The organism is Microbacterium sp. NPDC089189, from assembly GCF_040685095.1.
In the GTDB taxonomy this organism is placed as follows: domain Bacteria; phylum Actinomycetota; class Actinomycetes; order Actinomycetales; family Microbacteriaceae; genus Microbacterium.
Genome location: NZ_JBFBHG010000022.1, coordinates 1 through 55,080, shown reverse-complemented (window position 1 = coordinate 55,080; position 55,080 = coordinate 1). Strand labels below are relative to the sequence as shown.

56 protein-coding genes, 1 tRNA gene and 1 pseudogene (1 of these 58 only partly in view) are annotated in these 55,080 nt (G+C 71.5%); 30 read left to right on the top strand and 28 right to left on the bottom strand.

The genetic code is table 11. The annotated features are described in order from the left end of the window. Both AB0N73_RS12930 and AB0N73_RS12925 read right to left on the bottom strand, forming a co-directional pair. A protein-coding gene (locus AB0N73_RS12930; protein ID WP_363564081.1) for a homoserine O-acetyltransferase crosses the window boundary here: on the bottom strand, positions 1–130 show its start. 1,076 nt of this gene lie to the left of the window's left edge; the window shows 130 of its 1,206 coding nt (coding positions 1–130); its start codon is at positions 128–130; its stop codon lies beyond the left edge, outside the window. 504 nt (positions 131–634) lie between these two features. Beyond that, positions 635–1,957 carry a bifunctional o-acetylhomoserine/o-acetylserine sulfhydrylase gene (locus tag AB0N73_RS12925; RefSeq protein WP_363564079.1) on the bottom strand — a complete coding sequence of 441 codons (1,323 nt, stop codon included), beginning with the start codon at positions 1,955–1,957 and terminating at the stop codon, positions 635–637. 162 nt (positions 1,958–2,119) lie between these two features. Between AB0N73_RS12925 and AB0N73_RS12920 the strand changes: the two genes are divergently transcribed. Then, a complete protein-coding gene (locus AB0N73_RS12920; protein WP_363564077.1) occupies positions 2,120–2,899 on the top strand; it encodes an SDR family oxidoreductase in 780 nt (259 codons plus the stop codon). 11 nt (positions 2,900–2,910) lie between these two features. Here the strand turns inward: AB0N73_RS12920 and AB0N73_RS12915 are convergent, their stop codons facing one another. Continuing rightward, the gene (locus tag AB0N73_RS12915) at positions 2,911–4,410 is read right to left on the bottom strand and encodes an MFS transporter (protein WP_363564075.1); all 1,500 of its coding nucleotides are present in this window, start codon (positions 4,408–4,410) and stop codon (positions 2,911–2,913) included. Positions 4,411–4,449: 39 nt separating this feature from the next. Here AB0N73_RS12915 and AB0N73_RS12910 point away from each other — a divergent pair, with 39 nt between their 5' ends. From AB0N73_RS12910 to AB0N73_RS12900, 3 genes are read left to right on the top strand one after another with little or no spacing between them, the layout of a single operon-like run. After that, on the top strand, positions 4,450–4,971 hold the full coding sequence (locus AB0N73_RS12910) for a phosphoribosyltransferase (protein ID WP_363564073.1): 522 nt from the start codon (positions 4,450–4,452) through the stop codon (positions 4,969–4,971). Between the two features lie 6 nt (positions 4,972–4,977). Then, on the top strand, positions 4,978–5,670 hold the full coding sequence (locus tag AB0N73_RS12905) for a uracil-DNA glycosylase (RefSeq protein WP_363564071.1): 693 nt from the start codon (positions 4,978–4,980) through the stop codon (positions 5,668–5,670). Between the two features lie 10 nt (positions 5,671–5,680). Next, positions 5,681–6,295, top strand: coding sequence for an N-acetyltransferase family protein (locus AB0N73_RS12900; RefSeq protein WP_363564069.1), 615 nt, complete (start codon positions 5,681–5,683; stop codon positions 6,293–6,295). Between the two features lie 25 nt (positions 6,296–6,320). On the opposite strand, the gene AB0N73_RS12895 is transcribed toward AB0N73_RS12900, so the two are convergent. From AB0N73_RS12895 to AB0N73_RS12870, 6 genes are all read right to left on the bottom strand, one after another. Next, complete coding sequence (locus tag AB0N73_RS12895) at positions 6,321–7,106, bottom strand: ABC transporter ATP-binding protein (RefSeq protein ID WP_363564067.1); 786 nt, start codon at positions 7,104–7,106, stop codon at positions 6,321–6,323. Continuing rightward, on the bottom strand, positions 7,103–7,900 hold the full coding sequence (locus AB0N73_RS12890; protein WP_363564065.1) for an ABC transporter ATP-binding protein: 798 nt from the start codon (positions 7,898–7,900) through the stop codon (positions 7,103–7,105). Before AB0N73_RS12890 ends, AB0N73_RS12895 begins: the two co-directional genes overlap by 4 nt. Continuing rightward, the gene (locus AB0N73_RS12885; protein ID WP_363564063.1) at positions 7,897–8,802 is read right to left on the bottom strand and encodes an ABC transporter permease; all 906 of its coding nucleotides are present in this window, start codon (positions 8,800–8,802) and stop codon (positions 7,897–7,899) included. Before AB0N73_RS12885 ends, AB0N73_RS12890 begins: the two co-directional genes overlap by 4 nt. Further along, the gene (locus AB0N73_RS12880; RefSeq protein WP_363564061.1) at positions 8,799–9,752 is read right to left on the bottom strand and encodes an ABC transporter permease; all 954 of its coding nucleotides are present in this window, start codon (positions 9,750–9,752) and stop codon (positions 8,799–8,801) included. Before AB0N73_RS12880 ends, AB0N73_RS12885 begins: the two co-directional genes overlap by 4 nt. Continuing rightward, the gene (locus AB0N73_RS12875) at positions 9,749–11,236 is read right to left on the bottom strand and encodes an ABC transporter substrate-binding protein (RefSeq protein ID WP_363564059.1); all 1,488 of its coding nucleotides are present in this window, start codon (positions 11,234–11,236) and stop codon (positions 9,749–9,751) included. Before AB0N73_RS12875 ends, AB0N73_RS12880 begins: the two co-directional genes overlap by 4 nt. 117 nt (positions 11,237–11,353) lie before the next feature. Further along, positions 11,354–12,295: an alpha/beta hydrolase gene (locus tag AB0N73_RS12870; RefSeq protein ID WP_363564057.1), complete on the bottom strand. Its 942-nt coding sequence runs from the start codon at positions 12,293–12,295 to the stop codon at positions 11,354–11,356. A gap of 138 nt (positions 12,296–12,433) precedes the next feature. On the opposite strand from AB0N73_RS12870, the gene AB0N73_RS12865 reads away from it, so the two are divergent. The 3 genes from AB0N73_RS12865 to AB0N73_RS12855 all read left to right on the top strand — a co-directional run bounded on the left by AB0N73_RS12865 (position 12,434) and on the right by AB0N73_RS12855 (position 14,187). Beyond that, on the top strand, positions 12,434–12,910 hold the full coding sequence (locus tag AB0N73_RS12865) for a carboxymuconolactone decarboxylase family protein (RefSeq protein ID WP_363564055.1): 477 nt from the start codon (positions 12,434–12,436) through the stop codon (positions 12,908–12,910). Then, on the top strand, positions 12,907–13,638 hold the full coding sequence (locus tag AB0N73_RS12860) for a tyrosine-protein phosphatase (protein WP_363564053.1): 732 nt from the start codon (positions 12,907–12,909) through the stop codon (positions 13,636–13,638). Before AB0N73_RS12865 ends, AB0N73_RS12860 begins: the two co-directional genes overlap by 4 nt. Before the next feature lie 84 nt (positions 13,639–13,722). Beyond that, positions 13,723–14,187, top strand: coding sequence for an SIP domain-containing protein (locus AB0N73_RS12855; RefSeq protein WP_363564051.1), 465 nt, complete (start codon positions 13,723–13,725; stop codon positions 14,185–14,187). 21 nt (positions 14,188–14,208) lie between these two features. On the opposite strand, the gene AB0N73_RS12850 is transcribed toward AB0N73_RS12855, so the two are convergent. Genes AB0N73_RS12850 through AB0N73_RS12835 form a run of 4 tightly spaced genes read right to left on the bottom strand, consistent with a single transcriptional unit; the run spans position 14,209 to position 18,322 of the window. Then, entirely contained in the window at positions 14,209–14,655 is a 447-nt protein-coding gene (locus AB0N73_RS12850; protein WP_363564049.1) for a Fe-S oxidoreductase, read from the bottom strand. Then, a complete protein-coding gene (locus AB0N73_RS12845) occupies positions 14,652–15,470 on the bottom strand; it encodes an arginase family protein (protein WP_363564047.1) in 819 nt (272 codons plus the stop codon). The genes AB0N73_RS12850 and AB0N73_RS12845 overlap by 4 nt, the downstream gene beginning before the upstream one ends. Positions 15,471–15,525: 55 nt before the next feature. Continuing rightward, the gene (locus tag AB0N73_RS12840) at positions 15,526–16,314 is read right to left on the bottom strand and encodes a PspA/IM30 family protein (protein WP_363564045.1); all 789 of its coding nucleotides are present in this window, start codon (positions 16,312–16,314) and stop codon (positions 15,526–15,528) included. 34 nt (positions 16,315–16,348) lie between these two features. Then, positions 16,349–18,322 carry a TPM domain-containing protein gene (locus tag AB0N73_RS12835; protein WP_363564043.1) on the bottom strand — a complete coding sequence of 658 codons (1,974 nt, stop codon included), beginning with the start codon at positions 18,320–18,322 and terminating at the stop codon, positions 16,349–16,351. 123 nt (positions 18,323–18,445) lie between these two features. Here AB0N73_RS12835 and AB0N73_RS12830 point away from each other — a divergent pair, with 123 nt between their 5' ends. From AB0N73_RS12830 to AB0N73_RS12810, 5 genes are all read left to right on the top strand, one after another. After that, positions 18,446–19,279, top strand: coding sequence for a DUF3097 domain-containing protein (locus AB0N73_RS12830; protein WP_363564041.1), 834 nt, complete (start codon positions 18,446–18,448; stop codon positions 19,277–19,279). A 43-nt stretch (positions 19,280–19,322) separates the two neighbouring features. Next, the gene (gene trmB, locus AB0N73_RS12825; protein WP_363564097.1) at positions 19,323–20,030 is read left to right on the top strand and encodes a tRNA (guanosine(46)-N7)-methyltransferase TrmB; all 708 of its coding nucleotides are present in this window, start codon (positions 19,323–19,325) and stop codon (positions 20,028–20,030) included. A 1-nt stretch (position 20,031) separates the two neighbouring features. Next, positions 20,032–20,898 carry a CPBP family intramembrane glutamic endopeptidase gene (locus AB0N73_RS12820; protein ID WP_363564039.1) on the top strand — a complete coding sequence of 289 codons (867 nt, stop codon included), beginning with the start codon at positions 20,032–20,034 and terminating at the stop codon, positions 20,896–20,898. Between the two features lie 194 nt (positions 20,899–21,092). Then, positions 21,093–22,373, top strand: a complete 1,281-nt coding sequence (locus tag AB0N73_RS12815; protein ID WP_363564037.1) for a hypothetical protein — start codon at positions 21,093–21,095, stop codon at positions 22,371–22,373. Between the two features lie 48 nt (positions 22,374–22,421). Then, positions 22,422–22,494 (top strand) — tRNA-Arg (locus tag AB0N73_RS12810). A gap of 117 nt (positions 22,495–22,611) precedes the next feature. Here AB0N73_RS12810 and deoD read toward each other — a convergent pair. Next, positions 22,612–23,316 carry a purine-nucleoside phosphorylase gene (gene deoD / locus AB0N73_RS12805; RefSeq protein WP_363564035.1) on the bottom strand — a complete coding sequence of 235 codons (705 nt, stop codon included), beginning with the start codon at positions 23,314–23,316 and terminating at the stop codon, positions 22,612–22,614. After that, on the bottom strand, positions 23,313–24,068 hold the full coding sequence (locus tag AB0N73_RS12800) for a glutamine amidotransferase (RefSeq protein ID WP_363564033.1): 756 nt from the start codon (positions 24,066–24,068) through the stop codon (positions 23,313–23,315). Before AB0N73_RS12800 ends, deoD begins: the two co-directional genes overlap by 4 nt. Before the next feature lie 122 nt (positions 24,069–24,190). Between AB0N73_RS12800 and AB0N73_RS12795 the strand changes: the two genes are divergently transcribed. Next, positions 24,191–25,177, top strand: a complete 987-nt coding sequence (locus AB0N73_RS12795; protein WP_363564031.1) for a nucleoside hydrolase — start codon at positions 24,191–24,193, stop codon at positions 25,175–25,177. A gap of 36 nt (positions 25,178–25,213) precedes the next feature. Here AB0N73_RS12795 and AB0N73_RS12790 read toward each other — a convergent pair whose 3' ends face one another. Next, the gene (locus AB0N73_RS12790) at positions 25,214–26,083 is read right to left on the bottom strand and encodes a nucleoside hydrolase (protein ID WP_363564029.1); all 870 of its coding nucleotides are present in this window, start codon (positions 26,081–26,083) and stop codon (positions 25,214–25,216) included. 78 nt (positions 26,084–26,161) lie between these two features. Between AB0N73_RS12790 and AB0N73_RS12785 the strand changes: the two genes are divergently transcribed. Genes AB0N73_RS12785 through AB0N73_RS12775 form a run of 3 tightly spaced genes read left to right on the top strand, consistent with a single transcriptional unit; the run spans position 26,162 to position 29,350 of the window. Continuing rightward, complete coding sequence (locus tag AB0N73_RS12785; protein ID WP_363564027.1) at positions 26,162–27,139, top strand: ADP-ribosylglycohydrolase family protein; 978 nt, start codon at positions 26,162–26,164, stop codon at positions 27,137–27,139. After that, entirely contained in the window at positions 27,129–28,214 is a 1,086-nt protein-coding gene (locus AB0N73_RS12780; protein ID WP_363564025.1) for an ADP-ribosylglycohydrolase family protein, read from the top strand. Before AB0N73_RS12785 ends, AB0N73_RS12780 begins: the two co-directional genes overlap by 11 nt. Then, positions 28,211–29,350, top strand: coding sequence for an adenosine deaminase family protein (locus tag AB0N73_RS12775; RefSeq protein WP_363564023.1), 1,140 nt, complete (start codon positions 28,211–28,213; stop codon positions 29,348–29,350). The genes AB0N73_RS12780 and AB0N73_RS12775 overlap by 4 nt, the downstream gene beginning before the upstream one ends. Before the next feature lie 39 nt (positions 29,351–29,389). Here AB0N73_RS12775 and AB0N73_RS12770 read toward each other — a convergent pair whose 3' ends face one another. The 6 genes from AB0N73_RS12770 to AB0N73_RS12745 form a co-directional block, all read right to left on the bottom strand. Then, on the bottom strand, positions 29,390–29,971 hold the full coding sequence (locus AB0N73_RS12770) for a hypothetical protein (protein ID WP_363564021.1): 582 nt from the start codon (positions 29,969–29,971) through the stop codon (positions 29,390–29,392). Between the two features lie 65 nt (positions 29,972–30,036). Further along, on the bottom strand, positions 30,037–31,356 hold the full coding sequence (locus tag AB0N73_RS12765; protein WP_363564019.1) for an amidohydrolase family protein: 1,320 nt from the start codon (positions 31,354–31,356) through the stop codon (positions 30,037–30,039). Continuing rightward, the gene (locus AB0N73_RS12760) at positions 31,353–32,924 is read right to left on the bottom strand and encodes an ABC transporter ATP-binding protein (protein ID WP_363564017.1); all 1,572 of its coding nucleotides are present in this window, start codon (positions 32,922–32,924) and stop codon (positions 31,353–31,355) included. Before AB0N73_RS12760 ends, AB0N73_RS12765 begins: the two co-directional genes overlap by 4 nt. A gap of 74 nt (positions 32,925–32,998) precedes the next feature. After that, the gene (locus AB0N73_RS12755) at positions 32,999–34,081 is read right to left on the bottom strand and encodes a BMP family ABC transporter substrate-binding protein (RefSeq protein WP_363564015.1); all 1,083 of its coding nucleotides are present in this window, start codon (positions 34,079–34,081) and stop codon (positions 32,999–33,001) included. A gap of 67 nt (positions 34,082–34,148) precedes the next feature. Next, positions 34,149–35,099 (bottom strand): ABC transporter permease, encoded by a 951-nt coding sequence (locus tag AB0N73_RS12750; RefSeq protein WP_363564013.1) that lies wholly within the window; start codon positions 35,097–35,099, stop codon positions 34,149–34,151. Continuing rightward, a complete protein-coding gene (locus tag AB0N73_RS12745; RefSeq protein WP_363564011.1) occupies positions 35,099–36,283 on the bottom strand; it encodes an ABC transporter permease in 1,185 nt (394 codons plus the stop codon). Before AB0N73_RS12745 ends, AB0N73_RS12750 begins: the two co-directional genes overlap by 1 nt. A gap of 223 nt (positions 36,284–36,506) precedes the next feature. Between AB0N73_RS12745 and AB0N73_RS12740 the strand changes: the two genes are divergently transcribed. Further along, positions 36,507–37,523: a LacI family DNA-binding transcriptional regulator gene (locus tag AB0N73_RS12740; RefSeq protein WP_363564009.1), complete on the top strand. Its 1,017-nt coding sequence runs from the start codon at positions 36,507–36,509 to the stop codon at positions 37,521–37,523. 96 nt (positions 37,524–37,619) lie between these two features. Beyond that, a complete protein-coding gene (locus AB0N73_RS12735) occupies positions 37,620–37,985 on the top strand; it encodes a bleomycin resistance protein (protein ID WP_363564007.1) in 366 nt (121 codons plus the stop codon). A gap of 27 nt (positions 37,986–38,012) precedes the next feature. Here the strand turns inward: AB0N73_RS12735 and AB0N73_RS12730 are convergent, their stop codons facing one another. Together AB0N73_RS12730 and AB0N73_RS12725 are read right to left on the bottom strand one after the other, a co-directional pair. Next, complete coding sequence (locus AB0N73_RS12730; RefSeq protein WP_363564005.1) at positions 38,013–38,246, bottom strand: hypothetical protein; 234 nt, start codon at positions 38,244–38,246, stop codon at positions 38,013–38,015. A gap of 10 nt (positions 38,247–38,256) precedes the next feature. Beyond that, the gene (locus tag AB0N73_RS12725) at positions 38,257–39,738 is read right to left on the bottom strand and encodes an SDR family NAD(P)-dependent oxidoreductase (RefSeq protein ID WP_363564003.1); all 1,482 of its coding nucleotides are present in this window, start codon (positions 39,736–39,738) and stop codon (positions 38,257–38,259) included. A gap of 44 nt (positions 39,739–39,782) precedes the next feature. Here AB0N73_RS12725 and AB0N73_RS12720 point away from each other — a divergent pair, with 44 nt between their 5' ends. Next, positions 39,783–40,199 carry an NUDIX domain-containing protein gene (locus AB0N73_RS12720; RefSeq protein ID WP_363564001.1) on the top strand — a complete coding sequence of 139 codons (417 nt, stop codon included), beginning with the start codon at positions 39,783–39,785 and terminating at the stop codon, positions 40,197–40,199. A gap of 21 nt (positions 40,200–40,220) precedes the next feature. Here AB0N73_RS12720 and AB0N73_RS12715 read toward each other — a convergent pair whose 3' ends face one another. Together AB0N73_RS12715 and AB0N73_RS12710 are read right to left on the bottom strand one after the other, a co-directional pair. After that, positions 40,221–41,267: a nitronate monooxygenase gene (locus AB0N73_RS12715; RefSeq protein ID WP_363563999.1), complete on the bottom strand. Its 1,047-nt coding sequence runs from the start codon at positions 41,265–41,267 to the stop codon at positions 40,221–40,223. Positions 41,268–41,392: 125 nt separating this feature from the next. Then, positions 41,393–43,267 carry an LPXTG cell wall anchor domain-containing protein gene (locus AB0N73_RS12710; RefSeq protein ID WP_363563997.1) on the bottom strand — a complete coding sequence of 625 codons (1,875 nt, stop codon included), beginning with the start codon at positions 43,265–43,267 and terminating at the stop codon, positions 41,393–41,395. A gap of 273 nt (positions 43,268–43,540) precedes the next feature. Here AB0N73_RS12710 and AB0N73_RS12705 point away from each other — a divergent pair, with 273 nt between their 5' ends. Both AB0N73_RS12705 and AB0N73_RS12700 read left to right on the top strand, forming a co-directional pair. Further along, the gene (locus AB0N73_RS12705) at positions 43,541–43,933 is read left to right on the top strand and encodes an META domain-containing protein (protein WP_363563995.1); all 393 of its coding nucleotides are present in this window, start codon (positions 43,541–43,543) and stop codon (positions 43,931–43,933) included. A 13-nt stretch (positions 43,934–43,946) separates the two neighbouring features. Next, a complete protein-coding gene (locus AB0N73_RS12700; protein WP_363563993.1) occupies positions 43,947–44,174 on the top strand; it encodes a hypothetical protein in 228 nt (75 codons plus the stop codon). Between the two features lie 24 nt (positions 44,175–44,198). On the opposite strand, the gene AB0N73_RS12695 is transcribed toward AB0N73_RS12700, so the two are convergent. Together AB0N73_RS12695 and AB0N73_RS12690 are read right to left on the bottom strand one after the other, a co-directional pair. Beyond that, a complete protein-coding gene (locus AB0N73_RS12695; protein ID WP_363563991.1) occupies positions 44,199–44,807 on the bottom strand; it encodes an HD domain-containing protein in 609 nt (202 codons plus the stop codon). A gap of 136 nt (positions 44,808–44,943) precedes the next feature. Further along, complete coding sequence (locus AB0N73_RS12690) at positions 44,944–45,708, bottom strand: SGNH/GDSL hydrolase family protein (protein WP_363563989.1); 765 nt, start codon at positions 45,706–45,708, stop codon at positions 44,944–44,946. Positions 45,709–45,798: 90 nt separating this feature from the next. Between AB0N73_RS12690 and AB0N73_RS12685 the strand changes: the two genes are divergently transcribed. From AB0N73_RS12685 to AB0N73_RS12645, 9 genes and pseudogenes are all read left to right on the top strand, one after another. Further along, entirely contained in the window at positions 45,799–46,602 is an 804-nt protein-coding gene (locus AB0N73_RS12685; RefSeq protein ID WP_363563987.1) for a transglutaminase family protein, read from the top strand. A gap of 65 nt (positions 46,603–46,667) precedes the next feature. Next, positions 46,668–48,347 carry an arginine--tRNA ligase gene (argS, locus tag AB0N73_RS12680; protein WP_363563985.1) on the top strand — a complete coding sequence of 560 codons (1,680 nt, stop codon included), beginning with the start codon at positions 46,668–46,670 and terminating at the stop codon, positions 48,345–48,347. A gap of 7 nt (positions 48,348–48,354) precedes the next feature. Then, positions 48,355–49,170, top strand: coding sequence for a DUF2993 domain-containing protein (locus AB0N73_RS12675; RefSeq protein WP_363563983.1), 816 nt, complete (start codon positions 48,355–48,357; stop codon positions 49,168–49,170). A gap of 19 nt (positions 49,171–49,189) precedes the next feature. Continuing rightward, a complete protein-coding gene (locus AB0N73_RS12670) occupies positions 49,190–49,600 on the top strand; it encodes a GNAT family N-acetyltransferase (RefSeq protein ID WP_363563981.1) in 411 nt (136 codons plus the stop codon). Positions 49,601–49,743: 143 nt separating this feature from the next. After that, complete coding sequence (lysA, locus tag AB0N73_RS12665; protein WP_363563979.1) at positions 49,744–51,156, top strand: diaminopimelate decarboxylase; 1,413 nt, start codon at positions 49,744–49,746, stop codon at positions 51,154–51,156. Then, on the top strand, positions 51,153–52,475 hold the full coding sequence (locus tag AB0N73_RS12660) for a homoserine dehydrogenase (RefSeq protein ID WP_363563977.1): 1,323 nt from the start codon (positions 51,153–51,155) through the stop codon (positions 52,473–52,475). The genes lysA and AB0N73_RS12660 overlap by 4 nt, the downstream gene beginning before the upstream one ends. Before the next feature lies 1 nt (position 52,476). Then, positions 52,477–53,562, top strand: a complete 1,086-nt coding sequence (gene thrC / locus AB0N73_RS12655) for a threonine synthase (protein ID WP_363563975.1) — start codon at positions 52,477–52,479, stop codon at positions 53,560–53,562. Then, positions 53,559–54,503, top strand: coding sequence for a homoserine kinase (gene thrB / locus AB0N73_RS12650; RefSeq protein WP_363563973.1), 945 nt, complete (start codon positions 53,559–53,561; stop codon positions 54,501–54,503). Before thrC ends, thrB begins: the two co-directional genes overlap by 4 nt. Before the next feature lie 175 nt (positions 54,504–54,678). After that, positions 54,679–55,080: pseudogene (locus AB0N73_RS12645) on the top strand (hypothetical protein); the annotation flags it as partial.

Here is a 55,080-nt window from a genome sequence, read left to right as displayed (position 1 = left end):
AGTGGCGGTCACCGGCCGGATCGCCGTCGCGCCAGGCGCCGGTGGCCGGCGGGCGGGCCCGCATCATCCGGGCATCGGCCTCGGTGACCGGCGCGCTCGGCACCGTGTCCTCTGAGGTCTGCCAATCCATCCCCCCATTCTCCCGGGCGTTCGACCGGCACAGGGGCCGTGTTACGTCGCAGCATCCGAGGCGGTCGGGGTTCCGGGGATGTGGTCGGTGTGCTGCCCGTCGCCCCGTTCGCCGGCACAACGGCGGATCCGGCGGCCGACGCGCCGGGTGCGGGCGGTCGGATGCGGCGTGTCGGGCGTGCGGTCCGCCGTTGTGCGGGTGGGAGGCGGGTTGGGCGTCGGGTGGTGCCCAGGTGCCCGAATCGCCGGTGCCGCGCTGTCGGTCCTCTCCGTCTGTCCGCTGCGTCGTGCACAACGGCGGATGGGGCGGGCGACGCGCCGGGGGAGGCGAGGGCGGATGCGGCGTGTCGGACGTGCGGTCCGCCGTTGTGCGGCGGCGCACCAGCCCACAGCACCCCGCACCAGCTCACACCACCCCCACAGCACCCCGCACCCCCCACCGCACCCCGCGCGAACGACGGATGCCCCGGACGCGAGGCGTCCGGGGCATCCGTCTGGCAGCGGGTCAGGCGCGCGCGGCCTCCGAGAGACGGCGGGCGGCGGCGAGGGCCTGCTCGAGGTCGGCCTTCAGGTCGTCCACGTTCTCGAGGCCCACCGACAGGCGCACGAGGCCCGGGGTGACGCCGGCGGTGAGCTGCTGCTCGGGCGTGAGCTGCGAGTGGGTGGTCGAGGCGGGGTGGATGACGAGCGAGCGCACGTCGCCGATGTTGGCCAGGTGGCTGAACAGCGACAGCGAGTTGACGAACTCGCGGCCGGCGCCGACGCCGCCCTTGAGCTCGAACGACAGCACCGCGCCGACGCCCTTGGGGGCGTACGTGTTGGCCTTGGCGTACCAGGGGGAGGTGGGCAGACCGGAGTAGTTGACCGAGGCCACGTCGTCCTGGCCCTCGAGCCACTCCGCGATCTCCTGGGCGTTCTGCACGTGACGCTCGATGCGCAGCGACAGCGTCTCGATGCCCTGCAGCAGCAGCCAGGCGCTGATCGGCGCGATCGATGCACCGAGGTCGCGCAGCAGCTGCACGCGGGCCTTCGTGATGTAGGCGACGCTGTCGCCGAGCGCACCGGTGTAGCTCAGGCCGTGGTACGAGGGGTCGGGCTCGGTGAGCTCGGGGAACCGCTCGACGTTGGCCGACCAGGGGAACGTTCCGCCGTCGACGATGGCGCCGCCGATGGTCGTGCCGTGGCCGCCCAGGAACTTCGTCGCCGAGTGCACGACGATGTCGGCGCCGTGCGCGAACGGCGTGATGAGGTACGGGGTGGCGATCGTGTTGTCGACGATGAGCGGAACGCCCGCCTCGTGCGCGACGTCGGCGACCGTGCGGATGTCGAGGACGTTGATCTGCGGGTTGCCCACGGTCTCGGCGAAGAACAGCTTCGTGTTGGGGCGCACCGCGCGGCGCCACTCCTCGGCGTCGTCCTGGTTCTCGACGAACGTCGTGGTGATGCCGAGCTTGGCGAGCGTGTACTTGAACAGGTTGTACGTGCCGCCGTAGATCGAGCTGGACGAGACGATGTGGTCGCCCGCCTGCGCGATGTTGAGCACGGCGAACGTCTCGGCCGCCTGGCCGGACGCGACCAGCAGCGCCCCGGTGCCGCCCTCGAGCGCGGCGATGCGCTCCTCGACGACCGCGGTGGTCGGGTTGATGATGCGCGTGTAGACGTTGCCCGCCTCGGCCAGCGAGAACAGGTTCGCGGCGTGGTCGGCGTTGTCGAAGACGTAGGACGTCGTCTGGTAGATCGGCGTCGCACGCGCGTTCGTGGTCGGGTCGGGCTGGGCGCCGGAGTGAATCTGCTTCGTCTCGAAACGCCAGTTCTCGGGTGCGGACATCACGTACTCCTGAAAGTCTGTGGGTGTCGCGGCGGATGACGCGAACACGTCGAGGTTACGGTGCCCCTCGAGCCGCGACAACGCGCGGGACACGTGCCGTAACACCCGTCGCACCCGCGGCCGGAAACACCCGGTTCATCCGCACCGCGTAGCGTGGCAGGCATGGCGACACGACGTGCGGTGGTGACGGGCGCGAGCTCGGGTATCGGTGAGGCGACGGCGCGGGAGCTCCGCGCCCGAGGGTGGGATGTGGTGGCCGTCGCGCGACGCGCCGACCGGCTCGAGGCGCTCGAGGCGGACACCGGGGCGGTCGCCTACGCGGCCGATCTGACGGTGGCCGCCGATGTCGATGCGCTCGCCGCGTGGCTGGCCGGCACCGGTCCGGTGCACGCGCTCGTGCAGGTCGCGGGCGGCGCCCGCGGATCCGACCGTGTCGAGGACGGTCTCGCCGAGGACTGGCAGTGGATGTACGAGGTCAACGTCCTCGCCGCGCAGCGGCTCGTGGCCGCCCTGCTGCCGCAGCTGCGACGAGCGGCTGCGGTCGACGGCCACGCCGACACGCTCTTCGTCACCTCCACCGCGTCGCAGGCCGCCTATCCCGGCGGCGGCGGGTACAACGCGGCGAAGGCCGCGGAGAGCATGCTGATCGGTGCGTTGCGCCTCGAACTGAACGGCGAGCCGATCCGCGTGATCGAGATCGCGCCGGGCATGGTCCAGACGGAGGAGTTCTCGCTCAACCGTCTGCGCGGCGACCGGTCGGCCGCCGACGCGGTCTACGACGGGGTCGCCGCGCCCCTCACCGCGCACGACGTCGCCGACGTGATCTCCTACGCGCTGAACGCGCCGGGGCACGTGAACCTCGATCTCGTGACCGTGCGACCGGTGGCGCAGTCCGCGAACCACCTCGTCGCCCGTCAGCCGCTCCGCGTGCGCGAGGACTGAGGCCTCCGCCCTCAGAGCACCTGCGTGCCACCGGAGGCGGCGGGGACCGCGGGGGCCTCCGAATCGGCGAACGCCACCTTCGGGACGAAGACGAGCACCGTCGCCGCGGCGAACCCGCCCACCGCGCAGACGATCCACACGGTGAGGTAGCCGCCGAGCGACGCGGCCGTCTCGACGGCGACGGCGCCCGCGCCGGCGGCGAGCACGACCCCGAACACGGCGGACGCGAACGTGCCGCCGATCGTCTTGGTCGTGTTCGTCAGAGCGGAGGCGATTCCCGTCTGCCCGCGCGGAGCGGCGGCCGCCGCGGCGGCCGGCAGCGCCGCGACCAGGGCGCCGGAGCCGAGCCCGGCGATCGTGAGGTTGAGCAGCACCTGCCAGAGCTCGGTGTGGAACGGCACGAACAACAGGTAGCCGATGCCGACGAGCGCCGAGGCGCCGATCAGCATGAGGCGCGGGTTGGCGCGCCGGGAGGTGATCGCGAAGACGACGGCGCCCGCGATGAGCGAGACCAGGTAGACGCCGATGATGTTGGAGCGACCCGTCGCATCCAGCCCCAGTCCGTACCCGAGGGACGGATCCGTGCCGGCGTAGGTCGAGAGCGGCCCTTGCGCCCCCAGCAGGCTGATGCCGACCAGCGCCGCCGTCGCCTGCACCGGCCACATCTCGGGCCGTCGGAGGACGCGGATGTCGACGGCCGGGTCGTCTTGGCGCAGTTCGAACCGCACGAACCACGCGAAGGCGGCGAGCCCCGCCGCGAGGATGACCCAGGTCCACACGAACCCCGGGCCGTTCAGCCGAAGGAACGTGAGGGCGCCGGTGACCAGCAGCAGCGCCATGGCCAGGATGCTGAAGCCACCGGCATCCAGGCGCCGTCCCGGAACGGGCTCCGACTCGGGCACGCCGAACCAGATGACGACGCCGACGAGGGTCACGGCGATCGCCGGGATGAGGAGGGTCAGCGTGAGGTTCTCGGCCGTGGCGGCGAAGATGCGCCCCGCGGCGAGGGCCCCGATGATCGCCCCCGCCTGCAGCCCGACGACGAGCAGCCCCGCGGCGCGGCGGGTCGCCGCCACGCCGTGCCCCTGACGCCGGCCGCGTTCGAAGATCAGGGCGATCTCCAGCGGCAGCCACACCACGTAGAAGCCCTGCAGGGCCCAGGCGATCAGGAAGGTCCAGAACGATCCGGCGAAGGCGATCCACCACGTGGCGCCGGCGGTGAGGATCGTGGCGATCAGCAGGATCCGCTTGTGCCCGTACATGTCGCCGAGCTTGGCGAGCACCGGGACGACGAGGGCCGAGAGCAGCAGCTGTGCCGCCTCGAACCAGTTGACGTCCGCGTCATGCACCCCCAGGTGGACGACGATGTCTGAGAACAGGGGCACGTAGTAGCCCTGCAGGATGCCGCTCACGACCTCGACGATCACGAACCATCCGATGAGGGCGGCGGTGATGCCCAGCGCGGAACGGCGGAGCGTGTGAGAGCTGCGGCCAGTGCCCGTTCGGATCATGGCGAAACGCTACACCGCGCCGGGCTCTAGGCTGGGCCGGTGACGAACGCGCAGAACACCGCCCCGCCCGAACGAGAGATCCTGACGTGGGACGGTTTCGGCGAGGCCAGCCGCGACATGGCCCGCGACGTGATCGCCGCTGGCTTCGTGCCCGAGGTCGTCGTCGCCATCGCGCGCGGCGGGCTGCTCCCCGCGGGCGCTATCGCCTACGGGCTGGGGGTGAAGAACTGCGGCGCGATCAACGTGGAGTTCTACACCGGCATCGGCACCGTGCTGGCCGCCCCCGAACTCCTGCCGCCCGAGCTCGACATGACGTATCTGGACGGCCGACGCGTGCTCCTCGTCGACGATGTCGCCGACAGCGGTCGCACGCTGGATCTCGCCGTCCGACTTCTCACCGAGCAGGGCGCCGACGTGCGCTCCGCCGTGATCTACACCAAGCCGACCACGATCATCCAGCCCGATTTCAGCTGGAAGGACACCGATCTGTGGATCGACTTCCCGTGGTCGTGGCAGGGCTCGGTCATCGAAGAGGACGCGGGCCTTCCCGGCTCGGCGTGAGCCCGCATGGCGTCATCGCTCGACGAGCTCGCTGACGCGGGTCTGATCGACTCCGGCTGGGCACGAGCGCTGGCCCCCGTGGCCCCGCAGATCGCGGCCATGGGGGAGCGCCTGCGTGCCGAGAACGCCGCGGGGCGGTCGTACCTCCCCGCCGGCGACCGGGTGCTCCGCGCATTCCAGCGGCCGCTCGCCGACGTGCGTGTGCTGATCGTCGGGCAGGACCCGTACCCGACGCCGGGGCATCCGATCGGACTGTCGTTCGCGGTGGAGGCCGATGTGCGACCGCTGCCCCGGAGCCTCGGCAACATCTACCGCGAGCTCCACGACGACCTCGGCATCGAGCCGGCGGCGCACGGCGATCTGTCCGCGTGGGCGGATCAGGGCGTGCTGCTGCTGAACCGCGTGCTGACGGTGACGCCGGGCGCGGCGGGATCCCACCGCGGATGGGGCTGGGAGAGCGTGACCGACCACGCCATCCGGGCGCTCGCCGCCCGGGGCGGCCCGCTCGTCGCGGTGCTCTGGGGGCGCGACGCGGCGACCGCGGCGCCGCTGCTCGGCGAGACGCCGATCATCTCGTCCGCGCACCCGTCGCCGCTGTCCGCGCGTCGCGGCTTCTTCGGCTCCCGGCCGTTCTCGCGAGCGAACGAGCTGCTCGCGCAGCAGGGCGGCGCGGCGGTCGACTGGCGTCTGCCCGCGTAGGCTGGGCGCCATGCTCGAGGAGGAATACGACCGGTCCCGCCGCCGCCTGCCGCGGCACCTGCGGCGCACCTCGTCGGCGGACCAGCAGCCGTTCGCCTACGCCATCCGCGCGGCGACGCCGGCCGACATCCCCCACATCCGCGAGATCTACAACTACTACGTCACGAACTCCGTCGTCACCTTCGACGAGAAGAAGTGGTCCCTTGCCAAGTGGCGCGAGAAGTTCGCGCTGCTGCAGAAGCTGCAACTGCCCTTCCTCGTGGCCGAGAGCCCGTCCGGGCAGCTCCTCGGGTACGCGCTCGTGCAGCCCTGGGCGGGCAAGTCCGCCTTCCGCTACACGGTCGAGGACTCCATCTATCTCGGGCAGGCGGCATCCGGCAAGGGGCTCGGCCGGGCGTTGCTGGAGGCTCTGATCGAGGCGTGCGAGGAGAAGGGCATCCGCGAGCTCGTCGCCGTCATCAGCGACAAGGGCGCTGAGGGCTCGCTCGCCCTGCACGAGAAGCTCGGGTTCGTTGAGGTGGGCCGGATGGGGCGCGTCGGCTTCAAGTTCGGCCGCTGGCTGGGCACCATCTACCTGCAGAAGTCGCTGAAGCCCCGCAAGAAGCGCGGCCTCTTCTCGCGCTGACCGCGCCCGGCGCGCCCGAGCCGCGTCAGGGGAGTGTGGGGATGGCGGCGAGGAGCCGGCGCGTGTAGTCGGCTCCGGGGGCGCGCAGCACGCGGCTCGTCGGCCCCTCTTCGACCGTGCGGCCGTCCTTCAGCACCAGCACGCGATCGCAGAGGTTCTGCACGACGCCGATGTCGTGCGACACCATGACCAGCGTCAGCCCGTCGCGCTCGCGCAACCGGCCGATGAGCGCCAGGATCTGCGCGCGCACCGTCACATCGAGCGCGGAGAGGGGCTCGTCGCCCACGAGGAGCCGCGGCCGATGCACGAGGGCCCGCGCCAGGGCGATCCGCTGCCGCTGCCCGCCGGAGAACTCGTGCGGATAGCGGTCGGCGGCGTCGGCGGGAAGGTCGACGTCCTCGAGGACCTCGGCGATCCGTGCCCGGCGGTCGCCGTCGATGCCGAGCGCCCACAGCGGCTCTCCGACGATGCGTCCGACGCTCATGCGCGGGTCGAGAGAGGCGTACGGGTCCTGGAACACGATGCCGGTCTCGCGGCGCAGCCAGTGCAGGCGGCGCGCGGACGCGCCCGCATCCACCGGCCGGCCGGCGAACTCGACGGTTCCCGCCGTGGGGCGGTCGAGGCCGAGCAGGAGGCGGATGAGGGTGGACTTGCCCGACCCGGACTCGCCGATGATGCCGAGAGCCGAGCCCTCCTCGACCTCGACGCTGACCGCATCGAGTGCCGTCGTGAGCGCGCGCGGCCCGAACGGCGCCGTGCGGGCGCCGTGGTGGATGCGGGTGAGCCCGTGGCCCGCCAGGAGCACGCTCATGAGGTTTCCTCCCCGCGATCGGGACGCCACAGCGTCGCAGTGGCGTCCCGCAGGAGCCCGCGCGTGACCTCGTCGCGCGGAGCGGTGAGGAGATCCGTCACCGCTCCGGTCTCGACGATGCGGCCGGATTCCATGACGACCGCGTGGGTGGCGACACGGGAGAGCACGGCCAGGTCGTGGGTGATGAAGACGAGCGACATGCCGGCATCCGTCACGAGCTCCAGCAGCAGGTCGAGGATCTCGGCCTGGATGGTCACGTCGAGGGCGGTGGTCGGCTCGTCGGCCAGGAGCAGCGCGGGTTCGCACGCGAGGGCCATCGCCAGCGCGACGCGCTGACGCTGCCCGCCCGAGAGCTGGTGCGGGTAGCGGTCGACGATGCGCTCCGGGTCGGGCAGGCGCACCCGTGCCGCGCCCGCGACGGCGGCGCGACGACGCGCGGCGCGCCCGAGGCGCTGGTGGATGCGGGGGCTCTCGGCGATCTGACGCCCGACGGTGCGCACCGGGTTCAACGCGGTCTGCGGCTCCTGGAACACGATGCCGATCTCGGCGCCGCGGATGCGGGCGAGCTCGCGATCGGGAGCGCCGAGCAGCTCGCGGCCGTTCCAGCGGATGCTGCCGGTCGCGGTCGCCCCGTCGGGGAGGAGCCCGAGCACGGCCAGCGCCGTGAGCGACTTGCCCGAGCCCGACTCGCCGATGATCCCGAGGCGGGCGCCGTCGGGCACGCGGAAGGAGATGCCGTCCACGACGCGGGCACCGTCGAACTCGACGGTGAGGTTCTCGACCTCGAGGCTCACGCGACCACCTCCGGCACGTGCGTGCGGGCGCGCCGCGCGGCGCCCCCGCGTCGGCGGAGCGTGGGGTCGGTGGCGTCGCGCAGACCGTCGCCGAGCAGGTTGAAGCCCAGCACGGTCAGCGTGATCGCCAGACCCGGCCAGACCACCGACAGCGGATGCACGGTGATGTACTGCTGGAGCTGAGCGAGCAGCAGCCCCCACGACGGCTGGGTGACGGGCGCCCCGAACCCGAGGTAGGACAGCCCCGCCTCGGCGAGGACCGCCACCGCCATGCCCCACGACAGCTGCACGATGAACACGGGGGCGACGTTGGGGAAGAGATGGCGGGCGAGGATCTGCACCGGCGTGAGACCCGAGGCGCGCGCGGCCAGGACGAAGTCGCTCTGCAGCACACGACGCAGCTCGGGTCGGGTGACGCGGGCGATGTTGACGCCGAACCCGATGCCGACCGACCAGACCACGACGGCGAGCGAACCGCCCCAGACCGCCGAGATCATCATCGCGATCAGCAGCACCGGGAAGGCGATGAGGATGTCGACGAACACCGCGACCGACTCGCGGACCCAGCGGCGGGTGAGGGCGCCGAGCGAGGCGAAGACCACGCCGATGACCGTCGAGATGAGTCCCGCGCCGATCGCGACGACCAGGGTCGTGCGGGACCCGGCCATGAGCAGGCTGAGGATGTCGCGCCCGGTCGCATCGGTGCCCAGGAGGTGGGGGACACCCGGCCCCGCCCAGCGTGCGGCGATGTCGGTGCGCTGGGGGTCGAACGGCGTCCAGAACACGGCGACGAGCGCCGTCAGCGCCACGACGGCGATGACGATGATCCCGAAGGCGCCGGTGGGGAGCGCCCAGAGCCGGCCGAACCAGCCCGAGCGTCGCGGCGTCGCGCGCGCGGTCATGACGCCGACTCCCGCTGACGGGGATCGAGGGCCCGGTGGAGCAGGTCCACGAGGAACCCGATGACGAGGACGAAGGCGGTGAGGGCCAGGAGCTCGCCCTGCACCTTCGGAATGTCGCGGTTGCCCACATCCGCCACCAGCATGCGGCCGATCCCCGGCAGCGTGAACAGCTGCTCGATGACGACCGCGCCCACGATGATGCCCGCGACCTGGAGTCCCAGGACCGAGATCACCGAGAGGCCGACGTTCGGCAGGCCGTGCCGGAGCAGAGCCCGCGTGCGCGTCAGTCCCTGCGCGGCGGCGGTGCGGACGTAGTCCTGTCCGACGGCTTGGAGGGTGGCGCTGCGGACGAAGCGCAGGAGCATCGCCCCCTCGACCACGCCGATCGTGAGGGCGGGGAGCACGAGGGCCCGGAGCGCCGCGGCCGGGTCATTCCATCCGGCGCGGGGGAAGCCCTGCGCCGGCAGCCAGGCGAGCCAGACGGCGAACACCACGACCAGCATCATGCCCGCCCAGACGACGGGGACCGCCGCGAGCGCCTGCGCGCCCACGCCGATCGTGGTGCCGCTGGCGCGCCCGCGGCGCAGCGCCGACACGACGCCCAGCGGACCGGCGATGAGCAGGGCGATCACGAGGGCGAAGACGCCCAGCGGCACCGTCACCTGCGCCTTCTGCCAGAGCTCGGTGGTGACCGGCGTGCCCGTGAGCAGAGACGTGCCGAGATCACCGCGGAAGACCCCGCCGATCCAGTCGACGTACTGCGCGGCGAGGGGCACATCCAGGCCGAGCCGGTCGCGGATGGCGGCGATCTGCTCGGGCGAGGAGTTGGTGCCGGCGATGAGCTGCGCCACGTCGCCGGGGAGCACCCGCAGCGACAGGAAGATGATCACGCTGGCCACGGCCAGGCCCACCACGAGCAGGCCCAGCCGTGTCAGCGTGTATCGGATCACCTCGTGCCGAGCTCGGTCACGTTGAAGCGCTCGTTGACGTTGACCGACGGGGCGCCGGTGATGTCGGAGGCGACCGCCACGACCGAGGCGCCGTTGTACAGCCAGTCGGCCGCGGCATCCTCGGACACGATCCGTGCGGCCTGCGCGAGGAGGTCGGCCGCCTCTTCGTCGCTGGTCGCGGCGCGTGCCTGCGCGTAGAGCGCGGTGACCTCGGGGTTGTCGTACGTGAAGTAGTACGACGGGTCGGCCCAGTTCTCGAAGTCGCGCGCCTCGGTGTGCAGCACGAAGCTCAGGTCGTAGTCCTTGTTCGTGTAGACGTCCTGCAGCCAGGTCGGGAAGTCCACCGACTCGACCTCGAGCGTGATGCCGACCTCGGCAAGGTCGGAGACCAGCAGCTGCGGGATCGTCTCGGTGTAGAACGAGGGGATGGTGAGGGTGAGCGAGATGCCCTCGGCGCCGGCGGCCGTGAGCAGCGCGCGTGCAGCCTCCGGGTCGTAGGGCGCGACATCCGACAGATCCTCGTACCCGGGATCGAGCGAGGGGATGGGGCCGTACTGCGTCTGGCCGGCGCCGATCGCCTCGACGAGCGCGTCGTGGTCGATGGCCTGGCGGATGGCCTGGCGCACGCGCTGGTCGGCCAGGGGGCCCTCGGTCTGGTTGAACGCGAGCGTTCCCTTGTCGGTCGACTCGCCCAGCACGACGGCGAAGTCGCCGTTCGCCTCGATCTGGTCGGTGAAGTTCGGGTCGAAGCCGGTCACGACGTCGACCTCGCCCGCGAGGGCGGCGTTCAGGGCCGACTGGGTGTCGGGGATGTAGGAGAAGACCACCTCGTCGGCGGCTGCCGGGTCGCCCCAGTAGCCGTCGTAGCTCGCGAAGGTGATGCTGTCGCCCTGCGACCAGTCCTCGAGGACGAACGGACCAGTGCCGTTGGCCGCGGTCTGGTAGTCGACGGTGTCGCCCTCCTTGAGGACGATGCCCGCGCGACCGGTGAGGTTCCACAGGAGCTGGGAGTCGGGCTCCGCGAGGGTGAGCACGATGTCCTGACCGTCGGCGGTGATGGAGGTGACGCCGGCGAGGGTGTCGGCATCGACCCATTCCGCCGTGTCGCGGTGCTCGGTGAGCGACCACACCACGTCCTCGGGGGTGAGCTCCTGGCCGTCGTGGAAGGTGACGCCCTCACGCAGCGCGAAGGTGTAGGTCAGGCCGTCCTCCGACACGGACCACTCGCTCGCGAGCGCGGGGACGATCTCCTGCTCGGGGGTGCGGGCGACGAGCCCCTGGTACACGTTGTCGATCAGGATCTGATCCAGCGCCGCTCCGGAGGTCTGCCGGATGTCGAGGTTGGAGGGTTCGAGGACGAGACGGACGGCGACCGAGGTGTCTGCGGCGGCGTCGTCGGTCGAGCCGTTCGGTGCGCAGGCGGTGAGTCCGAGGGCGGCGACGGCGACGAGCGCGGCGGCCACCAGAGGGGTACGACGGGACATGGACGAGTCCTTTCCGCCCGGAGGGCGGGGTGTGCGGTGAGGACGGGGAGGTGCGGTGACCAGCCTAGATCGAGGGCGCCGGCGCCCAGGGCCCGGGCGCGTCACAAACGGAAAGCATCAGAGGGCGTCGATCTGTTCCCGAACCAGCGCCGCGAGGGGGACGGGAATCTCCTCGTGCACGTTGTGGTGCGCGGGGACGACGGTCACGGCGGCCGTCGGCACACGGGACAGGAAGGCGGCGGCGTCCGCCTCGGTGACGTATCCCTCCTCTCCGCGGATGAGGGTGACGGGGGCGGTCACGGCGGCGAGATCGTCCCATCCGGATGCCGACAGGACGGCGCGCAGCGGATCGGGAGCGTCGGCGGGCGCGGATGCGGCGGGCGCCGCCGCGGCGGCGGCGGCGGCCAGGTGCGCGAAGTGGTGCTTCCACTCGACACGACCGTCGGGGCGCACCCGCGAGTTGAGGAACACGCCGCGGGCTGCGGCCTCCCGCGTCCCGCCGAGCCCGAACGCCAGCGCGCGCTCGACGAGTTCGTCGCGGTCCGTCCAGTCGGTCGGGCCGGCGAAGAAGGAGCGCACCTGGGACGGCCCGGCCGAGGGGTCGACGCCCGGCGTGATGTCGACGATCACGAGGCGGGCGACGCGGTCGGGGTGGGCCGCCGCGACGGCCGCCGCCGTGAGGCCCCCGAGCGAGTGGCCGACGAGGACCTGCGGGCCATCGGTCCACGCGGCGAGAGCGACCGCGACGTCCTCCGCCAGCAGACGCGGCGCGTACGCCGCGTCGTCGCGCCAGGAGGAGTCGCCGTGCCCGGCGAGGTCGATCGCCAGCGCGGGGGCGTCGAGCGCGAGGATCGTCGTGTCCCAGGTGTGCGCGTTGAGGCCGGCGCCGTGGAGGAAGGTGACCTCGGGCGGGGCATCGCCGAAGCGCAGCGCCGACAGGTGCCTCCCGTCGGCGAGCGTCAGCTCGAGCCGTCGCACCGGCGGCAGCGTCGCCGAACGGCCGATGTCGCGAGCCTGGTCGGGGAGGAAGGAGAACTCGTCGAAAGCGTCGTCGGTCACCCCGGCATGCTACGGCGCGGGAGGGTCGATGGCATCTCGGACGTCCTCCCGTGACCCGGCGTGACGCGGCGCCCGCGCGCGAGAGCGGTGTCGTGCCGTCCCCGGCCGTGCCCTCGGCGCGGTCGCTAGGGTGGAGGCATGGCCCAGGAGCGACGCGTGCATCTGTCGAAGTCGGCCCCGGAGGCCTACCAGGCCTTGGACGCCTTCTCGAAGGCGGTGGGGCGTGTGGCCGCCGACGCCGGGATCGAGCCGCGGCTGACCGAGATCGTCCAGCTGCACGCCTCGCAGCTCAACGGCTGCGCGTTCTGCGTGCGCGTGCACGTGGACCGGGGCGTGGCGGCGGGGCTCGATGCCGACACGATCGCGCAGGTGGCGACATGGCGCGAGTCCGGGGTGTTCACCGAGCGCGAGCGTGCGGCGCTGGAGCTGACCGAGGCCTTCACCTTCATCGCCGACGAGGGGATCACCGACGAGCTGTACGACCGCGTCGGCTCCATCCTCAGTGAGGGCGAATACGTCGCGCTGAGCTGGATCATCGTGTCGATCAACGCCTTCAACCGGGTCGCGATCGCCGGGCGTTACCCGGTGCCTCCGCGCGCCGCCGCTCAGACATGACGCCCGCGATCCGCGGTGCGCAGGCCGGTGCGGTCAACTTCCGCGACGTCGGTGGTCTGCCCGCGGCATCCGGCGTCACCCGGCACGGCGTGCTCTTCCGCTCCGGCACGCTGGCGCGGCTCGAGGCACCCGCGCAGTCCGAGATCGCCCGACTCGCCATCCGCCGCGTCGTCGACCTGCGCGACGACGCCGAGGTGGCGTCGGAGCCGAGCAGGCTCGAGCCGCCCGTCGCCGACACCGTGCGCGTACCCCTCTTTCTGGGGTCGGTCGCGTCGTTCTTCGCGAACGACGTGAGCCTCGGCGAGCTGTACGCCCACATCGTCGACGACTCGGCACCGCGTCTGGTCGAGGTCGCACGCGCGGTGATCGGCGTTCAGCCCGTGCTCGTGCACTGCACGGCCGGGAAGGATCGCACCGGCGTATCCGTGGCGATGGTGCTGGCGGCGGCCGGGGTGGAGGAGGACGCCGTCGTGGCGGACTACGCGCGCACCGCGTCGATGCTGTCGCCGGAACGGAACCGGCGCATCGTCGCGTGGCTGCGCGCCGCCCACCCCGACGCCGTGCACCTCGAAGAGCTGGCGACGGCGTCGCCCGCGCCGGTCATGCGCGATCTGCTCGACGGGATCCGTGCGCGATACGGGTCGGCCGCCGACTACCTGCGGGCCGCGGGTCTCGGTGACGACGAGGTGCGCGAGCTCCGACGCGTGCTGGTGGCGCCCGAGGGCTGAGCGCGCAGCCGCGGTCGGGCCCTTCCGGAACCGAGACGAAGAACAGGTGAGGCTAGCCTTTCCTTGGCGTATACTTCTGGTGTCATGCCCGAGATCGCCGTTCACAACGCCAGCGCCTGCCGTGCTTCCAAGCACGCGAGGGCGCAGCATCTCGTGACCGCCGACGAGACCTCTCTCGACGATCTCGAGATGCTGCTGGCGACGCTTCCGCTGTGCTCGACCGGACGCGTGTTCGTCGAGGTGCCTGATGCCGAGCACATCGCCGACATCCGGGTGCCCGCGCGGATGACGATCACCTGGCTCGCGCGGAACGCGCGCTCCGGCGCCCCCGGCACCGGCCTCGCCTGCGCCCCCGGAGCGGCGCTCAGCCGCGCGGTCACCGCCTGGGCCGACGAGATGCTCTGCGACGCGGCGTGCACCACCTCGGTGACGCTCCTCGGCGGCTTCCTCGGGACGGCCGACATCGTCGACCACCTGACGGAGCGCTGCGCGATCGCCGCCGACCACATCCGCACGCCCGCCCGTTTCGGGCTCGCGACCGCGCGCTGAGCCGTCGCGCGACGGCCGCGTTCAGCGCGGGATGTACCGACCGTCCGCCAGGCCCGCCTCGATCTCGAAGCGATTGCGGAGCGGATCGCGTCCCGCGATCGAGTAGAGCACCGGCATGAGGAACCCGTAGCGCCGCCATTGCCGCTCGTGCACCGACTCGTGGGCGATGAGTCGGTCGTCGACGGGGCCGTCGCCGGTCAGGAAGCAGTGACCGACGCACACGCCGCCGCGCGGGAACGCCCAGCCCGGAAGGCCGCGGAACACCCGCAACCGGCCGTGACGCTCGACGCGGCCGCGGCTCCACAGGGTCCCCCAGACCCATCCGACCGTGCAGCCGTAGGCGTACCCCAGAGCGCTGACGGGGGAATCGAGCAGGAACGGTGGGATCCAGCGGTCGATCGAGCGCCCGCGCGCCACGGCCGCGTCGGCGCGCTCGCGCCAGCCCGCCGGCGGGCGTGCGGCGCTCATGCCAACGCTCCGACGAGACGGAGCAGCGTGCCCATGTCGGCGGCTGCGCTCGCCGGCGACGCGGGGGCGAAGCCCGACAACGACGCGCCGGCCAGGGGCACGCGCGCCCGCAGGGCCTTGATCGAGGCGATGACGTCGCCGAGCGCCGGGCCGAAGGGCGCGGAATCCTTGACGCCGGGCATGTCGGCGGGATCGAGCACATCGACATCGACGTGCACGTGCACGGCATCCACTCCGAGCGCGGCCACCGTCTCGGCGAGAAGGTCGGTGTCGCTGAGTGACGCCGCGGGCAGATGGTGGATGCCCGCCTCGGCGATGTACCGGCTCTCCTCGTCGTCGAGTTCCCGTGCGCCGACGAGGATGACGTCGGTCGGGGAGACGAGGCCCGCGGGGAGGGCCAGGTCGGGGGCGCCGGTGCCCAGCGCTGCGCGCAGGGCCATTCCGGCGAAGGCGCCGGAGGGAGAGGTCTCGGGGGTCTGCAGGTCGCCGTGCGCGTCTGCCCAGACCACCGCGATCCGCCCCGCCTCGGCGGACCGTGCGATCGCGGCGACCGCGACGGCGCAGTCGCCGCCCACCGTCAGCGCCCGCTCGTCGCTCGCGGCGAGCTCGAGGGCGAGCCGCTGCTGCACCTGGCGCAGCGCGCTGTAGCGCAGCACGCCTGTTCCGAGCGACTCGCCGGCTTCGAGCGGCACGTCGACGCGGGCGCATGCCGACCGCGGCAGGTCGCCCTCGATCGCCTCGGCACCGTCGATCAGCTGCATGGCACGGGCGGAGGGGGACCCCTGCCATTGGGGGACGATCAGGAACCGCGTCATGTCGACTCCAAGAAGAGGGGCGGCGGGGTCGCGCAGCCGCGACCCCGCCGGGGGATCACTGCTGGTGCTGCGAGGGCAGCTGCTGCTGCTGTGCGTCGGCCTGCGCGCCGCCGGCGCCGAGGGCGCTCTGCTGGCCGCCCGACTTCAGCGCGGCGAGGCGCGCTTCGACCTCGGTGAGCTCGCCGACGTCCTCGAGGCTCTCGAACTGCGCGTCCAGGCTCGACGCGGCCAGCTCCTGCTTGCCCGCGGCCAGTGCCTCCTGGCGGCGGATCTTGTCTTCGAAACGACCGATCTCGCTCGTGGGGTCGAGGACGTTGACGCTCTTGATCGCGTCGTGGACCTTGTTCTGCGCCTCGGCCACCTTGGCACGCGCGAGCAGCTCGCTGCGCTTGGCGCGAAGCTGGTCGAGCTTCGTCTTCATGCCGTTGAGGCCGTCCTTGAGCTTGTCGACGACCTCGGTCTGGGCGGCGATCTGCGGGGCGGAGGCCTTCGCCTCGTTCTCCTCCGAGATCTGACGCTGTAGGGCGATCTTGGCCAGGTTGTCGAACTTGTCGGCATCGGCGGCGTTGCCCGCCGTGCGCATCTCGTCGGCCCGACGGCTGGCGGCCAGGGCCTTGCTGCCCCACTCCGCCGCGGCCTGCACGTCCTCCTGGTGGTCGCGCTCCAGGAGGCGCAGGTTGCCGATCGTCTCGGCGATCGCGGCTTCCGCGTCGGCGATGTTGTTCGTGTAGTCGCGCACGAGCTGGTCGAGCATCTTCTGCGGGTCTTCCGCGGAATCGATCATCGAGTTGATGTTCGCGCGCACGAGGGTGGAGATACGCCCGAAGATGGACTGCTTGGCCATCGTGTTTCCTTTCGTCAGGGGTCGAGGGGAGAGATCAGAAGCGTCCGCCGCCGCGGCGGGAACGCCCGCCGCCGCTGAAACCGCCGGAGCGCGAGCGCGAGCCGCCGGAGCTGAATCCGCCGCGGGAGCCGCCCGAGCTGAAGCCGCGGGAGCCCCCGCGGGAGCCGCCGAAGCCGCCGCCGCGCGAGCCGCCGAGCATCGAGCCGATCAGGATGCCGCCCAGGAGGCCCCCGAGGTCGTCGCCGCCGGAGGGGGCGAAGCCGGCCACATCCGATTGCGCGGACGAGGTCGCGTCCGCTGCCAGCCGGGAGGCGCGCTGTGCGGCGGTCAGAGCGTCTTCGGGTGCCGAGGTCGCGCTCTGCTGCGCCACGGCGAACGACGCCCGCGCATCGGCGAGCCGGGTGCGTGCGGTTGCGCCGATCGCTCCGCGGCGCGAGGCGATGAAGTCCTCCGCCGCCGTGATCTGCGCTTCGGCCTGGGCGAGGGCGGCGGGGAGGAGCTGTCGTGCGTGCTCCCGCCGTGCCGCGGCGTCACGGGCGGCCTGAAGAAGCTCGTCGAGCTGCTGGTCGGCCGTCTGCAGGCGCTGCAGTCCGCCGATCGGATCGGACGCCGCGTCGGCGCCCAGCTCGGCCCGCGCGACGGCGACCGCCGCGTCGAGGCGGCCGTCCGGGTCGGCGAGGGCCGAGGCCGCCGCGATGTCGCGTTCCACCTCGGCGCGGAGGGGGCCGAGCGCCGCCGCGGCGGAGGCGAGCTGCTCCCCGAGCGTGCGCACGGCGCCGGCCAGCTGCCGGGCCTGCGCCACGGCCTCTTGGGCGGCGCGGATGGCGACCGCGGCGGGCCCGGTGGAACCGGCGGCCAGCGCTGCGGCCGCGTCGGAGAGCTGGGCGTCCGCGAGCGAGAGGCGCTTGCGGGACTCGGAGGCGTTGTCGGCGACCGTGGTCAGGGCGGCGGGGGAGTAGGTGTGCGTGAGCGAGGCCATTGCGGCGTCGGCGGCGTCGGTCTCCTGCCCGGCGCTCGCGCGCTCGGTCTGCAGCGCCGTCAGCGCCGCGGGTGCGTCCTTCTCCAGCTGCCGCAGCTCGTCGAACGCGGCCGTCTGCGCGTCGAGACGCTCGGAGGCCGCGCGGCTGAGCTCGAGCGTCTGCTCGTGCCAGGCCCTCGTCTGTGCGTCGGAGTCGGGGATCTCGTCGTCGAGCTGCTGCCGCAGCGCGAACGCCTGGTCGAGCTCGGCACGGGATGCCGCGATCGCCTCGGCGAAGCCTGCCGTGGCCGCGTCGCCGAACTGCGCGGCGGCGAATCCGACCTCCTGCTCGCTCCGGCGGATGGCGTCGTCGGTCTGGACGAGCGCCGCGGCCGCCCGCTGCCCGAGCGCCTCCGTGCTCTCGGCCGGCGCGGTGGCTCGCCGGCGACGGCGGGCACGCACGACGAAGAACGCGGCGACGCCGATCAGGGCGACGACCGAGACCACCAGCACGATCACCCCGGCATCCACGCCCGATCCCTCGGATCCGCCGTCGGTCGGGGTGGTCACCGATCCGCCGCGGGAGGCCTCGGTGATGCCGTCCGCCGCGGCATCCACGACGCCCGCCCAGTCGTCCTCGCGCAACGCGGGAAGGATGTGCTGCTGCTCGATGGCCGTCAGCTGGTCGGCGCTGAGCGGACCCGAGGTGTCTCCGGAGAGATAGAACTGCCGATCGTCCACGGCGACGGCGAGCAGGTACTGGCTCGGGCCCAGCCCGTTCTGCGTCGCCGTGTCGTTCGCCCAGTCCTCGGCCGAGGCGGGATCGCTGAAACGATCGACATACACGACCCACAGATCCAGACCGGTCGCGGTCACGAGTTCTTCGAGACGTGCCTCGGCGGCGTTCAGCTCGCTCTGCCCGAGCACGGCGGATTCGTCGAGCACGTAGCTCGATCCGAGCGACGGGGGCGGAGCAGCCCAGACGGGGCCGGCGCCCCAGAGGACCGCGACGATCGCGGCCACGAGCACAACAGCCCAGCGCGGTCGCATCGATGGCCTCCTTCGGGCAGGGATGACGCCCGTCGTCGAGCCTATACAGTGCGCCTTGGCATCCGCCATGAGCGCGTCGCTGCGTCCGCGGCGGCGGTGTTGTGGGTACGCTGGCGCACCGTTATGGATGATCGCTACGGATCGGATGTGCTCGCCACCGGATGGCGTCAGCGCAATGCCCGCACCCTGCCCGAGGTCGAAGCCGTGCGCGGCGAGGTGATCGAGGTGGCCGAGGACGGCTTCTGCGGCGCGGTCACGACGATCAGCGGCGGCCTCGTCGAGCTCGAGGACCGTCACGGACGGCGGCGGATGTTCTCGCTCGGCCCCGGGTTCCTGGTCGATGGTCGGGCGGTGAAGCTCATCGCCCCCGTCGTGAAGCCTCCCAGCGGCCCGCAGCGGACGGCATCCGGATCGTTCGCCGTCGCCGATCAGCGTGCGCGCGTCGCCCGATCCAGCCGCATCCTCGTGGAGGGCCGTCACGATGCGGAGCTCGTCGAGAAGGTGTGGGGCGACGACTTGCGCGTCGAGGGCGTCGTCGTCGAGTACCTCGAGGGCATCGATCTGCTGCCCGCCCTCCTCGAGGAGGAGCCGCCGACCGCCGACCGGCGCTACGGGGTTCTCGTCGACCACCTCGTGCCGGGGTCCAAAGAGTCCCGGCTCACCGCGGAGATCATGCGCGGTCGACACGGCGCGCACCTCGCCATCGTCGGCCACCCCTACATCGACGTCTGGCAGTGCGTCACGCCCCGCGCGCTCGGCATCGCGGCCTGGCCCGAGGTGCCGCGCGGGATCGACTGGAAGACCGGCGTCTGCCGGGCGCTGGGCTGGCCGGCGAACGACAAAGCCGACCTCGCCCGCGCGTGGAAGCGCATCCTCGGCACCGTGCACAGCTACCGCGACCTCGAACCGGCGCTCCTCGGGCGCGTCGAGGAGCTCATCGACTTCGTCACCGCGTGAGGTCGCTGGGTAGCCTGGAGGGGTGACCGACCCCGCGCCTGGAATGTTCCGCGACCGCCCCGTCTCCTTCGTCCGCCGAAGCGGGCGGATGTCGGACGGCCAGGAACGCGCCTGGGCGGAGCTGTCGGACCGGTACGTGCTGACCGTGCCGCGGGATGTGGCCGCCACATCCGTCGCCCGGGGCGCCTTCGTCGACCCCGTCGCGGTGTGGGGGAGGGATGCTCCCCTGGTCGTGGAGATCGGATCCGGGCAGGGCCACGCGATCGTCCACGCCGCGACGACGCGGCCCGACGTCGACTTCCTCGCCGTCGAGGTCTTCCGTGCCGGGCTCGCGCGCACGATGCGGGATGTGGCCACGGCGGGCGCGACGAATGTGCGCATGGCCGAGGCGAACGCACCGGAGGCGCTGGAGCACCTGCTGCCCGCAGGATCGGTCGATGAGCTGTGGCTCTTCTTCCCCGACCCGTGGCACAAGAACAAGCACACCAAGCGGCGCCTGGTGCAGCCCGACTTCCCGCCGCTCGCCGCCCGCGCGCTGCGCCCCGGGGGCGTGCTGCGCATGGCGACCGACTGGGAGGACTACGCGCTGCAGATGCGCGCCGTGCTCGACGACGACGACGCGTTCGTCCGAGACTTCGAGGGGGAGTGGGCGCCGCGCTACGACGGCCGCGTGCTCACCGCGTTCGAGCAGAAGGGCCGACGGGCCGGCCGCGACATCCGGGACCTGACCTACGTGCGACGGGAGGGCTGAGGTGCCCGGCGCGGCGACGTCCGCGCGGGTGACACCCCGGGTGTGGGTCGTGGTCGCGGCGCTGCTCGTGTGCCTGGCCGCCCCCGCCTTCTTCGTGCTGCTCGTGCCCTGGCTCGGGTGGATCCTGCTCGCGCTGGGGCTGCCGGCGGCGTGGCAGGCCGACCGCGGGGCGCCGACCCCGTCGACGGGCACCGCCGACGAGCGGCCGGCGTCGCTCGTGCGCGACCTGTCGCTGATCGCCGCGGGGATGCTGATCGTGAGCGCCATCCCGCTCGCCGCCGAGCTCGACAACGCCGCCATGGTGCGATTCACGCTCGCACTGGGCGGCGCGGTCGCGGTGCCGTACCTGGTGTCGCGGTTCGTCTACCGCGACCGGGCGATCCGGTTCCCGTGGCGCGGCGGGGGTCGATGGACGCCGTTCCAATGGGGCTGGCTCGTCGCGGTGCTGGTGCTCGGATGGCTGATCCTGCCGTTCTACTTCATCACCTCGGGCGTCTACCTCAACTGGCCCGTCGTCGACACCCCCGATCTGATCGCGCGCCTGTTCGTGGGCGTCGGCGCGGTCGGCATCTGGGACGAGCTGTTCTTCATCTGCACGGTCTTCGCGCTGCTGCGCCGCCACATGCCGGACGGGTGGGCCAACGTCCTGCAGGCGATCGTCTTCGTCTCCTTCCTGTGGGAGCTCGGCTACCGCGCGTGGGGTCCGGCGCTCACGATCCCCTTCGCCCTCCTGCAGGGGTTCATCTTCCTGCGGACGCGCTCACTGGCCTACGTCGTCACGGTGCACCTGCTGTTCGACGCCGTCGTGTTCGGCGTGCTCGTGCACGCCCACAACCCCGGGCTCCTGGACGGCTGGTTCCTGGTCTGAGCCCCGAGGGCCGATCGGCCGACGACGCGTCGCGTCGCATCTTCCGGGAGCGGGTGGGAGGATACCGGAGGTGGGGGAGGACACGCGGCGTTCTTCCGCTGTTCGCCCGATGGTGGGAGCATCCTGAGAGGGTTTCGGCATAGCCGATCCGCTGAGGATCGCTCGCGCCACGCGGGGAGAGGAAAGTCGTGACGGTGACCGGTTCCGAAGTTCGCCCTGAGCAGACCGCTGCTCACGGCTCCCGCATCCGTCGGGCGGTCCGCGCGGTGCGCGGATGGGTCGACGACGCGTCGCAGCCGGATCCCGGTCGTCGCCCGGTCACCCGAGTCGAGATATGGCAGGTGCTCGGGCTCTGGGCCGTCGCCCGCGGGGTCAACCTCGCCTTCCTCTTCATCTGGTACCTCGTGTCGACCGCGAGCGGGTGGGGGTTCGGGGCGCAGGATCGTCCCGTCGGCACGTTCACGGCGTTCCTCACCGGATGGGATGCGGATCGCTACGGTCGCATCTCGCTGATCGGATATCCGCCGGTCATCCCGGTGGGCCCGAACGGGAACGTGCTCGAGAACGACTGGGCGTTCCTCCCCGTCTTCCCCTGGCTCGAACGGCTCGTCGGCGATCTCGTCGGCTCCGACTGGCGCGCCGCGGGGATCGGCCTGAGCATCGTGTTCAGCGCCACGGCCACCGTGCTGCTCTTCCTGCTCCTGCGCGAGGTGACCACGCCGCGCCAGTCGCGGTGGGCGGTCGTCTTCTTCTCGTTCGCGCCGCTGTCGTTCGTCTTCGTGATCGCGTACGCCGAGTCGCTCGTGCTGACCCTGACGTTCGCCGCGCTGCTGCTCGCAGCGAAGCGCATGTATGCCTGGATCGCGCCGATCGGACTCGTCGCGGCGTTCACCCGTCCCGGTGCGCTGGCGGTCGCGCTGGCGCTCGGCATCGTGTTCCTCGTGCGCTGGTGGCGCAAGGACGTCGACCCGTTCAGCCGGCGCGAGGCGACGGGTCTCGTCGTCGCGGGCGGGGTGACGGCCGTGGCGGGTCTGGCCTGGTCGTGGATCGCGGACATCGCGACGGGCACGCCGCACGCCTATGTCCTGACCGAGACGGCGTGGTGGCGTCCGTTCGTCGGCTCGGGCGACTTCGTGCCGCTGACGCCGTGGTTCCGCTTCATGGGCGAGTACCTCGGCGTGTTCGGCTGGCTGCTCGTCGCCGCGCTGATGGTGGGCTTCGCGTTGCTCATGTGGTCGAAGCCCGTCCGCCGTCTCGGTGTCGTCGTGGCGGCATTCGGCGTGAGCTACGGGCTCTACATCTTCGGTGTCTTCCTGCCCCAGGCGAGCACGTTCCGCCTCCTGATGCCGATCTCGCCGCTGCTCGCGCACGAGAAGCTGTCGTCGCGGCGGGCCGTGCGGGTGGGCCTTCTGGTCGCCCTCATCGTCCTGCAGTTCTTCGCGGTCTACGGCCTCTGGACGCGCGGCTATCCGTGATCCGCGAGGCGGTGACCGGCACCTGCGGGTGATAGTCTCGATCGGTACGCCTCCGTAGCTCAGGGGATAGAGCGTTGGTTTCCGGTACCAGAAGTCGGGGGTTCGAATCCCTCCGGGGGCACGGCGTACGAAAGGCCCCGATCTCTCGCTCGACGAGAGATCGGGGCCTTCGCCGTTGATCCCGGTGATGCGACCGCGGGGCGCCGTGTGCCCGAGCGGCGGCGCGCGCGGCGCGCGTTCAGCTCAGCGCGGCCAGTGCCAGCGCGAGCGCCGCATCGAACGACGTCTCGCGCTCGTGCGATGACAGCGAGACGCCCGTCGCGGGCACGTCCGTGACCGTCAGCACCGTCAGGGTGCGGATGTGCTCGGCCGCGCCCACCGCGTAGAGCCCTGCGGCCTCCATCTCGACCGCGAGTGCGCCGTGGGCGGCGAGACGGTCGAACAGCCCGTCCGGTGTGGCGTAGAAGTGATCGGATGTGAACACCGCTCCGGTGTGCACCGTGGCGGCGACGTTCGCCGCGGCGCCGACCGCAGCGCTGGCGAGAGCGAAGTCGGGCACGTGACTGAAGACGACTCCCGGCAGCCGTGACGCGCTCATCGCCGAGTCCGTGTGTGCGGCCGTGGCGACGACGATGTCCCGCACCTCGACCGTGGGATGGATGCCGCCCGCCGTGCCGACGCGCACGATCTCACGGACGCCGTAGAACCGCGCGAGCTCGGTGGCGTAGATCGTCATGGACGGCGACCCCATCCCCGACGCCATGACCGTGAGCGGTTCGCCTCGATAGGTCCCCGTGTACCCGAGGATGCCGCGGACATCGGTGACGAGCGTCGGAGCGTCCAGCCGCGTCTCCGCGATGCGCCGGGCGCGGTACGGGTCGCCCGGCATGATCACCTTCGGAGCGATCTGTCCGGGCAGTGCGGCGATATGTGCGGTGCTCATGCGAGTTCCTCCTGTGAGAGCCAGCGGACGAGTCGGTCGAACAGCTCGCCGTAACCGGGCCAGGCGAGAAATGCCGGTGTGGCCCAGTGCGGGGCGAGATCGGAGCTGAACGCCGCGGTGCGGCCCGCCCCGTGGACGCCGATGACGAGAAGCGGATGCTCCGCTGCGGTCGCGAGGACATCGGCGTCCGGTTTCGCGACGAGTTCGTTCATTCCGAGCAGCGCCGGCCAGTGGGCATCGAGCGGTTCGACGATGGGGTGCGGGAGGGAGACGCGCGGAGCGATGCCCGCAGGGACCTCGATCCTGTCGTCGCGGTCGAGGATGCGCACCGGCAGCACATCGGCGAGCGCGGTGCGCCCCCACCGTGCTTTCGCGTCGATCCCGGAGAAGCTCATGTAGCCGCCGATCATCATGAGGCCCCCTCCTGACGCGGTGAACGCGGCGAGGGCCGCGATGATGTCGTCGGTGGCGCGGGACTGCGCGAACACCGCGGGCGGCAGCTGGAAGGTGTTCGCTCCGACGTCGGAGATGACGACGACATCGGCGATCTCGGACAGGCCCGCCGCGCTGGCGGGGAGGTCGGACTCGATGCGGTGCGACGGGACGTGAGTGACGTCGTGGCCCCGCGCTCGGAGCGCCGCGACGAACTCGCCGCCGCCTTCTTCGTATTCGGACGAGGTGAACGTGTCGAAGCCCTTCTGGTGGATCGAGTGCACGAACCAGGACTCTCCGACGAGTAGAACGCGTGACATGGTGTAATGCAAATGCATTTGCATTTCTCACGCCAGCGCTTTCGGTTACGTGCGCGTAAAACAACCGCGCCGAGGCGTCCGCGACGACCGCCGCGTCGCCCGCGCCCGGATAGTGTCGGCCGATGATCCCTCTTGTTGTCGACACCGATACCGCCGCCGACGACTGCTTCGCGCTCCTGATCGCCCTGCTCGACCCGCGCGCCGATCTGAGGGCCGTGACGATGGTCGCCGGCAACGTCGGATTCACCCAGCAGGTGCATAACGCGCTCCTGACGATCGCGCTGGCGGGCCGCGCCGGCGAGGTGCCGGTGCACCTGGGCGCCGAGCGCCCGCTCGCGCGCGAGGGGGTGGATGCGGTCGATGTCCACGGGGACGGCGTCGGCGGGATCCGCCGCCCCGACGACGGCCAGGCGGCGTCGTCCGAGCACGCCGTACAGGCCCTCATCCGTCTCTCCCGCGAGTACGAGGGGCGGTTGCGGATCGTCGCGATCGGCCCCCTCACCAACATCGCGCTCGCCGTGCGCCTGGACCCCGGCTTCGCCGCGCGCATCGACCGGCTCACCGTCATGGGCGGATCGATCAACGGCCGCGGCAACATCACTCCGGCCGCGGAGTTCAACATCTATGTCGACCCCGAGGCCGCCGACATCACGGTGCGCGCCGGGTTCCGTGACCTGCGCTTGCTCACCTGGGATCCGGTGACCCTGCGCGACGCGGTGTTCGATCAGACCCGCGTCGATCGGATCGCCGCGCTCGGCACGCCGCTGTCGCGCTTCTTCGTGCGGGCGAATCAGGCGACGTTCGATTTCGACGTTCGCGCGGGCATCGACGGATCGACGCACCCCGACTCGTTGTCGGTCGCCCTCTCGCTCGACGAGGACATCGTGAGGGAGTCCGCGTCCTTCGGGGTCGCGGTGGAGACCGTCGGGCGTGAGACTCTGGGCGCCACGGTGTTCGACTGGCGGTCGGCCGCCCCCAACGCGACGGCGCCGACTCGGATCGACGCCGATCGATTCTTCTCGTATCTCGTGGGCATCCTCGCCCTCACCCCGCCGACCCCGGCGGCGGTCATCGCTGCCGTCGACGCTCCCCGCGCCACGAGCGCGTAGGAGGACGTGCCCATCGCTCGTCCGCGTGGGCGCCGGTCACCGCTGGGCGGCGACCACGCCGTCCACGATGGCGCGGGCCACCGCCTCCTCGTCGAGGTCGACGATCCAGCGCGTGCTGCCCTCCGCATCCGGGACGAAAGCGGAGACGCCGGATGCGGACACCGTGACGGTGCCGGGCTCCGACAGCGTGAACAACCGCGGGCGCGTGAGCGCGAGCACCGTCACCGGGTCGTGGGGCACGTTCCACGTCTCGTTCCAGAATGCCCACCACTGGTGGATATCGCGCTGCAGCGCCGCACCGAGCGGGCCGCTGTCGGCGATGTTGTCGATCTGCTGAGCGCGCAGCCGCACGCGCCGGGTGGCGTCCAGGCTCGCGATCGTCGTCGGGATGCGTGCCGTCAGCACCCGGCGGCTCGCGACGACGTCGCTGCGGAAATTGTGCTCCGGTTCGTCCGTCTCGAACGCGCCCCCCATGAGCCAGAGGTGGCGAACCGCCCCGGCGAAGGCGTCGTTGCGGTCGATCGCGGATGCGATGTTGGTGAGGGGGCCGACCGCGACGACGTCGATCTCACCGGGGCTCGCGAGAACGGTCTCGACGAGGACGTCCACCGCGTCGCCCCGCGCCACCGGCTCGTCCTCGAGCTGGTCGTGCAGCGTGCCCTCGTGGCCCGCCCACCAGACCTCGCGTCCCGAGAGCGTCGGACCGCTGCCGGCGAACGCCCGCACATCGCGGCCCGCGAGCCGCGCGTAGCGAGATGCCAGACGCGCGCGCAGCAGAGTGTCGCCGTAGACGGTGGTCACGGCACGGAGGTCGACCGACGGCTCGCCGAACAGCACGGCGAGCGCGAGTGCGTCGTCGACGTCGGTGCCGAGGTCGGTGTCGAAGATCACGGAGTGAGTTCGCATGGTTCATTATGATCGACACAAACCGATTTGCCGTATGCTCTCACCACCGTCACACCGACCGACTTCGGAGCGTGCCAGATGACCTACGCCGACCGCACTCGCGCATCCCTGCTCGCGCTTGCCGCGGGCGATGCGCTGGGTGCGCCGACCGAGGGGATGACCCGAGAGGAGATCGCCCGGACGTTCGGCTCGGTCGACACGTTCCTCACCGCCGACGCGGCCGGCACCGACGACACCGAGTACGCCGTCTTGACGACGATGGCCGCGCTCGCCCACGGTCGGTCGATGACGTCCGACGACGTCGCCGACCTGTGGCTCGACGCGCTCGCGGTGCAGGACGGCGGCTTCTCGGGCGCGGGCTTCTCGGAGATCGTCGCCCTCGCGGGACTGTCGGCGGGTCTGCGTCCGCCCGACAGCGGGATCCGGAGTTACGAGCGATGGAGCGACGGTGCCGCGATGCGCGTCGCCCCGCTCGGGCTGCTGTGCCCCGGCGACCCGGCCGGGGCGGCGCGTCTCGCCGCGATCGACGCGACGGTGAGTCATTCCGGCGACGGCGTACTCGCCGCGCAGGCTGTGGCCGCATGCGTCGCGGCGGGCGCCGGCGGTGCGACGTGGGAGGACGCGATCGCGGCGGGGGTGGCGGCCATCCCCGCCGATTCGTGGACGGCGAGGGCCGTCGGGCGTGCGCTGGCCCTCGTGGCGGAGGCGCCGGATGCGGCGCACGCCGAACACGCGTTGTCGGCGTCGCTGCCGCTCCGGCACTACCCCTGGGCGGATGCCGCGCCCGAGGCGATCGCCTTCGCCTTCGGGCTGATCGCTGCGCACGAGGGGGATCTGCGACGCTCCGTCCTCGCGGGCGTGAACATCGGTCGCGACTCCGACACGATCGCGGCGATGGCGGGGGCGATCTGCGGGGCGATCCACGGCATGGCGGCGGTCCCCGCGGAGTGGCCAGGGCGCGTTCACCGCGTCGCGGGGGTGTGCATCACGGCGACCCGAGGCGCCGACCTCTTCGACCTCGCGGACCGGCTCGCGGAGGCAGCGCATGCGCGATGAGTCCATGCTTCACTCGCGCGCGCGGGCGACGCTCTTCGGGGTCGCGATCGGCGACGCACTGGGAGCTCCCGCGGACGTGCATCGGAGCGTGCGGACCCCCTGGGTGCGGGGACGCCTGTGGGCGGGGAGCGCCGACCTCGACGCGCAGCGGGTGAGCAGACCGCTCCTGCCGTTCACTCCGACACTCGACGACGCGCGCGGGATCTCCCCGACGGACGACACCGAAGAGGCGGTCGCCGCGGCGCGGATCCTCCTGGCCGTCGAGCAGACGGGGGTCGACGAGCGCGACGCGGCGTTGTTCGCCCAGTGGCGGGCCTTCCACGGGGGCGAGGACGCGTGGCTCGGGGTGGCGGCGCGAAGTGCCGAACGCAATGCCGCCGAAGGCCTGACCCCGCCGCGCACCGGGAACGACAACCCCGCCGCTGACGACGATGCGGCGGTCCCCTCGGGGATCGCCTTCGGCCTCGCGTACGCGGGGGATCCAGCGGCCGCCGCCGAGGCTGCGCGGCGATACGCCCGCATCACCCACGCCGGCGACGGCGTCGACGCCGCGGCGTTCGCGGCGGTCGTGGTGGCACTGGCGGTCGGAGGCGTCGGGTTCGAGACCGCGGTGGGCACGGCCAGGCAGGAGATCGCGTCGGGGAGCTGGCTCGATGCGGGACTCAGTACCGCGGCGGAGATCGTCCGCGACGTCGCGGACGGGTTCGACGCGATCCCGACGCTCATCGATGCGCTGAGCCCGAGGTTCTACTCGCACGCGGGAACGGCCGCGGAGACGCTGCCGCTCGCCGTGGCGATCACGACGCTCGCCGGCGGCGCAGCGGCGCGCGCCCTCCCGCTCTCGCTGACGATCGCGCGGAAGGCCGACTCGCTGCCCGCCTTCGTGGGCGGCTTCTGCGGTGCCCTCGGCGGCGGCGCAGCCATCGACAGGTGGCTCGCCCTCGATGCGGTGCGGGGGCACCTGCTCCCCGCGGTCGCGGGGCAGTCGCTCACGGGTGTCGCCGCCGACCTCGCCGCACACGCGCTTCGGCGCGCCGTCATCGAACCGGAAGCCCCGGGATCGGAGCACAGATGAGCCGTCCGACGACCTGGATCGATGAGAACGACCCCCTCGTCACCCGCCCGAAGGTCGCCCTCCACGACCATCTGGACGGCTCGCTCCGACCGGAGACGCTGATCGAGCTCGCCGTGGATGCACGGGTGACGTTGCCACGCACGCAGCCGCGGGAACTGCAGTACTGGCTGCGCAATTTCGGCACCGTGGAGCCGGGCCGTGACTGGGAGGACCTGTTCGGGCTCAGCACCTCGGTCATGCAGACGGCTGCTCACCTCCGCCGCGTCGCCCGAGAGTACGTGCACACCCTCGCCGCAGACGGCGTCGTGTACGCCGAGACCCGGTGGGCGCCCGAGAAGCACCTCGCGGGCGGTCTGCGCATGGACGACGCCGTGGACGCCGTCTGGGCGGGGCTCGGGCAGGGCATGAGCGATGTACGCGAGCTCGGACACCCCGTCGAGGTGCGTCAGATCCTCTCCATCATGCGCACCGGCACCGTGGGCCACGAGGTGGTCGACGCCGCATCACGCGGCGCGGACGTCGGTGTCGTGGGCATCGACCTCGCCGGTCATGAAGAAGGGCACCCTGCCCGCGATCACGCGGACGCCTTCCACCGGGCCGAGATGCTCGGCATCCGGCGCACCGTGCACGCGGGGGAAGCAGACGGGGCAGCGAGCATTGCGGATGCGCTCGCGACGTGCGCCGCGGAACGGATCGGTCACGGGGCGCGTCTGGTCGAGGACATCGCGGTCGCGGGCGAGGCGCTCGACGTGCACTCCGCGGTGGCCGCGTGGCGTGCGGCGGGCGCAGACCCCGCCTCGCTCGCGCTCGGCGACGTCGCGGCGCACGTCCGCGATGCGCGCATCGTGCTGGAGGTGTGCCCGACCTCGAACTCGGAGGGCTCGGTGGTGGCGACTCTCGCTCAGCACCCGGTCGCGCTGCTGGCGGCCGCCGGCATCCGCGTCTCACTGCACCCGGATAACCGCATGCTGAGCGAGACCAGCGTGACGGGGGAGATGAGAGCCGTCGTGCGCGCGTTCGGCTGGACGCACGCACAGCTGCGCACCTCCACCTTCGACGCCCTCGATGCGGCGTTCGGTCCGGGGGAGCTCAGGGAGAGGATTCGCGCCGAGGTGCTCGTCCCCGGGTGGGACTGACCGGGGCCAGTCCCGCCCGAGGCTCGCGCGGTCCCGTGCTCACCCGCGCCAGGCGCCGGAGGCCCGGATGCGGACGATCTCGTCGCGGATGCCGGTGTCGCGGTCGGCGCGTTCGTTCTCGAGCTTCGACCCGTCGGCCCAGAACCCGTCGACGTCGCGCCCGGCCTCCTGACCGCGTCGCGTGTGCACGTCGAGCGCGTAGTCCGGGACCTCGAACGGACGCTCGTCCGCGTTGATGAGGTGCAGGACGAGGTTCGCCCACTCGTCGGAGGTGCGGTCCTTGACCCGCTCGGCGAGGAAGCGGATCGCGTGCACGGCGAACAGCCACCGGTCGCCCGCGGCACGTTCCATGCGCTCGTGCATCTGGAACAGCGCGTTGACGACGACGGGCTCCTGGTAGCTGCCGTCGCCGACGTCCTCCGCGGAGATCACCGAGAGACGCGACCACAGGACGGCCTCCAGCTCGGCGCTCGTCTCGTACATCTCCCGTCCGACGAGCAGCGCGAGGCGGAGGTCACCGCGACGGATCGACTTCTGCAGCGTGGAGATGAGCTCGTCCGCGGGGTAGCCGCGGACGGAGGTGACGCGGGTCCAGGGATCCTGGGCGTGGGGAACGGGCATGTGGTGCTCCTCTTCTCGGGGCGTTCGGCGGGCACGCCCGCGCAGCGCACGGACGGGGTCACGGGTCAGGACGCGGCCACGACGCGCGCCATGAGCGTGTCGAAGTCGATCTGCCGTCGGGCGAGTGCCGCCGGCAGGTCGATGGTCTGCAGCGCGCCGTCCCGCTTCAGCCAGCGTCCCGCGGTCATGACGTGGGTCGTGTCGAAGCCGGACGCGCCGTAGACGAGTGCCGACTGCACGGACTGTGCACCGACCGGTCCGCGGTGCAGTGCGGCGACCGGCAGCGCGATGAGATCCGCGATCGCGCCGGGGGCGATCGTGCCGTCACCGGGCGCCCCGCCCATCGCGTCGCGTGAGCGCCAGGTCGCCATGCCGAGCAGCTCGACGGGCGTGACCGGGTTGGGCCTCTGCTCGGCGAACGCGACCAGTTTGCCGAGCGTGCGCAGCTCTTCGAACATGTCGGCGTTGTTGTTCCCGCACACGTTGTCCGTGCCGATCACGACGTTCACTCCGGCGTCGAGCGCTGCTCGGACCGGCGCGGCGTGCGCGCCGCTGATCATGGCGACGCTCGCGGCGACGACGAGGCTCGCCCGTGTTCCCGCGAGCAGCTCGAGGTCGTCTTCGCGAACGTCGTTCGCGTGGGCGAGCAGGACCGGCACGTCGGCGATACCGAGGTCCCGCAGCATCGCGAGCGCCGATCGGTCGAACTGCTGCTCGCAGACGTCGTCCTCCTCGGTGGAGGTCGCGTAGTGGGCGTGGAGGCCCACGCCGTGGCGACGCGCGAGCGCGAACTCGGCGCGGACGGTGTCGATCCGGTTGTCGACGAAGAACGCGTGAGGGCCGATCCAGCGGTCGACGAGGCCGGTTGCCGGTGCCGCGACGAACGCCTCCGCCGCGGCGAGCGAGTGGTCGCGGCGCGCATCGTCCCCCATGTCGACGATGCCGTAGGCGACGGCCGCGCGGACGCCGGTGGACTCGATCGCCTCGACATAGGAATCGGCGAACAGGTATTGGTCGGCGAACGACGTGGTCCCCGAGCCGATCATCTCGGCGCAGCCGACGAGCGCGGATGCGGTGAGCATGTCGGGTGTGAGATGCAGCTCCTTCGCCCGGATCGCACCGAGCCACCCCTCCCAGGTGAGCAGGGAGTGCCCCTCCGAGACGCCGCGCAGCAGCATCATCGGGGCGTGGGCATGAGCGTTCACGAGGCCCGGCATGAGCACACTCGCCCCCAGGTCGGCGACGTCGGGACCACTCGGGCGGGGGCCGGTGATCCGCTCCACGGACACGATCACGCCCCCCTCCACGACGACGGCTCCGGGCTCGAGCACCTGAGAGGTCGCGCCGCCGATCACGACGTGGTCCGCGACGATGGTGGTCGTCACGACGTGACCGTCCCGGTCGCGTCGAGCAGGTCGCCGCTCTCGTGCGCGTCGCCCGTGCTCTGGCCGGCCATCAGTGCCCCGATCTCGACATTGCTGAGCTCGCCGCGGGCGAACGGTCCGGTGATGGCTCCGTCGTAGATCACGAAGATCCGGTCGGCGAGCGTCATGATCTCGTCGAGTTCGGCGGAGACGAGCAGCACGCCGGCACCGCGCTGGCGTGCTTCCAGCAGCGCCTGATGCACGAACTCGATGCTGCCGACGTCGAGGCCGCGGGTCGGCTGGTTCGCGATGATCAGGGCGGGACTGCCGTCGAGCTCGCGGCCGATGACGATCTTCTGCAGATTGCCGCCGGAGAGGCTGCCGATCACGCGCCGCGGTGCGCCGCCGCGGACGATGTAGTCCTCGATGACCTCGCGGGCGAACTCGTACATCGAACGGCCGCGGAGGAATCCCCATCGTGAGAAGCGCTCCGATCGGTACGCCACCGACACCGCGTTCTCCGCGAGCGTCGCTTCGCGGTTGAGGCCGACGTGCATGCGGTCCTCGGCGATGTGGGCGAGCCCCGCGGACCGCGCGAACCGCGGACCGCGGTTCGTCACGGTCGTCCCCGCGATCGTGACGGCACCCGAATCGACTTTCCGAAGGCCCGCGATGGCGTCAACGAGGTTGCCCTGCCCGTTGCCGCTCACCCCGGCGATGCCGACGATCTCGCCTTCGCGGACGTCCAGGCTGACGCCTGCCAGCCCGGAGTCTCCGGCGCTCACCTGGTGGGCGACCAGGTCCTCTGCCACGAGCACCGCGGCGCCGGGTTCCACCGCTGCGATCTCGGCCCGCAGCAGCACCTCACGGCCCACCATGAGCCGGGCGATCGTGGCGGGCGTGGCATCGGCGACCGCCATGTCCCCGACCACATGACCGCGCCGCATGACGACGACCCGGTCGGCGACGGCCATGACCTCGGGGAGCTTGTGGCTGATGAAGACGACCGCCGTGCCCGATCGGGCGAGGTGGCGGACGGCGACGATGAGCTCCTGGGCCTCCGCGGGCGTGAGTACCGCGGTCGGCTCATCGAGGATCAGCAGACGGGTGTCGCCGGCCAGCGCCTTGAGGATCTCGACCCTCTGCTGGAGGCCGATCGGGAGCGTCGCGACCACGTCGGTCGGTTCGATCGGGAAGCCGAGGCGCCGTCCGAGCTCGCGGACCGACTCCTCGGCGGCCTTGTCGTCCACGCGGCCGCCCTTCGTGAGCTCACGGCCGAGGAGGACGTTCTGGGCGACGGTGAAGCTCGGCACGAGCGCGAAGTGCTGCTGCACCATGCCGATGCCGCGGGAGATCGCGTCCTGCGCGCCGCGGATCAGCACCTCCTCGCCGTCGATCAGGATGCGACCGGCGTCGAGCGGGAAGGCGCCGAAGAGCAGATTCATGAGCGTCGTCTTGCCCGTGCCGTTCTCGCCGACGAGCGCGACGACCTCACCCGCGCCGACGGACAGCGAGACGTCGGCGACGGCCAACACCCCCGACGATGCGAAGTACTTCCGCAGTCCCTCGAGCCTCAAGAACTCACTCATGCCTGCACCTTTCTTCCTCGGTTCGACAGGGTCCCGGGGTGACCGGCGCGTCGCGCCGACCACCCCGGTGGCGATCAGCTGATCGAGGCGCACGCCTCGGAGTCGGGCGCGTTGAGCGCGTCGCAGACCTCGTACGACCCGTCGAGGATCGTCGCCCGGTACTCCGCGACGATCGCTTCCGCCGCAGCGATCTGGTCGGCCAGCTCGGGGTGAGCGTCGGCGAACGTCGTGGAACCCTCGTCCCAGGAGAGGCCCGTGGCGCCCTCCGAGAGCCCGAGGAGCGTGACGCCCGAGGTGAACTCGCCCGCCTGCGCGGTCTTGATCATCTCGAGCACGCTCGCGTCGACGTGCTTCATCATCGAGGTGATGACGGTGCCCGGTGCGACGTCGTCCTGGTTGCTGTCGACGCCGATCGCGTAGACGCCCTGCTCCTCCGCGGCCTCGATCACGCCGGTGCCGGTGCCGCCCGCGACCTGGTAGATGACGTCGACGCCGTCGCTGATCATGTCGAGCGCCGTCGCCTTGCCGAGCGCCGGGTCGTCGAACACGAAGTTGAGGTAGCTCGTCTGCACGGTGCAGTCATCGCATGCGGCCTTCACGCCCTGCTCGTAGGCGTAGGCGAACTGGTTCAGTGCAGGCGAATCCCCGCCGACGACCTGTCCGACCTTCTTCGAGGTGGACATCGTGCCCGCAACGAGCCCCGCGAGGAAGCTGCCCTCGTGGGTGTTGATCGCGTAGAGCTCGAGGTTGTCGGGGATGTCCTTGTCCTCGTTGGACTGGTCGGGCATGCCGATCAGCTGGTCGGGGTACTGCTCGGCGATGGAGATGACCGTGTCGAGCGGCAGCGTGATGCTGAGCAGGAGGTCGGGCGAGGTCTGGATCGCGGAGCGCAACAGCGTCTCGCCCTGGGCCGGGTCGGGGGCCTCGATGTGGTTCGTCTTCACGCCGAGCTCGTCGGCCGCGAGCTGGAGCCCGGAGATCGCCGAGTCGGTGTAGGAGAGGTCGCCCGCGACGCCGCCGACGAGGGTGGCGAGGTAGTCGCCCGACCCGCTGTCGGTCGTGGCGGAACCGGATGACGACCCGCTGCAGGCGGTGAGGCTGAGCGCGAGCGCCGCGGCTCCTGCCGCGATCGTGACGAACGTTCTGGTGTGCTTCATTCCGAACTCCTCGGGTGGTGTGGTGCGGGATGGATGGATGGGGCGGGGATGGGGAGAAGGTGAGCGCTCAGGCCGTGGTGACGCGGAGACTGCGCCTGGTGCGCGAGGCGCGGTACGTCTGCGCCGCCCGCACGCCGCGGTAGCCGACGATGCCGAGAACGGCGAGCGTGGCGATCATCGGGATGCCCTGCACGACGGCGTTCGGCAGATCCGTCGTGCTCTGGAGCCGGATGGCGACGGCATCCGAGAACCCGAAGAGAAGGGCTGCGGGGACGATGAAGATCGGCCGGTTCATGGCGAGCAGGGCGGCGGTGATCGCGATCCACCCCGCGCCCTCCGTCATATCGCGGGCGAAGAGGCCGAGCTCGCCGACCGTGAGGAACGCGCCGCCGAGCGCGGCGACGGCGCCGGCGCCGACGAGACTCCAGGTCTGCACCTTCGCCACCGAGATGCCTGCGCTCAGCGCTGCCGCCGGGGACTCGCCGACGGCGAGCAGATGCCGGCCGGACCGGAACCTGAAGAGCACCCCGTACGCGATCGCGAGCAGGAATGCGAGGTAGACCAGGCCGTTGTAGCCGCTGAACATCGTGCTGATCACGGGGATGTCCGAGAGGATCGGGAGCTGGATGTTCGGGAGCGTGTCCACGTCCGGCTTCCACACGCCGGTGCCGCCGAAGAGTACCCGCATGAGGTACACCGACAGCTCGAGGAAGAGCATGTTCAGCCCGATGGCGAAGATGATCAGGTCGACGCCGATGCGGTGAGCGCCCGCCATCATCGCGCCGGTCAGAGCGCCCGCGAGAGCCGCCGCGATCACGGCGACGAGCGAGGATCCCGACATCGAGAGGGCGATGAGGCCGACGAACGCCCCGACGAGCATCTTGGCCTCGATGGCGAGGTTCAGCACCCCGGCCCGTGAGCTGAGGGCGGAGGCGATGGCGCCGAAGAGGATGGGTGTGGTGAGGCGCACGCCGTTCGAGAACATCTCCGGCGTGAAGAAGGACGTGAGGAAGTCCATCAGCGAGCTCCATCCGAGGTCGATCCGGGGGTGGAGGATGCGGGGACCGACGGGGCGTCGGCGGCGGCATCCGGTTCGTCGGTCGGCGGTATCTCCGCCGCGCGTCTCTCGATCTCCTTCGCGCCGCGGCGTTTGCTCAGCCAGAGCTCGAGCCGGTGCGCGAGCGGGGTCTGCACCGCGACGAGCACGATCATGAAGGCGAGGATCACCGAACCGATCTCGCGGGGGATGCCCATGAGGATCTGCAGGCCGTTGATCGCACCGATCGAGATCGACGCGAACACGACGGCGGCGATACCGGCTCCGATGACGGTGGTCCCACCGAGGATCGCGGCCGTGAGCCCGTTGAAACCGGTTCCGTCCATGAAGCCGTCGATGACGCGGTAGTTCATGCCGAGCACCTGGATGCCGCCGCCGATGCCGGCGAGTGCGCCGCCGAGGCCTGCCGCCCGGATGACGGCGGTTCGGGTCCGCATCCCGGAGTACCGCGCGAACACCGGAGCCTCGCCCGCCATCCGCTGCTCGTAGCCCCAGGTCGTGCGGCTCATGTAGATGTATGTCAGGACGACGAACGCGAGCGCGATGACGATGTTCATCCCGAGCTTCGTCGCGGGGTCGAACACCGCGAGACGTGCGGTCTCATCGATCTGCGGGGTGAAGGACGTGCTCGCCCCGGCTTCGCGCATCGGGTAGTTCACGAGGAACGACAGCAGCAGGGCGATCATCGAGTTGACGATGATGCTGACGATGAGCTCGTTCGCGCCGAGGTACACGCGGAAGAGGGCCGGCACGATGCCGACGAGAGCGCCGGCGACCGCGCCACCGAGCAGAGCCACGATGGGGTGGATGACGCCGGGCAGGGGGACCATGTAGCCGATCGCGACGGCGACGAGCCCGCCCATGGCGTACTGGCCCTCCTGTCCGATGCTGAACAGACCCGCGCGCAGCACCATCACGGCGCCGAGGGCCGTCATGATCAGGGGCGCCGCCGTGGTCAGCACGGTCGCGAAGTTGCAGAACTGCGGGGCGCAGGTGAACGCCGCCTGTCCGATCGCTCCGATGGCCTCGATCGGGGAGGCGCCCGACACGGCGATCAGTGCCGCGCCGATGATGAGCGCCACGATCACCGCGACGACCGGCACCGAGATGCGCTGCGCCGCACGGGCCAGATCAAGATCTTTCATTGCACTTCCCGATATGCCAAACGATTTGCACTTGATGACAAGAGGATCACGCGACCGATCATATGGACCGGGATGCGGCCGCGAGCACCGCGAAACAGTAACTTTTGTCCGGTGAAATGCGGGCGAAACACCACGCGTCGTGCCGTGACCAGTGGTTCGCCGCACTCGATGATTAGACTGGGTGTGCAAACGGATTGCAGGACGAAGCCAATGGGGGACGGGGATGGACGCGCAACGGAAGCGCCGGCCGACGATGCAGCAGATCGCGCGCATCGCGGGGGTGAGTGTGACGACGGTGTCCCACGTCTTGTCGGGAAATCGTCCGGTGAGTCCACGCACGGCCGAGCGCGTGAACGCCGTGATCCAGCGATACGACTATGTTCCGGTGTCTGCGGCGCGGCGGCTGAAGAACGGTCGAGGCGGGCTCATCGCCCTCGTCGTCCCCGACCTCACGATCTCGTACTTCGCGCACGTCGCGAAGGGGGTGGAGCGGGCGGCGGAGGCGGCGGGATTGGGCGTCATCATCTGCAGCGTGTCGGTGAACGCTCCGCGCCGGCATCTCGACCTCGTGCGCGAGGGAACGGTGGACGGCATCGTCCACCTCGCCTACAACCAGCAGCTCGATCGTGAGATCGTCGCTCTCTCCGCCGACTACCCGGTCGTCATCGCCGACGAGGAGCTGCCTGACGCGACCAGGATCCCGACGGTGACGGCCGACAACCTGCACGGCGGGCGACTGATCGGCGAGCATCTCGCGGCACTCGGACACCGCCGGGCCCTGGTCATCGCCGGCCCCGAAGCTCTGGCCTCCTCATCGCAACGGGTCGTGGGTGTGCGGGAACTCCTTCCGAAAGCACTGGTGCTCCGGGGCGAGTTCTCTGCGGATGCCGGCTACCGGCTCGTCGACGAGGCGCTCGGGAGCGGCCTGGGCTTCACCTGCATCGCCGCCGCCAGCGACGATCAGGCATTGGGCGCGCTGCGGCGGCTGCGCGAAGCGGGCGTCGATGTGCCGGGCGACATGTCGATAACGGGATTCGACGACGGAGCCGTGGCGGATGCCGTCGGGCTCACCACCGTGCGCCAGCCCGCGATCGACATGGGCGTGCGTGCGTGCGAACTCCTGATCGAGAGAATCCAGGACATGAACTCCGCCGCTGAGCGTCCGGCGTCGACGCCCGTCGAACTCCTGCCGGTCGAGCTGATCGTGCGTCGGACGACGGGACCCGTGTCGACGCCGTGACGCACGTCGGAGGCGGAGTGCACGTCGATGAGCGACCACGGGCGCACCCCGTCGTGATGCCGGGCACGGTTCGCGCCGGGTCGTTAGGCTCGCGGGATGACCGATCACGCGGTGCCGAACCTGCCCTCTCGCGACTTCGATGACACGATCGCGTTCTACGGCCCGGTCGGATTCGCGGTGGCGTATCGGGACGAGGGCTGGCTGATCCTCCGCCGCGGCGACCTGCAGCTCGAGTTCTTCCTCTTCCCCGATCTCGTGCCCGACGAGAGCTCCTTCATGTGCAGCATCCGTGTGGACGACGTCGCGGCGTTGTACGAGTGGTTCCTGGCCGCCGGCGTCGCCGAGACCGCGGTGGGCAGGCCGCGGCTGCATCCGGTGCGGTCGCAGCCCTGGGGTGGACGCGCGGGATTCCTCGTCGACCCGGACGGCACGCAGCTGACCCTGATCGAGAACGGCGGGTAGCGCGCGATCTCCTCGCCGCGCGCGGGCTCAGACGTTGTCGGGCGGGGCGGGGGGAGTGCGGCGTGCGCGGGGTGCAGGCGGCGGCGGAACCGCCTTCGCCGCGATGATCGCTCCGCGCGGGATGCGCTCGAGGCCGCGTTTGCCGTCGACGACGACGGTGTGGTCGCCGACCTCGAGCAGCTCGCCCAACGCATCCGTCGCCTGACCGCTCGGCAGCAGGTAGCGCACGACGACGCGCGTTCCCGGCTCCGGCAGTCTCATCGAGCGATCCTCACCACGCGCCGGGCGCGTAGTCCTTCAAGAACACTCCGAACAGGTCTTCACCGGCCTCGCCGCGCACGATCGGGTCGTAGACCCGGGCGGCGCCGTCGACGAGGTCGAGCGGTGCGTGGAAGCCCTCCTCGGCGAGACGCACCTTCGTGGGGTGGGGACGTTCGTCCGTGATCCAGCCGGTGTCGACGCTCGTCATCAGGATGCCGTCGCTCTCGAACATCTCGCGGGCGCTCGTGCGGGTGAGCATGTTGACGGCCGCCTTCGCCATGTTCGTGTGCGGATGACCGGGGCCCTTGTAGCCGCGACCGAACACGCCCTCCATGGCGCTGACGTTGACGACGTACGTGCGGCGTGCCGGGCTCGCCGCGAGCGAGGGACGCAGTTTCGAGACGAGGAGGAACGGCGCGGTCGTGTTGGCGAGCTGCACCTCCAGCATCTCGAGCGGGTCCACCTCGCCGACGCGCTGCGTCCACGAGTTCACGTGGTCGAGGTCGGGCACGAGTCCGCCGGCATCGATCGCGGTGCCGGCGGCGAGACGCTCGAGAGAGCTGGATCCCGCTGTCATCGCCTGCTCGGTCAGCTCGTCGGCGCGCGATGCGGCCGCCGCGAGGATGGGGTGAGCGGTGACCGAGCGCTCCAGGGCCTGCGGATGCTGGTCATTCGTGTGGCCGAACGTCACCAGCTCGGGCAGCGGGCCGTCCGGAAGAGGGGCAAGCTCCGCATCCACCAGAGGCTGGTAGGCACCGGGGGAGCGGCGCACGGTCTGCGTCGCGTTGTTGATCAGGATGTCGAGGCTCCCGGCCGCGGCGACGTCGTCGGCCAGGCCGATGACCTGCGCCGGGTCGCGCAGATCGATGCCGACGATCTTGAGGCGGTCGATCCACTCGGGAGCATCCGGCAGGCTGCTGAAACGACGCACCGCGTCGCGGGGGAACCGCGTCGTGATCGTCGTGTGCGCGCCATCGCGCAGCAGCCGCAATGCGATGTACATGCCGATCTTCGCGCGCCCGCCGGTCAGCAGCGCGCGCCGGCCCGTCAGGTCGGTGCGCGCATCGCGCTTGGCGTGGCTCATCGCCGCGCACTCGGGGCAGAGCTGGTGGTAGAACGCATCCACGATCGTGTACGGCTTCTTGCAGATGTAGCAGCCGCGGGCCTTGAGGAGGGTTCCTGCGATCGGGGCGGTCGTCGTCGTGCTGATCGGGATGCCGCGCGTCTCGTCGTCGATGCGGTCGGCGGCGCCCGTCGCGGTCGCCGCGACGACCTCGCGGTCGGCCTGCGCGATGGCATCGCGGATCTCGCGTCGGCGGACCTTCTTCACCGCCTTGAACATGCCGGCGGTCGCTTGACGCACGGCGATGAAGTCGGGATGCGTCTCATCGAGCCCCGCCATGCCCCCCAGCACCCGCAGGGTGACCTCGAGGTCCGAGGGATCGATGCCGCTCGGCGGCAGGTCGGACGGGGAGGAGGACTCGGGAGGCACACGAGATTCTACGTCGCGGGCCGCGGTCCTGTTAGCGTGCGACGGTGACAACGCCGCAATCTCCCGCATCCGCCGCCCGCCGCATCCACGTCTCGGCAGCCGTGATCGTCGACGATGAGGGGCGCCTGCTCCTCGTCCGAAAGGCCGGGACGAGCGCCTTCATGCAGCCCGGCGGCAAACCGGAGACGGGCGAGACCCCCGACCAGACGCTACGGCGCGAACTCCACGAGGAGCTCGCGCTCACCATCGCGCCGCACCAGATGACCTCGCTCGGCGTGTTCGAGGCGGCCGCCGCGAACGAGCCCGGTTTCATCGTCGTGGCGGACGTGTTCACCGTGGAGGTCGGATCGCAGACACCCCGGATCGGCGCGGAGATCGAAGAACTCCGCTGGGTGACCCATGCCGACGCCGAGGCGCTGGAGGTCGCCCCGCTCGCGCGCGAGAACTTCCTGCCGCGCTGACGTCCGCCCGGTGGCATCGGTTCACGCGGGAGGCGCTCCGGGGGCCGGTGCATCGCCCGCCAGCCAGGAGAGTACTGCGGCGGCAGGGCCCTGCGGCGCGTGCCGCCAGCCGGTGCCGGCCCACAGATGCACCATGTCGGGGTCGCCCGCGGCCGCCGCGGCGAGACGCAGCCGGCGCGTGAGGTGATGCACCGCGGGGTAGGCGGTCACCTCTACCGCCGCGTACTCGTCGACGAAGCGGTTGCGCAGGGCCCGAGCGGGCCGGCCGGTGAAGACGCGCGTGAGTGCGGTCGCGGTGAACGCCGGGTCGACCAGCGCCCGTCGGTGGACGGGCGACGTGCCGGCTTCGTCGGTACGCAGCAGCATCGTTCCCACCGACACCGCGGTCGCCCCCGCATCCAGGATGCGCCGGACCGCCGCCGGCCCGTCGACCCCGCCGCCGGCGATGACGGGCAGGTCGACGGCGGCACGGATGCGTTCGACGAGGACCTCGGTGTCGACGTGCGCGAGCGTGCGGGCGGGGTCGAACGTCGCCGAGTGCCCACCGGCGGAGGGCCCCTGGACCACCAGCCCGTCGACTCCGGCCCGCTGCGCGGCGCGCGCCTCGTCGACGCCGGTGACCGTGCCGAGGACACGCGTGCCGACGGCCTGCAGCGCCGCGATCTCGTCGCCCTGCGGCAGCCCGAACGTGAGCGAGACGACGGGTACCGGATGGGTGAGCAGCAGCTCGACCTTCTGCGTCCACGCGTCGTCGTCGGCGCGCGGTTCGGGATCGAGCGCGACGCCGAACCGCCGCGCGTCGTGCTCGAGCGCGGCCGCGTACGCCGCGAACGCGGCGCGGTCGGCGACGGGCGGGCCGGGGACGAAGAGGTTCACGCCGAAGTCGGAGACGTCGTCGCCGAGGCCCGTGATGTCGTGGTGGAGCTGCGCGGCGCTCCGGTAGCCGCCGGGCAGGAACGGGAAGGCGCCCGCCGCCGCAGCCGCGCGGGCCAGGGCGGGCGTCGTGGTGCCGCCGGCCATGGGGGCGGCCACCAGGGGGAGGGGCGTGTTCAGCAGAGAGTCGGGCACAGCGGTTCCTCCGATGTCCCGTCCAGGTTATGCGGGTCGAGGCCGTGCGGGACAACGGGGGGTCGGCGCACAGCAGAGGGGCCGCGGCCTGACGGCCACGACCCCTCTGATCGATCAGTCGGTCGTTACAGCTGACCCACCTGGCGACGTGCGCGGCGGAACGCGACGAGCGCGAGGCCGGCAGCCAGCAGGACGACGCCGCCACCGAGGAACGGCGTGATGTCGCTCATACCGGTCGCGGGCAGCGTGCCACCCGAACCGGGCTGACCCGGGACCGGAGCCGCGGCGACCGTGAAGGCCACCGAGGTCGCGTCGCTGGCGATCGTGTTGATCGTCTGCGTTGCAGCCAGCGTGTGCGCACCGGCGGCCGGTGCGGCGAACGAGACGGCCCAGCGGCCGTCGACGACCTCGGCCGTACCGGCGGCGACGCCGTCGATCGTGACCGTCACCGTGGCGCCGTCGGTACCGGTGCCGTTGGCGCCGGTCGGGCTGGATGCGAACGCGAACGTCGCGCCGGCGATCGGGTGATCGACGGTCGGAGCCGACGGGACGACCGCGAAGTCGACGGACGCGACGGCGGAGTCGACGCCGCTGACCGACTGCAGGGCGGTGATCGTGTAGGCGCCGATTCCGGCGTTGATGTCGACCGACCACTCACCGTTCGCCTCGACGACGGTCTGGAGCGAGTCGCCCGAGCTGCCGTTGCCGATGGTGAGCGAGACGTCCGCGCCGGCCACACCGGTACCGGTGATGGTCGTGAGCTCCGAGACGATGCGCGCACCGTTCGTCGGGTTGGTGATCACGGGCGCTGCGGGCAGCACCGACACGGCGCCGTCGACCGAGGCCGACGTGTCGAAGCCGCGCTGCACGTAGATCGTGTAGGTGTAGTCGTCGACCTCGGCCGGAACGGGGAAGCTCCAGTTGCCGTTGGCGTCGACCGCGACCTCGAACGGCGAGCCGGGCTCACCGTCGATGTCGACGACCAGCGTGCTGTTGGCCTGAGCGGTACCGGTCACGGAACCCCCGACGCCGATCTCGGCGCCGGACGTGATGACCGGTGCGTCGATGTAGAGCGCGACGGCGTAGCCGCCGGTCAGGGCGAGGTTGGTCTGCAGGTCGGCGCCCCAGGTGAGCTCGACGCCAGCGCTGGTCGTTCCACCCGAGAGGATGCCCACGGCGGTGTTGCCCTGGTAGATCGCTCCGCCGGAGTCGCCTTCGGCCGACACGAGCTCGGACATGAAGCCGTAGACCTGGCGTCCGCCCACGGTTGCCCAGCCGCCGACCTCGACGACCGTGCCGGTGGTGTTGCCGGTCGTGCGCCCGGACTTCGCGACGCTGCCCAGCTGGGCGTTGCCGACCGCGCGGATCGGAGTCGCCGAGAGCGACAGGTCCTCGGACGCGGCCGTGGTCCAGTCGGTGACAGCCGGAATAAGGGTGAGGTCGGTGTTGATGACATCCCACGCGGAGACGTCGGCCGCGGGGAACTCATTGGCCGTGCCGACCGAGTTGCCGGCTCCGCCGAACAGCGAGAACTCGAGGTCGGCCAGCAGCTGCGTGAGCTCGACGTCGTCGTTGTTCAGCGCGCCGCCACCGGCGGGGTCGCCCGTGGGCAGGGTGAGTGCGCTGCGCGAGTAGAGGCCGTCCTCGGTGCAGTGGCCGGCGGAGATGAGTGCCGGGTCCCCGTCGGGGTTCCACGCGGTGAAGCCGATCGAGCACAGGCCACCAGGCCCGTTGACGTTCGCGGGATCGACGGCGAAGTAGCCGGCGCCGGCGACGACGTCATCCTCGGCGTACGCCTCGAACGGAGCGTCGAGCGACCGGATCTCGACGTTCGCGTAGCGTGCCTCGAACTCCGCTGCTGCGCCGTCCAGTGCGTCCGGCGTCGTGCTGTACAGCACGACGCTGTCGCCGCTGGGAATGACGGCCTCGACCGTAGCGCTGTCCGTCAGGACTTCCTGCGCGAGGGCGTCGAACTCAGCGCCCTCGACGGGAGCGTTCACGGTGTCGTCAGCCGTTGCTGCGGTGGGGATCAGTGCGCCGGACAGGGCGAGCGCAAAAGCTGCTGCGGTGCTTACGGCAGCTGCGGTTTTCTTCCTCGGTGTCATCATCTCGTCTCAATATGCGTAGTGGTGGGCACCGGTAATCGGGCGCGCGCGAAGAGATGACGTACTTTCCCCCACGCCACCGATGGCGCCATGCCCTACCTTAACGACCGCTATGAATTTGCCAAGAGGGTTTCGTAAATCTGTGGAATACGCGGGAATGGAAGGGTCATGACTTCTCGCACAGTGATCTCCCTCGTCCTTGTCGCCGCGGCGGCCGCTCTCACGGCGTGCGCCACGCCCACGGCCGGTTCCTCCGCCTCGCCGGATGCGGATGCGGATGCGACGGTGGTGACCGGCACCTGGGGGGACGCGGGCGCGGAGCACCTCGTTCTCGAGGCCGACGGATCGCTGGCGGGATCGGACGGGTGCAACCGGCTGGGAGGCACCTATACGGTCGACGCCGACGAGATCACGGTGTCGCTGGGATTCAGCACCCTCATGGCGTGCCCCGGCGTCGACACCTGGTTGCGCGACGTCGCGACGGCGACCGTCGACGGCGACGTGCTCGTCGTCCGCGACGTCGACGCCAACGAGATCGGTACCCTCAGCCGTTCGTCGTGAATACGATGTCGACATGCAGGAGCCGACGCAGGATCAGCTGGAGACGTCCGACAAGCTCGAGAAGCGCACGATCGGGGGCGAGCTGCGCTACTACGTGAAGAACATCAAGGAGCACTGGCCCGTCGTCGTCGAGAACGAGCCGGACGCGGCCGGGCACGAGGCGTGGTTCACGCCGGACGGCAAGTTCCACGCGACGCACGCGCAGCTGCGGCGGGACGCCATGGTGGGCGGCATCGTCTGATCGGCCTGCGGCGGCCGCCGGTCGTCACGCGGTGAGCGTCGCCCATACCTCGGCGCCCGAGGGGATGCGGCCGGAGGCGTCGAGGCGCACCGCCGCCGTCCCGGGCTTCCGCTCGGCCTGAGCGCCGATGGCGGTCGCGAACTCCGCGGAGAACGCGCCCCGGGGCACCCGCGCGGTGACCGCCCGCAGCAGGTCGGCATCCCAGAGGTGCGGATCGGCGCCCGCGACGTCGAGGCTCGTCGCCGCCTCGAGCAGGTACCCCTCCGCATCCATCGCGGGATCGACGGAGGTCCACATGTGCCGCTCGATGATCTCCTGCACGCGGACGCGCCGCTCTGCCGGCCACCCCGCGCCCGCCGCGAAGACGGCGGCGACGGCACCGCCCGCCGTCTCGAACGCCACCGCGTGCGCGTCGAAGGTCGGCGCGACGCCCGCATCGTGCAGCATCGCCGCGACGTAGAGCAGCTCGGCGTCGTAGGCGAGCCCGCGGCTCTCGGCCAGCGCGCGCGCCCATACCCATGAGCGCAGGCTGTGACGCAGGACTCCCTCGGTGCACCACGTCTCGGCGACCTCGCGCGCGCGGTGCGCGGCGGCGGTGGGCGGCTGCAACAGGGCATCGACGTCGATCGTCATGGCACTCCTTCGGAAGTCTCGCCCCATCCTCCCGGGCCGAGCGATCGGAGACGGCGCGTCCGGCGGCGTTCGGCGGGAATCCGCCCACACGCGACGCTTTCGACGCGTCGGTCGGTGCCGTCGGCCGGGACGGCCGTCAGCGTGCGCGCAGAGCCGAGAGCGCCTCGGCCACGCGCTCCGCGAGATACGCGTGTCCCTCGGTCGTGGGATGGTTGCGCCCGATCTCGCCGGTGTCGATGATCCAGTCGTAGTCGGCGGCCGTGATCCAGCCGTCGGCGATCGGGGAGATGTAGGCCCACCCGCGGGCCGTCGCGGCCGCCGAGAGGTCACGGTCGATGCGCGCCGTGGCGGGTTCGACGGGCAGCACCTGGGGGGCGGGCCCGAGAATCACGATGGGGGTGTTCGGGTAGGTCGCCGACAACGCATCCCAGGCGCTCGACACCGCGTCGGTGTACCCCTCGGCCGGTACCTTGCGGTCGTTGATGGAGCCCTGCACGATGACGAGGTCGGGGTCGAGAGCCGGGTCGAGGTCGGCGATGCGCTCGCCGAACGTCCCACCGTCGATTCCCGGCACGAGGTAGCCGCTCCCGCGGGAGCCGTTGACGATCGTCTCGCCCCCGAGCAGATCGCCCAGGACGTACGCGTAGCCGAGCGTCGCCACCGACGCCGCCGAACCGAACGTCCACGAGTCGCCGAAGACGAGGACACGGGGATCGTCGGGGAGGTCGATGGCGGGTACGGCGACGGCCTGCGCGCCGCCCGCATCCGCACGGCTCACCGGCGTGGGATCGGTGGCCCACGGGCGCCAGATCGCCACCGCGCACACGACGGCGATGGCCACCGCCAGCCCTGCCAGGACGCCGAGCGAGCGGCGCGCCGAGGAGCGGGGAGTGCGGGCCATGCGAAGAGCGTACGCGGTGCGGCGCGCGGGGCGCGCATGGATGTCGTCAAGGGTCGCTGAGGTGCGTCGACCGCGTGCGAGGATGGCCCGGTGCAGCGCGTGGTGACGGCGGAACTCGACCTCGAGGTCGGGGTCGACGTCGACCTCATCTTCCAGATCACCGCGGCCCGCTCCATGCCCGTCGTCCTCGAGAACCTCACGTTCCGCCAGGGCGATCGCACCTACTACGCGACCGAGATCGTCGACCCCTTCGGCAGCAGGCTGCACCGGTTGCGAACCGAGCCCGGTCCGCTGGAGGTGCGCTACGAGGCGACGGTGTCCGGCCGCGCCTTCGCGCCCTACACGTCGGAGCTCGACACGATCGGCTACCTGCGCCCCAGCCGCTACTGCCAGTCGGACGAGGTGTTCGCCCATGCACGGCGGCAGTTCCGCGGTCTCGCCGGGCGGGAGCTCATCGACGCCGTGTCCGACTACGTCGCGGCGAGCGTGACCTACACGCCCGGCCTCAGCCTCGGCACCGACAGCGCGGTGACGACGCTCGCGAGCGGGCAGGGCGTCTGCCGCGACTATGCGCACCTGGTCATCGCGCTGCTGCGCGCCATGGACGTGCCGGCGCGGTACACGGCCTGCTTCGCGCCGGATCTGGTGCCGATGGACTTCCACGCCGTCGCGGAGGCGTACCTCGAGGGGGTCTGGTACGTCATCGACGCGACGCGACTGTCGCAGCGCACCTCCCTCGTCCGCATCGCCACGGGCCGGGATGCCGCCGACTGCGCGTTCCTCAGCTACCACGGCGGATTCGTCGGACTCGACGGCCTGCGCGTCGACGCCTCGGTGACGGCAGACGCGGAGACGGAGCCGGACGACCACCGGGCGCTGGTGCAGCTGTCGTGACCCGCCCGCCCGTCGCCGCGAATCCGCGGGTCGAGGGGTGCGCGCGACCGTAGGATAGGTCCGCTATGGATCCCGAACAGCTCTCCGCCGCCCTTCTCGCCGTCGTCCGTCCGATCGTGGAGGCACGCCGACCCGGAGCGGGCGCCGAGCTCACGCTGTCGGACATCGTGCTCGAGCGACCCAAGAACCGTGACCACGGCGACTGGGCGACCAACGTCGCGATGAAGTTCGCCAAGGCGGTCGGAACGAACCCGCGCGAGCTCGCCGCGGAGATCGTCGGGCCGCTGAGTGCGCTCGACGGCATCGCCACGGTGGATGTCGCCGGCCCCGGCTTCATCAACATCCGGCTGGACGCGGCGGCGGCCGGCGCGCTCGCCCAGGTGATCGTCGAGGCGGGAGCTGCCTTCGGCACCAACACGAGCCAGCGCGGCAACACGATCAACCTCGAGTTCGTCAGCGCCAACCCCACGGGCCCCCTCCACATCGGGCACACGCGCTGGGCCGCGCTCGGCGATGCCATCGCCCGCCTCCTGCTCGCGTGCGACGCGACCCTGGTCCGCGAGTTCTACATCAACGACGCCGGCGCCCAGATGGAGCGCTTCGGCCGGTCCGTCCTCGCCGCCGTGCTCGGTGAGGACGGCCCCGAGGACGGCTACGCGGGCGCCTACATCCAGGAGCTCGGTGAGCGCGTGCGCGCCATCCCCTTCGACGGCGCCGCCGGCGATCTGCTGACGGCGACCCGCGAGGAGCAGCTGGCCTTCGTCATCGAGCAGGCGTACGCGCTGCAGCTGGGCGAGATCCAGTCGTCGCTCGAGAAGTTCAACGTGCACTTCGACGTGTGGTTCTCGGAGCGCGTGCTGCACGCCCGCGCGGACGGCGCCCCGAGCCTCGTCGACGAGGCGGTCGAGCGGCTGCGCGAGCAGGGCCACGTCTTCGACCAGGACGGCGCCGTGTGGGTGCGCACGACCGACTTCGGCGACGACAAGGACCGCGTCATCCGGCGATCCAACGGCGAGTACACCTACTTCGCCGCGGATGCCGCGTACTACCTCAACAAGGGCGACCGCGGCTTCGCGCACAAGATCTACCTGCTCGGAGCCGACCATCACGGGTACGTGCACCGTCTGAAGGCGCTCGCGGGTTCCGCGGGAGACGATCCCGAGAAGGACATCGAGGTGCTCATCGGGCAGCTCGTCTCGATCAACGGCGCGCGTCTCAGCAAGCGCGCCGGCAACATCATCGAGCTCGACGACCTGCGGGACTGGCTCGGGACGGATGCGCTGCGGTACTCGCTCGCGCGGTACCCGGCCGACTCGCCCCTCACGCTCGACCCCGAGATCCTGCAGAAGCGCACCAACGACAACCCGGTCTTCTACGTGCAGTACGCCCACGCGCGTACCCACAACGTGGCGCGCAACGCCGCCGCATCCGGTGTCGATCGTTCGGCGTTCGCGCCCGAGCTGCTCACGCACGAGAGCGAATCCGCGCTGCTCGGCGCCCTCCAGGAGTTCCCGCGTCTGGTGGCCTTCGCCGCCGACCTGCGCGAGCCCCACCGCATCGCGCGCTACCTCGAGGAACTGGCCGGGCTCTATCACCGCTGGTACGACAGCTGCCGCGTCATCCCGCTGGGCGAGGAGCCCGTCGCCGACGTGCACCGCACGCGTCTCTGGCTCAACGACGCGACCGGTCAGGTGCTGCGCAACGGCCTCCATCTGCTCGGTGTGAGCGCACCCGAACGAATGTGAGCGACGGATGAGCCGCGACACCCAGCCCACCCTCCCGTTTCCCGCGGAGTGGGCGGAGACCGAGCAGGAGCGGCCCCGCCGCCGCCGGTGGCCCTGGCTCATCGCGCTGGTCGTCGTGCTCGCGCTGCTGGTGGCGGCGTTCTTCGCGGGGGAGTGGATCGCCCGCGACCTCGTGACGAAGACCGTTCGCCAGCAGATCGTCGCCCGCCTCGATCTTCCGGCCGACCAGCAGGTCGACATCGACATCCCCGGGTCGCTGCTCGTGCAGCTCGTGTCGGGCACGATCGACGAAGCGACGCTCAGCGCCCCGGATGTGGCGTTCGGCGACGTCTCGGGCGATGTGACGGTGCGGTTGACCGACCTGGCCCCGTTCGCCGGGCCCACCATGGGCGACGGCACCGCGACGGTCGTGCTCGATCAGCAGCAGTTGAGGGCCCTCCTCGCGACGGTCGACGGCTTCCCCGCCGACACGGTCGCGCTCGCCGAACCGAACGTGACGGCGGCGACGACCCTCAGTTTCTTCGGCGCCGACATCCCGCTCGCGCTCGCGCTGACGCCGTCCGCCGCGGACGGCGACCTCGTGCTCGCGCCGGTGTCGCTGCAGCTGGGCGGCGCCGACATCACGGCCGACGGCCTGCGGCAGCAGTTCGGCGGCATCGCCGACTCCGTGCTGCAGGGCTGGCACGTCTGCATCGCCGACAAGCTGCCGGCCGGTGTCCCGCTCACCGGCGTCGCCGTCGTCGGCGACCAGCTCGTCGCCGACTTCGGTGTGCAAGGAGCCCTCCTGACCGACGCCGCGCTCCGGGACAAGGGAGCCTGCTGACCGCGGGTACCCTGCGACGGTGAGCGATTTCGTCTTCTCCCGCGACCCCGCCGCCGTCGACCACGCCCTCGTGCACCGCTGGCTGAGCGAGCACGCCTACTGGGCGCTCGGGCGGTCGCGCGAGACGCAGGAGACGGCGATGGCGGCATCGCGCAACTACGGGGTGTACCGGGCGGTGTCGGGGGCGCAGGCGGCGTACGCCCGCGTCGTCACCGACGGCGCGACGTTCGCCTGGCTCTGCGACGTGTTCGTGGACCCCGAGGTCCGCGGCCGGGGCGTGGGCAAGATGCTCGTGGCCGGCGTCACCGCCGATCTCGCGCCGCTCGGACTCCGCCGCATCCTGCTGGCGACCGCCGACGCGCACGGTCTGTACGCGCAGCACGGATTCGCCCCGCTCACCGCTCCCGAGCGGATGATGGCGATCGTCTGAGCCGCGCTGTCGCGGCACGTCGCATGGCGGGTGCGGCATGGGCGGTGCCCTAGACTGCAAAGCACTCGCGTGGGTGTGTCGCGGGGCCCCGTCCCGCGGATTCCGATCACGCCGCGCCGCAGCCTCCACCGATTGGTTCCCCTGTGTCCGCCTCGCCCGTCCGTGCCGTCGCCCCCGCGTGGCTCGAGGTCCCGGATGACGCGAACGACCTGGCGGGAGCGGTCTGGCCGGCCTCCGCCGAGCGCGGCGCGGATGACGTGCTGCACATCGCCGGGGTGAGCGCGCTCGCGCTGCAGGAACGCTTCGGCACGCCGCTCTACGTGATCGACGAGGACGAGGTGCGTGTCCGTGCCCGCCGCATGCGCGACGCCTTCCGCGGCGCCGCGCGGCGTCACGGCGGCGACGCGCGGGTCTACTACGCGGGCAAGGCGTTCCTGTCGACCGAGGTCGCCCGGTGGGTGACCGACGAGGGGCTCAACCTCGACGTCGCGAGCCCGGGCGAGCTGGCGGTCGCGCTCGCCGCCGGCATCGAGCCCGCACGCCTGGGCTACCACGGCAACAACAAGAGCACCGCCGCCCTCGCGCACGCGGTCGAGCTCGGCATCGGCACGATCATCGTCGACAGCCTGGACGAGATCGAACGCCTGGCCCGCGTCACGGCCGGGCGCGACGCCGCGCAGAACGTGCTGGTGCGGGTCAACACCGGTATCCACGCCGAGACCCACGACTTCCTCGCGACCGCGCACGAAGACCAGAAGTTCGGGTTCTCGCCCGACGGTGCGCGCGATGCGGTGCGCCGCATCCGGGAGACCGCAGGCCTCCGCCTCGCGGGCCTCCACTGCCACATCGGCTCGCAGATCTTCGGCTCGGCGGGTTTCGCCGCCTCCGCCGAGCGCCTCGTCGCGCTGCACGCCGAGCTGTCGGCCGGCGGCGCGCTGGACGTGCTCAACCTGGGCGGCGGCTTCGGCATCGCCTACACCCGGGTGCAGGAGCCCGCCGTCATCGAAGAGCTCGCCGACGCGATCGTGGATGCCGTGGCCGCGGCCTGCGAGCGGCACGGCGTTCCCCTCCCGCTGCTCGCCTTCGAGCCCGGCCGTGCGATCGTCGGCCCCGCCGGCGTCACCCTGTACGAGGTCGGCACCGTCAAGCCGGTCGCACTCGACGGGGGCGCCGTGCGCACGTACGTCAGCGTCGACGGCGGCATGAGCGACAACGCGCGCCCGGCGCTGTACGGGGCGGACTACTCCGCCCGTCTCGCGTCGCGCGCGGGACGAGGCGAGCCGGCGCTCGTGCGCGTGGTCGGATCGCACTGCGAATCCGGCGACATCGTCGTCGAGGCCGAGTACCTCCCGGGCGATGTCGCACCGGGCGACGTGCTGGCGGTGCCCGCGACGGGGGCGTACTGCTTCTCGCTCGCCAGCAACTACAACTACGCGCCCCGGCCCGCCGTGGTCGCGGTACGCGAAGGACAGGCGCGGATCATCGTGCGCGGCGAGACGGTCGACGACCTGCTCTCGCGCGACGTGGGTGCCGCGCCGGAGAAGGGTGATCAATGATCGACTACCGCCACCTGCGCGTCGCACTGCTCGGCGCCGGAGCCGTCGGCTCCCAGGTCGCCGCGCTGCTGCTCAAGCACGCGGACGAGCTCGCCGACCGGGCCGGTGCCAGCCTGGAGCTGGCCGGGATCGCCGTGCGCGACATCGACGCCCCGCGCGACGTCGACCTGCCGCGCGAGCTGTTCACGACCGATGCCGAATCGCTCATCGTCGGCGCCGACATCGTGATCGAGCTGATCGGCGGCATCGAGCCGGCGCGCACGCACGTGCTGCAGGCGATCAACTCCGGCGCCGACATCGTCACCGCCAACAAGGCGCTGCTCGCGACCCACGGCGCGGAGATCTTCGACGCCGCCGACCAGGTCGGCGCGCAGGTCTACTACGAAGCCGCCGCCGCCGGCGCGATCCCGATCATCCGGCCGCTGCGCGACTCCCTCGCCGGTGACCGCGTGCAGCGGATCATGGGCATCGTCAACGGCACGACGAACTACATCCTGGATCGGATGGACACCGAGGGCGCCGACTTCGGCGACGTCCTCGCGCAGGCGCAGGCTCTGGGCTACGCCGAATCCGACCCGACGGCCGACGTCGAGGGGTATGACGCGGCCCAGAAGGCCGCGATCCTCGCGTCGCTCGCCTTCCACACCACCGTCCCGCTCGAGGCCGTGCACCGCGAAGGCATCACGCACATCGACGCGGCGATGATGGATGCGGCGCGCTCCGCCGGCTACGTCATCAAGCTCCTCGCCGTGTGCGAGCGTCTGACCGGCCACGACTCGCCCACGGGCGAGGCCATCTCGGTGCGGGTCTACCCGGCGCTGATCTCGCGCGATCACCCCCTCGCCAGCGTGCACGGCGCGAACAACGCGGTCTTCGTCGAGGCCGAGGCCGCCGGACCCCTCATGTTCTACGGCGCGGGCGCGGGCGGGGTGCAGACCGCATCCGCCGTGCTCGGCGACGTCGTGTCGGCTGCGCGGCGCCACATCGCCGGCGGTGTGGGCGTGGGCGAGTCGACCCGGGCGAATCTGCCGGTCCTCGAGATCGGTCATGCGGTCACGCGGTACCAGGTCACCCTGGAGGTCAGCGACCAGCCGGGTGTCCTGGCGACGATCGCCGGCATCCTCAGCGACGGGCGCGTGTCGATCGCGACCGTCGAACAGAGCGTCATCGCCGTCGACGGCGAAGACTCCGGCCGGGCGCGCCTGGTCATCGGAACGCACAGCGCACGAGAGCAGGACCTCAGCGACACCGTCGATCGACTCGCGGACAGCGACGTCGTCGAGCGGGTCGTGTCGGTGCTGCGGGTGGAAGGGAACTGAGATGGCACACCTCTGGCGCGGAGTCCTCCGCGAGTACGCCGACCGACTCGGCGTGACCGAGACCTCGACGGTCGTCACCCTGGGCGAGGGCGGCACGCCCCTCATCCCCGCCGCCGCGCTGTCGCAGCGCACCGGCGCGGACGTCTGGGTGAAGTTCGAGGGAATGAACCCCACCGGGTCCTTCAAGGACCGCGGCATGACGGTAGCGCTCTCGCGTGCCGTCGAGCATGGTGCGAAGGCCGTCATCTGCGCCTCGACCGGCAACACCTCGGCCTCCGCCGCGGCCTACGCCGCGCATGCCGGCATCACCGCGGCCGTCCTCGTGCCCGAGGGCAAGATCGCGATGGGCAAGCTCAGCCAGGCCGTGGCCCACGGCGGCAAGCTCATCCAGATCCGCGGCAACTTCGACGACTGCCTCGAGATCGCCCGCGAGCTCGCCGACCACTACCCGGTGCACCTGGTGAACTCGGTCAACCCCGACCGGATCGACGGCCAGAAGACCGCCGCCTACGAGGTCGTCTCGCAGCTCGGCGACGCCCCCGACTTCCACTTCATCCCGGTCGGCAACGCCGGCAACTACACGGCCTACACCCGCGGATACCGCGAAGAGGCCGAGCGCGGCGTCTCGACCCGCGTGCCCCGCATGTTCGGGTTCCAGGCCGCCGGTTCCGCGCCCCTCGTGCGCGGCGAGGTCGTGAAGAACCCCGAGACGATCGCGAGCGCCATCCGCATCGGCAACCCGGCCTCCTGGCAGCTCGCGCTCGAAGCGCGCGACGCGACCGACGGATGGTTCGGCGCCATCGACGACGACCGGATCCTCGCCGCCCAGAAGCTGCTGTCGGAGACCGTCGGCGTCTTCGTCGAGCCGGCGTCCGCCATCTCCGTCGCCGGACTGCTCGACCGGGCCGAGGCGGGCATCATCCCGCGCGGCGCGAAGGTCGTCCTCACCGTCACCGGCCACGGGTTGAAGGACCCGCAGTGGGCGCTGCGCAGCGCCGACGGCGGCGAGGTCACCCCGACCGTCGTCGACGCCGAGGTCTCCGAGGTCGCCTCCGTGCTGGAGCTCGCCCCTGAGGCCGGGGCGTGAGCGTACCCCTGGGCCGCAGCGTCTCGGTGCGGGTTCCCGCCACGAGCGCCAACCTCGGCCCGGGGTTCGACACGCTGGGCCTGGCGCTCAGCGTGTACGACGAGCTCGAGGTCACGGCGCTCGCGCCGGGTGAGCTCGAGATCGAGGTCTCCGGAGCCGGGGCCGAGCAGGTGCCCCGCGACGGATCCCACCTCGTGGTGCGGGCCATCGCCCACGCGTTCGCGGCGGTGGGCAGGCCCCTGCCGGGCCTGCGTCTCGAGGCGCGCAACGTGATCCCGCACGGGCGGGGGATGGGCTCCTCGGGCGCGGCGGTCGTGTCGGGACTCCTGGCGGCGAAGGGCCTGCTGGCCGGCGACGTCGACATCGACGCCGACGCGCTCCTGCAGCTCGCCACCGAGCTCGAGGGTCACCCCGACAACGTGGCACCCGCCCTCTTCGGCGGACTCACGATCGCGTGGATGGATGCCGACGGCCCGCAGCACAAGAAGCTGCTGGTGCATCGCGGCGTCTCGCCGATCGTGTTCGTGCCCGAGTTCACGATGTCGACGTCCGTGGCCCGCGGGCTGCAGCCCGACCAGTTCTCCCGGGCGGATGCCGTCTTCAACGTGTCGCGGTCGGCGCTGCTGATCGCGGCGCTGACGCAGAGCCCCGAACTCCTGATGGCGGCCACCGAGGACAAGCTCCACCAGAGCTACCGCGCCGCGGCCATGCCCGAAACCGATCGTCTCGTGCAGGAACTGCGCCGCGCGGGCTTCGCGGCGGTCGTCTCGGGTGCCGGTCCCTCGATCCTGGTGCTCGCCGACGGCCCCGGCCGACGGTTCGAAGCGGCGCAGGTCGTGGCGTCTCACGCGGACACTCCGTGGGAGGCGCTCATGCTCGCCGTCGACTTCAAGGGTGGTACAGTGAGGGACAACGCGGAGGGTGCCACGTCACTGACGTGAATCTGGCCTTCGTCGCAATCTGCGAACCACCCGCGTGACCCCCTGCATCCCCTCCTCGGTGCGTCTGTCGACGTTGCCGTGGGCATCCCGAGTATGCGAAGGGTGCAGGCGAACGCCTGTCTATGGGTGTCTCGCGCGGTCACGCGCTGATTAACGTTTCACCGAGGGAGCACTCGTGGAGTCCATCTCCGAGATCCGGGCCGCTGACGAGAACGTCGCCGGCATCACCAGCACCGATGCGTCGGTTGCCACCGAGGCGCCTGCGGCGCCCGCGACCGAGGAGCCCCAGGCTCCCGCCACCGAAGAGCCTGCGGCGCCCGCCGCCGAGGCCCCGGTGAAGGCGCCGCGCAAGCGCGCACCGCGTCGTGCCAAGAGCACCGACGTCCCCGCCGAGGCTCCGGCCGAGGCACCCGCGGCCGAGACCGCCGCCCCCGAGGCACCCGCCGACGTCGTCGCCGACGCACCGGCGGCCGAGGTGACGGCGCGATCCCTGGCAACTATTAGGCTAGGCGTCATTCGTTTTCCAATGGATAATAATAATGTTGCTGATTTGTATCTTGTGCTAGTCCAAACGTTG

Coding starts and splice junctions, on each gene's coding strand:
- AB0N73_RS12660 (WP_363563977.1), top strand. CDS start 51,153: ATGATCGACTACCGCCACCTGCGCGTCGCACTGCTCGGCGCCGGAGCC.
- AB0N73_RS12865 (WP_363564055.1), top strand. CDS start 12,434: ATGGCCCAGGAGCGACGCGTGCATCTGTCGAAGTCGGCCCCGGAGGCC.
- AB0N73_RS12735 (WP_363564007.1), top strand. CDS start 37,620: ATGACCGATCACGCGGTGCCGAACCTGCCCTCTCGCGACTTCGATGAC.
- deoD (WP_363564035.1), bottom strand. CDS start 23,316: ATGAGCACCGCACATATCGCCGCACTGCCCGGACAGATCGCTCCGAAG.
- AB0N73_RS12760 (WP_363564017.1), bottom strand. CDS start 32,924: ATGAGTGAGTTCTTGAGGCTCGAGGGACTGCGGAAGTACTTCGCATCG.
- AB0N73_RS12860 (WP_363564053.1), top strand. CDS start 12,907: ATGACGCCCGCGATCCGCGGTGCGCAGGCCGGTGCGGTCAACTTCCGC.
- AB0N73_RS12925 (WP_363564079.1), bottom strand. CDS start 1,957: ATGTCCGCACCCGAGAACTGGCGTTTCGAGACGAAGCAGATTCACTCC.
- AB0N73_RS12780 (WP_363564025.1), top strand. CDS start 27,129: ATGCGCGATGAGTCCATGCTTCACTCGCGCGCGCGGGCGACGCTCTTC.
- AB0N73_RS12700 (WP_363563993.1), top strand. CDS start 43,947: ATGCAGGAGCCGACGCAGGATCAGCTGGAGACGTCCGACAAGCTCGAG.
- AB0N73_RS12915 (WP_363564075.1), bottom strand. CDS start 4,410: ATGATCCGAACGGGCACTGGCCGCAGCTCTCACACGCTCCGCCGTTCC.
- AB0N73_RS12845 (WP_363564047.1), bottom strand. CDS start 15,470: ATGACGCGGTTCCTGATCGTCCCCCAATGGCAGGGGTCCCCCTCCGCC.
- AB0N73_RS12795 (WP_363564031.1), top strand. CDS start 24,191: ATGATCCCTCTTGTTGTCGACACCGATACCGCCGCCGACGACTGCTTC.
- thrC (WP_363563975.1), top strand. CDS start 52,477: ATGGCACACCTCTGGCGCGGAGTCCTCCGCGAGTACGCCGACCGACTC.
- AB0N73_RS12895 (WP_363564067.1), bottom strand. CDS start 7,106: ATGAGCGTGCTCCTGGCGGGCCACGGGCTCACCCGCATCCACCACGGC.
- argS (WP_363563985.1), top strand. CDS start 46,668: ATGGATCCCGAACAGCTCTCCGCCGCCCTTCTCGCCGTCGTCCGTCCG.
- AB0N73_RS12850 (WP_363564049.1), bottom strand. CDS start 14,655: ATGAGCGCCGCACGCCCGCCGGCGGGCTGGCGCGAGCGCGCCGACGCG.
- AB0N73_RS12900 (WP_363564069.1), top strand. CDS start 5,681: ATGCTCGAGGAGGAATACGACCGGTCCCGCCGCCGCCTGCCGCGGCAC.
- AB0N73_RS12835 (WP_363564043.1), bottom strand. CDS start 18,322: ATGCGACCGCGCTGGGCTGTTGTGCTCGTGGCCGCGATCGTCGCGGTC.
- AB0N73_RS12830 (WP_363564041.1), top strand. CDS start 18,446: ATGGATGATCGCTACGGATCGGATGTGCTCGCCACCGGATGGCGTCAG.
- AB0N73_RS12770 (WP_363564021.1), bottom strand. CDS start 29,971: ATGCCCGTTCCCCACGCCCAGGATCCCTGGACCCGCGTCACCTCCGTC.
- AB0N73_RS12790 (WP_363564029.1), bottom strand. CDS start 26,083: ATGCGAACTCACTCCGTGATCTTCGACACCGACCTCGGCACCGACGTC.
- trmB (WP_363564097.1), top strand. CDS start 19,323: ATGTTCCGCGACCGCCCCGTCTCCTTCGTCCGCCGAAGCGGGCGGATG.
- AB0N73_RS12740 (WP_363564009.1), top strand. CDS start 36,507: ATGGACGCGCAACGGAAGCGCCGGCCGACGATGCAGCAGATCGCGCGC.
- AB0N73_RS12730 (WP_363564005.1), bottom strand. CDS start 38,246: ATGAGACTGCCGGAGCCGGGAACGCGCGTCGTCGTGCGCTACCTGCTG.
- AB0N73_RS12745 (WP_363564011.1), bottom strand. CDS start 36,283: ATGAAAGATCTTGATCTGGCCCGTGCGGCGCAGCGCATCTCGGTGCCG.
- AB0N73_RS12755 (WP_363564015.1), bottom strand. CDS start 34,081: ATGAAGCACACCAGAACGTTCGTCACGATCGCGGCAGGAGCCGCGGCG.
- AB0N73_RS12885 (WP_363564063.1), bottom strand. CDS start 8,802: ATGACCGCGCGCGCGACGCCGCGACGCTCGGGCTGGTTCGGCCGGCTC.
- AB0N73_RS12905 (WP_363564071.1), top strand. CDS start 4,978: ATGGCGTCATCGCTCGACGAGCTCGCTGACGCGGGTCTGATCGACTCC.
- AB0N73_RS12675 (WP_363563983.1), top strand. CDS start 48,355: ATGAGCCGCGACACCCAGCCCACCCTCCCGTTTCCCGCGGAGTGGGCG.
- AB0N73_RS12750 (WP_363564013.1), bottom strand. CDS start 35,099: ATGGACTTCCTCACGTCCTTCTTCACGCCGGAGATGTTCTCGAACGGC.
- AB0N73_RS12840 (WP_363564045.1), bottom strand. CDS start 16,314: ATGGCCAAGCAGTCCATCTTCGGGCGTATCTCCACCCTCGTGCGCGCG.
- AB0N73_RS12690 (WP_363563989.1), bottom strand. CDS start 45,708: ATGGCCCGCACTCCCCGCTCCTCGGCGCGCCGCTCGCTCGGCGTCCTG.
- AB0N73_RS12855 (WP_363564051.1), top strand. CDS start 13,723: ATGCCCGAGATCGCCGTTCACAACGCCAGCGCCTGCCGTGCTTCCAAG.
- AB0N73_RS12785 (WP_363564027.1), top strand. CDS start 26,162: ATGACCTACGCCGACCGCACTCGCGCATCCCTGCTCGCGCTTGCCGCG.
- AB0N73_RS12775 (WP_363564023.1), top strand. CDS start 28,211: ATGAGCCGTCCGACGACCTGGATCGATGAGAACGACCCCCTCGTCACC.
- AB0N73_RS12920 (WP_363564077.1), top strand. CDS start 2,120: ATGGCGACACGACGTGCGGTGGTGACGGGCGCGAGCTCGGGTATCGGT.
- AB0N73_RS12705 (WP_363563995.1), top strand. CDS start 43,541: ATGACTTCTCGCACAGTGATCTCCCTCGTCCTTGTCGCCGCGGCGGCC.
- AB0N73_RS12695 (WP_363563991.1), bottom strand. CDS start 44,807: ATGACGATCGACGTCGATGCCCTGTTGCAGCCGCCCACCGCCGCCGCG.
- AB0N73_RS12800 (WP_363564033.1), bottom strand. CDS start 24,068: ATGTCACGCGTTCTACTCGTCGGAGAGTCCTGGTTCGTGCACTCGATC.
- AB0N73_RS12875 (WP_363564059.1), bottom strand. CDS start 11,236: ATGTCCCGTCGTACCCCTCTGGTGGCCGCCGCGCTCGTCGCCGTCGCC.